Raw genomic sequence first — 55,554 nt, 5'->3', positions numbered from 1 at the left:
CAGTAAGTCATGTAATCGTTTATTCAACACTAGCTAAACCTAGTGCATCACGAGTAGTAAAGGCTACTTTTCTGGCAGCCTCGGCAAAATCAGGGCCTGCACTCGCGTATAAAATTGCCCTTGATGAGTTAATCATCATGCCTGTGCCGGGCTGATGAGTAATACAGCCCGCTTTGACGGTAGCGTTAATATCGCCACCTTGAGCACCAATCCCTGGAATAAGTAGGGGCATCTCTCCAACAATGGCTCGTACTTGTGCGATTTCTTCTGGGAAAGTGGCTCCAACGACTAAGCTAATTTGTCCGGAGGCATTCCACTGCTGTGCGGCTAGGGTTGCTACGTGCAGATACAGGGGTTGACCATCCGGGGTCACTTTCAGAAATTGTAGGTCTGAACCTCCGGGGTTTGAGGTGCGACATAAAACAATGACCCCTTTTCCTGGGTGGGCAAGGTAAGGCTCAATGGAGTCAAAGCCCATATAAGGGTTCACAGTGACCGCATCGGCGCCATAGCGCTCAAAGGCCTCAAGGGCATACTGCTGGGCAGTGCTTCCGATGTCCCCCCGCTTGGAGTCCAGGATCACGGGGATATGGGGGTATTTATCTTTCAGGTAGCCAATGAGCTTTTCAAGCTGGGCTTCAGCCCTTTGAGAGGCGAAGTAGGCAAATTGTGGCTTGAAGGAACAAACCGCATCCGCAGTAGCATCTGCGATTTCACGACAAAACTCAAAGAGACCCTCAGGCCTTCCCTGAAAGATCGCGGGTAGGCGCTTAGGATCTGGGTCAAAACCTACGCACAACATGCTACCTTGGGAGGCCCACACAGACTGGAGTTGTTGGGTAAAGGTATTTGAGCTTGAGTTCATTGGATTTAAATTTATTTTAGTGAAACTGTCATGTTCTATAGGATAAACTAGCGCACATTCCTTAGGAGTTCACCATGATCAACCTGTTCGTCCTGCAAAACGGCCGGCTCTCTCAAGAGCAAGTGGAAGATCGCAATGAATTGTTGCAGTATTCAAACCCGATCTGGATCGACGTTGTTGATCCTGAAGAGGAAGAGCTCATTTGGATTAAAGAAGCTTTTGGCGTTCTTCTACCTGAATTAGATGATTTAGGCGACTTAGAAGCTTCTGCGCGATATTTTGAGGCCGATGATGGTCATCTCCATATTCGTACCGATTTCTTACTGGACGAACAAGAAACCTCTCGTAACGTGCGGGTAGCTTTTGTACTCACTAAGCAAGTTCTCTTCTCGATTCATGATGAGGATTTACCGGTTTTCCGTTTAGTTCGTCTGCGGGCGCGTTTACGTCCTGGTTCAGTCAGCAATGCCAAAGATGTCTTGCTCGACTTGTACTCGACCGATGCTGAGTATTCTGCCGATGCCCTAGAAGAGGTTTATGAAAATCTCGAGCAAGCAGGTAAGCGGGTTTTACAAGATGACATTACCGATAACGATGCAGAAGAAGTGCTCGAAACTATCGCCAAAGAAGAGGACACGAATGGACGTATCCGTCGCAATGTAATGGATACACGCCGTGCGTTGTCTTTTTTAATGCGCAGTAAATTATTGTCTGATGAGCAGCAGGAAGAGGCGCGTCAGATTTTGCGTGACATCGACTCACTAGAAAACCACACTGCATTTTTATTCGACAAGATTAACTTCTTGATGGATGCAACTGTTGGTTTTATTAACTTGAACCAAAGTAAGATCATCAAGATCTTCTCGGTGGTATCGGTCGCCTTAATGCCGCCAACCTTACTAGCCAGCGTCTGGGGTATGAATTTCCGTTACATGCCTGAGCTCGAGCAAACCTGGGGTTATCCAGTGGCCATCATCTCAATGATGATTTCAGCGATGATCCCATTGTGGTACTTCCGTCATAAGGGCTGGCTAAGCTCCCGTTAATCTTTGGTTTAATTAAGTACTGAGTCCGGCACTTGGCCACAAATTAAGCTATATATTTCTTTAGGCAGCTAGCAGCGCCAATAATCTAGCTAGTGCGTAATCACGCGCTTGCTCACGAACTGCTTGACGATCGCCGGTGAAATGCATTGTTGCAGCCGTGATGTTGTCAGTAATGTTGCCAGTATTTTTTTGCAAACTTTCTCTCACAGCCCATGCAAAGCAAACCGTACCAACGGGCTTTTCTACTGAGCCACCTGTAGGGCCGGCAATACCGGTGATCGCAATCGCGATATTGACATTGGCCTGCTGTTGGGCGCCCGCAGCCATTTCTTGAGCAACTTGCTCGCTGACAGCCCCAAAAGAATCAATCGTTTGGGCCAATACGCCTAAGCATTCTGTCTTAGCCTGATTGCTGTAAGTGATATAGCCACGTTCAAACCAATCGCTTGAGCCAGCAAGGTCAGTTAAGGCCGCGCAAACTAAGCCTCCAGTACAGGACTCTGCAAGTGCGATGGTCCAGCCGCGCGCTATGAGTGTTGTAGCCATTGCTAAGGCCAGCTTATGTTGGTTTGCAGTGGTCATATTTACGAGAGTACCATCAGGCCAGCGTGCACTAGTGCTAGTGTGAGGAATGTGAATAGTGCAGCTGCAAGGTCATCAGCAACGATTCCAAAACCACGCCAAAGAATTTGCCGATCACTCGAAGCAGCACCAGCAGAGTCAATGGCTTCTATTTTTTTAAAGTGTGCATCAATCCAGCCAATGGGCCCAGGCTTGACTGCATCAAAGAATCGAAATAGTGCAAAAGCCAATAGCTGCACCCAAAAATTAGTCGGCATGATAAAAATAAGCAGCAACCAAAAAGCCACCATTTCATCCCATACGATTCCGCCAAAATCTTTTTTACCCAATTCTTCACTCACTCTTCCGCAGATCCAGCATCCGAGCAGTAATCCAACTCCAACAATCCACAGCAACTGTTCTGTACTTAAAAAAGACTGACCCAGTAAAAATATCGCCCAGGCCCACAGTGTTCCGGCAGTGCCAGGGGCAAACGGGGCTAGCCCGCTGCCAAACCCAAATGCCAAGACACGTATAGGGCTAGCAAAGACCCATTGAAGGTTGGGTTTGGTGATGGCGGATTGACTGGTTTTTGTGTTCATGTCTTAGTGCTCATGCAAAGTGATCAAAGGATTGAAGAAAGGCATCTGTTGCTGATGCGGGCAGTTTTTTTCCATCGTGATCAATAAGGGCCATCTCCGGTTCAGAGCCTTTCATGGGTTTGATGGCGCCAATGTGGGTGAGTGGTAACTGTAAAGCTGTACTCAAATTTTCAATAGCAGTTCTTTGATGGGCGGGCGCTGTAAAGCAGAGCTCATAATCATCCCCGCCGCAGGACGCATATAAGCGTTGAAGATCTAGTGGCTGCTTTAACAGCGTTGGCGACTTTGGTAGTTGATCTAATAAGATTTCTGCATCCTTTTGAGATTGATGTAAGACATGCCTCAAGTCCCCCAGTAGGCCATCCGAGACATCGATAGCGGAATGGGCGACACCTCGTAAAGCAAGTCCTAATTCAACTCGGGGAACAGGTTGGTGCATCTGAGATTTGATGGCATCCAAATCTATTTGCGGGAGTTGTATTTCATGACGCAATGCAGCAAGAGTGAGTCTGGCATCGCCAACATATCCAGATACCCAGATGTCATCGCCATCCAATGCAGTGGATCTTCGAATGGCACTTTTTTTGAGGGTACTTCCAAAAGCCGTAATGCAAATATTTAGCGGGCCCGCAGTAGTATCACCACCAATTAATGGGCAGGAAAACCGATTGGCAATGGCAAATAGTCCTTTGCTAAAACGCTCAAGCCAGTGGGGATCAGCGCTTGGTAAAGCAATAGCCAGCGTGAAACCTAAAGGCTGAGCCCCCATGGCTGCTAGGTCTGAGAGGTTGACTGCAAGGGCTTTCCAGCCTAGCCACTCGGGATTTGCTCCAGCAAAAAAATGCCTACCCTCTACCAACATATCGCTAGTAATGGCCATGTCTTCATTGGCTTGGTTTGCTAATAGCGCGCAATCATCCCCGATTCCCAGAGTGACTGATCCTGGATTGGCGGCAAGCATTTGCTCTGAATGCATTTTGAAGAAACGCTGAATCAGGTCAAATTCGCCTAGTCGAGTAGATTGAGGGTGTTGAGGATGTTGGAAATGCATGCCCCATTTTATGGCTGTTGGGAGTTGGACATCTGAGAGGATTAGAATTAAGCCTCTGTATAAGTCTAATGGGTGTGTGAACTAATGAGCAAGCCAATCAGTAAGCCAAGCAACAGCACCAAAGAACAGCAAATAGCTGATTTAAGGGCAGCCGCTCTTCATTACCATGAGTTTCCTGTACCCGGCAAGATTGAAATTGCCCCTACCAAGCAGCTGACCAATCAGCGAGATCTTGCTTTAGCTTATACCCCTGGAGTTGCTGCAGCATGTGAAGAGATCGTCAAAGATCCTGCGAATGCATTTCGTTACACAGCCCGCGGAAACTTAGTAGGCGTGATCACTAACGGTACTGCCGTTTTAGGTTTAGGAAATATTGGACCGCTGGCTAGTAAGCCGGTGATGGAAGGCAAAGCAGTTCTCTTTAAGAAATTTGCTGGTATTGATGTTTTCGATATCGAAGTTAATGAAAACGACCCCGATAAGCTAGTCGAAATTATTGCGGCACTTGAACCTACCTTTGGCGGCATCAACTTAGAGGATATTAAGGCTCCGGATTGTTTTGTAGTTGAACGTAAGTTACAAGCCCGCATGAAGATCCCCGTTTTTCATGATGATCAGCATGGAACAGCGATTGTGGTTGCCGCTGCGATTTTAAATGGTTTAAAAGTTGTGGGCAAAGATGTAGGTAGCGTCAAGTTGGTGACTTCTGGTGCTGGTGCAGCCGCTTTGGCTTGCTTAGATTTGCTGGTAGATTTAGGCGTTCCCCGTAAAAATATTTGGGTTACTGACTTAGCCGGTATTGCTTATAAGGGCCGTCAAGAATTAATGGATCCTGAGAAGGAGCCCTTCTGCCAAGAGACAGAGCTGCGCACTTTAGATCAAGCGATTGAAGGGGCAGATATTTTCTTAGGTTTGTCTGCAGGCGGCGTTCTAAAGCAAGATATGGTGAAGAAAATGGCACCCAGACCATTGGTGTATGCCTTAGCAAATCCAACACCAGAAATTCTGCCTGAGGAAGTCAAGGAGGTTCGTCCAGATGCCATCATGGCTACCGGTCGTACGGATTATCCCAACCAAGTGAACAATGTTTTATGTTTTCCGTTCATCTTCCGTGGCGCGTTAGATGTGGGTGCGACAACGATTACGCGCGGTATGGAAGTCGCTGCGGTTAAGGCTGTAGCCGAATTGGCACAAGCGGAGCAGAGTGAAGTAGTGACCTCTGTTTACGGCATTGAGAATCTCTCCTTTGGCCCTGACTATTTAATTCCAAAGCCATTCGATCCACGTTTAATTACGGTCATTGCGCCTGCGGTTGCTAAGGCAGCAATGGATGATGGCGTTGCATTACGTCCGATTAAAGACTTTGATGCTTACCGCAATCAGTTGCAACAATTTGTTTATCACTCTGGCACTTTGATGAAGCCGCTATTTAGTATTGCTAAAGTTGTTCTAGCAAACCAAAAGCGGATTGTGTTTGCTGAGGGTGAAGATGAGCGCGTATTACGTGCCGTGCAAATTATTGTGGACGAGCATCTTGCGACACCGATTTTAATTGGACGACCTGCTGTTATCGAGCATCGAATTGAAAAATTCGGATTGCGCATCAAGGCTGGCGAAGATTTTGAGATCGTCAACCCTGAAAATGATTCACGTTTTCGGGATTTCTGGCAAACCTATTTAGCGTTGACTGAGCGTAAAGGCGTTACAGAGTCGTTCGCAAAACTAGAAATGCGTCGTCGTAATACTTTGATTGGTTCGATTCTGATCAGCAAGGGTATGGCCGATGGCATGATTTGTGGAACAGTAGGTAACTTTGCAACTCACCTTCAGTATGTGAACGAGGTAGTTGGCCACGAATCTGGTGCTAACGTTTATGGTGCTATGTCGGGCTTGATACTGCCGGGTCGCCAAGTATTCTTGGTCGATACCCATGTCAATATCGATCCTACTGCTGAGCAGTTGGCTGAATTAACTATCATGGCTGCAAATGAAATGCGCAAGTTAGGTATTGAGCCCAAGGTAGCACTTTTATCTCACTCCAATTTTGGCTCCAGTAACGCGCCATCTGCGGTCAAAATGCGAGAAACCTTAGCGTTGATCAAAAAAGCCGATCCAAAGTTAGAGGTGGATGGAGAGATGCACGGAGATTGTGCTTTAAATGCGACTGTTCGGGCTGGCGCGGTTACGTCTTCTCCTTTAGAGGGCGACGCCAATTTGTTAGTACTACCCAATATTGACGCTGCCAACATTTCTTATAACTTACTCAAAACAGCGGCTGGTAATGGTATTGCAATTGGCCCATTGCTGTTGGGCGTTGCCAAGCCGATTCATATTCTGACGCCTGCAGCAACGGTGCGCCGAATCGTCAATGTGACGACTTTGGCGGTGGTTGAGGCTGCTAGTAACGCCAGGGCAGCTGTTTAGGGCGGTAATTTGTGAATAATTTAAGTTTGCTAGCACTTGCTAACTTAAATTATTCTGATATAAATCAACGGTTTATATAAAAAGTGCTGTAATTGGGCTTGATTTGATGGCGTGTTAAGGGTAACCTAGCACCCATTATGAATAATCGCTCTGAAAACGGCAACACAGCAGGCTTTGTAGAACACAGCAGAGCTGAAAGTTGGGATAGCAACGATCGACTCGAAACTGAGGCATCTGCTGCAAATATCTATGCAGAGGGCGGCTTATCTCGTTTACAAACCTATGCAGCAAATCAAGTCTCGGGAAAAAAAGTGACAGCATCTTGGCGTGCCGCCTTGGCAGTTCGCGATGCCGGACCACCGGCAATGTTGCGCAGTGTGCGCCCCAACATCGTTCAATCGATTCGGGCATTTCGTACGCCTGATCTACAGGAAGCGGCAACAGAACTTGGCCAGCATTTTATTTACGCAAACTGCGCAAATGCAATGACTAAAAGTGAAGTGCTGGAGGCGATTGCAATTGCCTACACCTTTACCAAGCAACAGGCTAAAAACTATGATCCCCTGTTAGATTCTTTAACAACTACCCTTGACAAGAGCGGTCCACAAACCGGTTTTGTAGTGGTATTGGAAGGTTTGCCTTGTACTCAGAAATTTGACAAAGAAGCCCGTGAAACCCTGTTGGATGTATTTCGTGATGCAGTAGATTTTTGGTCTGAGCGCCGCACGCCTTACCGAGTCTTTTACTCTTTCGTTTGATTTAGCGAATTGAACGCTGTCGATGTGACGGCGGCTCCGAAAATCAGTGTAAATCGCCTCTATTTGAGGCGATTTTGCATTTCAGGGTCCCAAATGCTGTGTATGGTAGCAATGGCAACAATGCCTGCGGTTTCTGTTCTGAGAACACGGGCACCTAAAGAAACCAACTGATAGCCCGCTAACTGCGCTTTTCCTTCTTCTGCAGGAGAATGACCGCCTTCAGGTCCAATCATTAAAACAATATCTTGCGGGTCTGAGGCGATCAACACAGAATGCAGGCTTCGCATCGCATCAGGGCTTAAAAGTAGCTTAAGTGAAGCTTTTTGAGGCTTTTTAAGGTATTCCTCAAAGATCTGGATGGGTTCAACTTGGGCTAAAACAGTGCGATCACATTGTTCGCAGGCGGCCTGCACAATACTTTGCCAATGCAAAACCCGCTTTTGGGCACGATCGGCATCGCTCGTGCGGGTTAGTTTGATGACTGAGCGCTCACATTGCAATGGAGCGATGACTTGAGCACCAGTTTCGATCGCCTTTTCGACGATCCAGTCCATCTTGTCCCCACCAGCAAGGGCCTGGGCTAGAGTAATGGCGTAGGGGCTCTCACGATGCGTATCTAGGCGAATAGCACTGATTTCGGCATCTCCAGACTTATTGCCCAGACATAGCAGCTTAGCCTGTGCAATCTGGCCCATGCCATCAAAAATAGGGAACGATTCACCGGGTTGGATGCGCCTGACGCGCAGGTGGTGGACAAGCTCTGGAGTGAGAGAAGTTGGCTTTTGGATTTCCCAGGGCCCGGGAAGATAAAATTGAGGCATTACTGCAATATAGCTAATTTATTTTCTCGAGACCAAATTTACGATGTCTAATCTTCAAATTCGTATGGCCAATGCCATTCGTGCTTTATCTATGGATGCAGTTCAACAAGCCAACTCTGGACATCCAGGGATGCCGATGGGAATGGCTGACATTGCTGTGGGTCTTTGGAATGAACATCTCCAACATAACCCTACCGATCCACATTGGATAAACCGTGATCGCTTTATTTTATCCAATGGTCATGGTTCGATGTTGTTGTATTCCTTATTGCACCTCACGGGTTACGATTTACCTATTGATGAATTAAAAAATTTCCGCCAACTCCACAGCAAAACACCGGGACATCCAGAATATGGAATCACTCCAGGTGTTGAGACAACTACTGGTCCCTTAGGCCAAGGTATTTCTAATGCGGTAGGTATGGCGCTTGCGGAAAAGTTATTGGCTGAAGAATTTAATCGCCCTGGTCACAATGTCGTTGATCACTTCACCTACGCCTTTTTAGGTGATGGTTGTTTGATGGAGGGCATCAGTCATGAAGTCTGCTCATTGGCGGGCACCCTGCAGTTAAAAAAGTTAATTGCTCTGTGGGATGACAACGGTATCTCGATTGATGGCAAGGTTGTTGCTTGGTTTAATGAAGATACCCCTAAACGTTTTGAAGCTTACAACTGGAATGTGATTCGCAATGTAGATGGTCATGATGCGCAGGCAGTTGCAAGTGCTATTGCAAAAGCAAAGCAGAGTGATAAACCAACATTAATTTGTTGCAAGACTGCCATTGGTCAAGGCTCGCCAAATATGGCGGGTAGCGATAAAGTTCATGGCTCTCCTTTGGGCGCCGCTGAAATTGCCGAGACACGCATTGCACTGAATTGGCCCTATGCTCCCTTTGAAATCCCCAATGATATTTATGCAGCATGGGACTTTAAAAAGCGTGGGCAAAACGCAGAGCATGAATGGAATAAAACATTTCAAGCCTATAAAAATCAATACCCAGAACTGGCTTCTGAATTACAGCGTCGAATGAAAGGTGACTTATCAAAAGATTTTTCATCAACCCTCAATGCTTATCTGAAGACTTGCCAATCAAAAGCGGAGACCATCGCTACGCGTAAGGCTAGTCAAAATGCAATCGAAGCACTAGCCCCAGCATTACCAGAATTTATGGGGGGGTCAGCAGACTTAACAGGCTCTAACCTCACTAATTGGAGCGCTTGTAAGCCTGTGCGTGCTAATCAGTGGGGCAATCATATTAATTATGGTGTGCGTGAATTTGGGATGAGCGCCATCATGAACGGCATTGCTTTACACGGCGGATACATTCCTTTTGGGGGCACCTTTTTAACTTTCTCCGATTACAGTCGTAATGCCATACGAATGGCCGCTTTGATGAAGTTGCGGAGTATTTTTGTCTTTACGCATGACTCCATTGGTTTGGGTGAAGATGGTCCAACGCACCAGGCTGTTGAGCAAGTGGCAAGCCTACGTCTTATTCCAAATGTGATGGTCTGGCGTCCCTGTGACACGACAGAAAGTGCTGTGGCTTGGGGTGCTGCAGTGGAACGTAAAAATGGGCCAAGTGCCTTGATTTTCAGTCGTCAAAATTGCCCATTTGTATCTCGTACCGCGCAGCAGATAAAAGATATTGCTCGGGGCGGATATGTTTTACGCCATTCGACAAAAGTGAAAACGGATGCAGTCATCATTGCTACCGGATCTGAAATCGCACTCGCATTACAAACAGCGGAGCGCTTAGAAAAAGAGAGCGCAGGTAAGTTGGGTATTCGTGTGGTTTCCATGCCATCGACTTCAGTTTTTGATCAGCAAGATGCCGCTTACAAATTGTCGGTACTACCGAATGGCTTACCGCGCATTGCAGTGGAAGCAGGTGTCAGTGATTTTTGGTGGAAATATGCTTGTGCAGCAGTTCATGGCATTGATACTTTTGGTGAGTCAGCACCGGCACCTCAACTGTATGAGTACTTTGGTTTAACGGTTGATCAGATTGCCAAAACCGTGCGGCAGTGTATTGCAAGAAAATAACGATTACTTCTGTAGTGATTAAAGAACTTAATATTAGCTAGGAAAATGAAATGACAATTCGTGTCGCAATTAATGGTTACGGCCGTATTGGTCGCATGGTTTTACGTGCCTTATATGAAGACCAGGCCAATGGAAAACCCAGGCGAGATATTCAGATTGTGGCAATCAATGCGATGGGTGCCATCGATATCAATGCCCATCTCACGCAATACGATTCTGCGCACGGTCGTTTTCCTGCTGATGTAAAAGTAGACGGTGATTGCATGGTGGTGAATGGCGATCGCATCAAAATGTTCTCAACACGGAATCCATTAGAAACACCTTGGGGTGAGTTGGGTGTGGATTTGGTACTAGAGTGCTCTGGTAAGTTCACTTCTAAAGAAAAAGCCATGGTGCATATTACTCAAGGTGCAAAAAAGGTATTAATTTCTGCACCAGGAGATCAGGATGTCGATGCCACCATCGTGTATGGCGTGAACCAAGAAGTCCTCAAGCCTAGCGATATTGTGGTTTCTAATGCCAGCTGCACTACTAACTGTCTAGCCCCGTTAGTTAAACCGTTACTCGAAAAAATTGGCATCGAGTCTGGCTTAATGACCACCATTCATGCTTTTACCAATGACCAAGTACTGACGGACGTGTATCACAGCGATATGCGTCGGGCCCGTTCTGCCGTCAGCAGTATGATTCCAACAAAGACTGGCGCAGCAAAAGCCGTTGGTCTGGTGTTGCCAGCCTTAGCAGGACGATTTGATGGTTTTGCCATGCGCGTCCCGGTCATTAATGTTTCTGTTGTAGATTTAACGTTTGCCGCCAGTCGTGTCACTAGCGTAGATGAAGTCAATGCCATTCTTAAGGCAGCGAGTGAGGGCGAGTTAAAAGGTATCTTAGGTTTTAATACCCTGCCGTTAGTCTCCATAGACTTCAATCATGACCCTCGTCCTAGTATTTATGACGCCTCCCAGACCCGAGTCTCGGCAGATGGCAAGCTAGTGAAGGTATTGGCTTGGTATGACAATGAGTGGGGCTATTCTGTACAAATGCTCAATGCAGCTGAGGCACTAATGGCTGTGAAGTAATTTGTACCCTGTAACAATGCTCAATTGTTGTTAAAACAAGCTTTATTTGTTAAAAAAGACCTCAAATGAGGTCTTTTTTCATGATCCTCGCTTAACTTCTCAAGGAAACTCTTTTTTTGACCTTTTAGGCTTTCTGCTTATTACGACAATTTCGCTTCTGGCAGTGGCCATACATGGCTAAAGAGTGCTCTTGAAGCTTAAAACCGAGGTTTTTGGCGATGTCACGTTGCCTTTTTTCAATAGCTTCATCAACGAACTCCTCTACATGTCCACAATCTAAGCAAACCAGGTGGTCGTGATGTATGCCCTCATTCAGCTCATAGATCGCCCGGCTGTCACCTTTGCTGGATTCAAAATGACTGCGCAACAAGAGGCCAGCTTGCTCAAATTGGGTTAAAACACGATAAACGGTAGCCAGGCCGATTTCTTTATCCTCTTTAGCAAGGGCCATAAAGACATCTTCAGCGCTAAAGTGCGTCCCACCATTTTGATGAAAAAAGTCCAATATTTTGATGCGCGGGCCTGTCGCTTTCAGGCCAATATCGCGTAAATCAGTGGGTGTAGGGTTTTGGTTCATATTCATGGGTTTGGGAGCTAAAATCAATGTCTTAATGATACGGCCTGCCATGCAAAATTGTCCCCAACTTTTTACTCGCTTCCTGAACACCACTTGTGGGGCTTTGAGCCTTGCACGCTTGGGCTTGATGATGGCCACCCTTAGTGGGTTAGTCCTGATTACTGGCTGCGGTAGTGCTGTCGATAATACGCAACGCGCTTGGATGAATAAAGTATTTCAGCCTTATGTTCCCGATGTAGTTCAAGGGAACTTTATCTCTAGTGAGCAATACGCAAAGTTAACTGTGGGCCAAAGTCGTGAGCAGGTTCGTCAGATTTTAGGTACACCACTATTAGCCAGCTACTTTCATGCGAATCGCTGGGATTATGTTTTTGAATTCAAGCGCGCCAATCAGATGATGGGTAAAGAGCGCCGTGTGACGGTGTTTTTTGAGGGAGACAAGCTAGTAAAGTTTCAAGGCGATTCCTTACCAACCGAAGTTGAGTTAGTGGCGGAGATTGATAACTATGCCAAGACCAAGAGATCTTTTTGGGATGTGATGACTGGGTCGAATAAGCCTCCAGTGACACCTCCCCTGCAACAGCCAGAACTCCTGGTGCCTAGCCCAAGTAATAACTTGCCAGCAGTTACGAAATAAATAACTTCTATCGCGCTGAAAAATAGTAACGGTGCTGAGTAAGAGTCAAGCAAGAACTAAGTAAGAACTAAGCGAGATTGAATTTCTAGATTGTTTATATAAGAAGCGGTGAATCAAATGATGAAGATTGCAATTGCTGGCGCAACTGGCCGCATGGGAAAAATGCTGATTGAGGCCGTCTTAAATAGTTCGGATACTGAGCTAGTGGGCGCGCTTGAGCATGATGCTTGCCCTCAATTAGGTGAAGATGCTGGTGCATTCTTAGGTAAAAAAACAGGCGTTGTGATTACTGCTGATATTGCGAAAGCGCTGCGTGATGCACAGTTTCTAATTGATTTCACACGTCCAGAAGCTACCATGGCGTACCTAGAGGTAGCTCAAGGGACTGGCAGCAAAATGATTATTGGTACTACGGGCTTAAGTCCAGAGCAAATCGATGTTCTGAAGACAGCCTCTCAAAATCTGGCCATTGTTTTTTCTCCCAATATGAGTGTGGGCGTCAATGCCACATTCAAGCTGCTAGAGATAGCCACCAAGATGCTCAATGAAGGCTATGACATAGAAATTGTTGAGACACATCATCGCCATAAAGTAGATGCGCCATCAGGTACCGCATTAAAGATGGGTGAAGTGATTGCTCAGGCCCTAGGTGAGAAGCTCGATGATGTCGCTGTTTATGCACGAGAAGGTCACACCGGCGAGCGTAAGGCGGGATCCATTGGTTTTGCAACGATTCGCGGAGGCGACATTGTGGGTGACCATACGGTTTTATTTGCAGGAGAGGGTGAACGGATTGAGATCAGCCATAAATCCTCTAGCCGCCAGTCTTATGCCCAAGGCTCTTTGAGGGCCACTCGGTTCTTACAAAGCCAAAATTCGGGCTTATATGATATGCAAGATGTGCTTGGCTTGCGTCACTAAAAAGCATAGAAAAAAGAAAAGAGTTGTATTGAATGACTAAGAATTATGATCACCGTAATATTGAGGCAGCAGCGCGCGCTGATTGGGATAGTGCGCAAGTCTATAAGGTTTCCGAAGATGCGGTAGATGCTTCTGGAAAACCAAAGCCAAAATATTACGCTTGTTCGATGCTTCCATACCCATCGGGTAAGTTGCATATGGGGCATGTTCGTAACTACACCATTAACGATGTCATGGCACGGCAATTACGTATGCAGGGTTATAACGTATTGATGCCTATGGGTTGGGATGCGTTTGGTATGCCAGCAGAAAATGCGGCTATTCAGAATAAAGTGCCTCCAGCACAGTGGACTTACGACAACATTGCTTATATGAAAAAGCAAATGTCGACGATGGGTTTAGCCATTGACTGGTCACGAGAAATTGCAACATGCAATCCGGATTACTATCGTTGGAATCAATGGCTCTTTTTAAAGATGCTTGAAAAAGGGATTGCCTACCGTAAGACCCAATTAGTGAACTGGGATCCGATTGATCAAACGGTCTTGGCCAATGAGCAGGTAATTGATGGGCGCGGTTGGCGCTCTGGTGCTTTAGTAGAAAAGCGTGAGATCCCTGGCTACTACTTCAACATCACTGCATATGCAGAGCAACTACTTTCTGGGCTGGATAATTTAGGTTGGCCTGAGCGCGTCAAAACGATGCAGCAAAATTGGATCGGTAAGAGCAAGGGTGTGCGTTTTGCCTTTCAGCATGAGATCGCTGATGCGCAAGGCAAGTTAATTCACGACGGTCGGTTATATGTCTTTACGACACGCGCAGATACCATCATGGGTGTTACCTTTTGTGCAGTTGCTGCAGAGCATCCTTTGGCAGCGCATGCCGGTAAAAATAATCCTGAGCTTGCTGCTTTTATTGAGAAATGCAAAACGGGTAGCGTTATTGAGGCAGATTTAGCCACTCAAGAAAAAGAAGGTATGTTGACAGGTCTGTATGTCACGCACCCTTTAACGAATGAACCGATTCCAGTGTGGGTCGGAAATTATGTTTTGATGTCGTATGGCGATGGTGCTGTGATGGGTGTGCCTGCACATGATGAACGCGACTTTGCTTTTGCTCAGAAATATCAGTTACCGATGAAGCAGGTTGTGGCGTTGAGTAGCCCATCCACCCTCTTTAATACTAGTCACTGGCAAGATTGGTATGCCCAGAAAGAGGGTACCGAGTGCCTTAATAGTGGCAAGTACGACGGCATGTCATTCGAGGCGGCAGTAGACGCCGTTGCTGCAGATCTAGAAAAATTAGGTATGGGCGAGACGAAGACTACGTATCGCTTGCGGGATTGGGGCATCTCTCGTCAGCGTTATTGGGGTACACCGATTCCGATTATTCATTGTGGTGATGAGCACACACCAGGGTGCGGTGCGGTTCCTGTACCAGAGGCAGACTTGCCCGTTGTATTGCCAGAAGATTGCGTTCCCGACGGAAGCGGTAATCCACTAAATAAACGTGCCGATTTCTTGAACGTCGCATGTCCTCAATGTGGCAAGCCTGCGCGTCGCGAGACAGACACGATGGATACTTTTGTTGATTCTTCCTGGTATTTCATGCGCTACACCGGACCAAACGCAAAAACAATGGTTGATGAGCGTAATGAATACTGGATGCCGATGGATCAGTACATTGGTGGCATAGAACATGCAATCCTCCATTTGTTGTATGCGCGCTTCTGGACTAAGGTCATGCGGGATCTCCAGCTGATTACTTTTGATGAACCATTTCAAAACTTGCTGACGCAAGGTATGGTACTGAACGAAACGTACTACTCTGAAGAAGCCTCTGGTAAGAAAGTGTGGCTCAATCCTCTAGACATTGAACTAGATCTAGATGAAAAAGGCCGCCCACAGAGCGCTAAATTACGTGGAGATCTTGCTAATACGCCTGTCATCATTGGCGGCGTTGAAAAAATGTCTAAGAGTAAGAATAATGGGGTTGATCCCCAAGCCTTGATTGATGAGTATGGCGCTGATACTGCGCGCTTATTTGTGATGTTTGCTGCTCCTCCAGAGCAGCAGCTCGAGTGGTCTGGTGCTGGGGTCGATGGCGCTTCTCGCTTCTTGCGCCGAGTATGGATGTACTCGAGTAGTCAGGCAGATGTGATTCGAGCAGCGCAAGCAGAGTTGCCAAATACATTAAGCGATACCGAGCTAGCCTTGCGCCGCGAAGTGCATTCGATCTTAAAGCAGGCTAACTTTGACTATCAGCGACGTCAGTACAACACGGTCGTCTCCGCTGCCATGAAAATGCTCAACGTACTAGAGCCGATCAAACTAGATGCTACTGTTGCCTCAAAGCCTGCAGTAAGCCCAGAGGTATTACGTGAATGCCTCAGTATTTTGCTGCGGGTCTTGTACCCCGTAGTGCCGCACCTGACCCATGCATTATGGGCAGAGATGGGTTTTAAGCAGTCTTTCGGATCCCTCATGGATGCAACATGGCCGGTGGTGGATGAGCAGGCCCTAGTTCAAACTGAACTCACCATCATGCTTCAGATTAATGGCAAGCTGCGGGGTGATATTCGGGTGGCAGTCGATGCGACTAAAGAGCAGATTGAGGCTTTGGCTTTACAAAGTGAGCCAGCGCTCAAGGCATTGAATGGCGCCGCCCCTAAAAAGGTGATCGTGGTTCCTGGTCGCCTAGTTAATATTGTTGCGTAGTTGATCTATAAACGTACAAAAGAAATACCCAAGAAACTACAAAGAAACTACAAAGAAACTAAAGAGAAATTAAAGAAAAATCAAAGACATGAGCGTAAATTATTCTCGGCGGAGTCTGCTTGGTTTGCTAGTGATCGCCCCATTGAGCGGTTTAGTAGCTTGCGGTTTTCGCTTGCGTGGCATGGTAGATTTACCTTATCGAGTGCTCGCAATTACCGGTAGCCCATCACCACCTTTGCGTGCAGACTTGCAGACGGCAATTTTGACGGGTACAGATGCAAAAGTGGCCATCAACCCTAAAGATGCTGATCTGATCTTGGATATCACCAGCGATCTAAATGGACGAGAAATTCTGGCTTACAACTCTAATGGTCAAGTATCCGCTTATCGTCTCAGTATTCGGGTTGGATTTAGGGCTTTTGATAATGCCGGCACTGACGTAGTGCCCGAATCAGAAATTTACCTCACTCGAGATATGGATTTCACAGTATCTACAGTCCTTGCTTCTGATGCCCAGGTTCAGCAATTTTTGACATCGATGCGACGTGATTTATCGGTACAAATTCTGCGTCGGGTTTCTGCTTCGGCCAGAGCACCGAAAACAAGAGATTTTTAAGGGGTGATAGCTCACCATGGTTAAGAGTGATGCGCTTCAGGTACATTTGAGATCGCTCAATGCGACGGCATCGACATCCACATCTATTAAGCCGCTCTATGTTTTTAGTGGTGATGAGCCGCTGCTCATGATGGAAGCGATGGATCAACTCCGCGCTGCTGCAAAAAAATTGGGCTATACCGAGCGCGAGGTTCTGTTGCAAGAACGGGGTTTTGACTGGAGTGCGCTTTTAAATGCGGGTCAGACAATGTCCTTGTTCGGTGATAAGCGCTGGGTAGAATTACGGATACCCACTGGCAAACCGGGGCGTGATGGTGCTGAAGCGTTAAAGCAATTTGCAGCTCAAATTGAGTCGCAAAGTATTAGTTCTGAGGGTCCAGATACCGTGGTTTGCATTGTGTTGCCTAAATTAGATGGTAAAACGAAGACATCTGCCTGGTTTAGCGCCCTAGATGAGGCAGGCATGGCGATTCAATTGGATTCTTTGGATCGAGCTCAACTGCCACAATGGATTGCAGGGCGCCTGAAAAGCCAGGGTCAAGAGGTAGAGCCTGGCTCCAATGGTCAGCGTGCCCTCAGTTTTATGGTTGATCAGGTGGAAGGCAATCTTATTGCTGCCCATCAAGAAATCCAAAAACTGGGTTTATTGCATCCAACGGGCGTGCTCACGGAAGAGCAAATTCGTTCAGCTATTCTGAAAGTGGCCCGATATAACGTGTTTGAGTTGACTGAGGCGATGCTGGCTGGTGATCTAGCCCGCTTAAACCGAATGTTAGATGGTCTTAAGGGTGAGGGTGAGCCCTTAGTGCTTATTTTGTGGAGCGTAACTGAAGAGCTTCGGATACTATCGAAACTAAAGGCGGCAAGCGATGCGGGTGAGTCGGTTCAGCAACTGATGCGGGCCAATCGTATTTGGGGAAATAAAGAGCGACTGTATCCTTTGGCCTTAAAAAGAGTGCAACCTTTGAGATTGCGTAGGGCAATGCAGTTAGCGGCAGGCTTAGATCGTCAAGCCAAAGGGTTATATGCGGCAGAATTGCCAGCAGACCCCTGGGATGGCTTGCGTTTGGTGGGTAGTTTATTGCGCTAGTAATGTGAGGTAGATGTAACTGAACGTTAAGAGTAAATAACAAAGAATGAGTCACAAAGAATGAGCAATAAAAAATGAATCAGGCAATAAAACACATGATGCAAGATATTGGTATGCGAGCCCGTGAGGCTTCGCGTGCGATGGCGCGTGCTTCTAGCGAGCAGAAAAACCAGGCTCTATTGCATATTGCCCAGCTCATTCGTGAACGTACAAATGACATCCAAAAAATCAATCAACTCGATGTTGCGCGGGCACAGGCCAATGGCCAAGATGCGGCTTTCATTGATCGGCTCACAATGACCCCAAAGACGATTGAGTCGATGGCTTTGGGCTTAGAGCAGATTGTCTCGTTGACCGACCCTATTGGGCAAATGACTCCAATGCAAGTGCAGGCCTCAGGGATTGAGTTGGGCCAGATGCGAGTACCTCTGGGCGTGATTGGCATCATCTATGAGTCTCGTCCTAATGTCACGATTGATGCTGCTGCCTTGTGCTTAAAGTCTGGCAATGCAGTCATTTTACGAGGGGGTTCAGAAGCGATTGATTCCAACACCCTGTTGGCTCAATTGATTCAGGAGGGCTTAGATGCTGCCCACTTACCAATGGACGCAGTGCAAGTGGTTACCACTACTGATCGTGCTGCTGTTGGTGAGATGATCACTATGACGCAATATATTGATGTGATCGTGCCACGTGGAGGTAAAAGTTTAATTGCCCGCTTAATGGCTGAGGCACGAGTGCCGATGATTAAACATTTGGATGGGATTTGCCATACCTATATCGATGTCGATGCCGATATCGCCATGGCGATTAAGGTGTGTGATAACGCAAAGACGCAGCGCTATGCACCGTGTAATGCCATGGAAACTCTTTTAGTTAATGCCGCTATTGCGCCACAAGTCCTCCCTCAATTATGCAGAATCTACCAAGCTAAAGGTGTCGAGCTTCGGGTTGACGCACTCACTCGCGAAACGCTAGAGACTGCTGGTTTGAGTAATTTGGTAAACGCTACAGAAGAAGATTGGCAAACAGAATATTTGGCACCGATTTTGTCGATTAAAACGGTTGCTGATATGGATGAAGCTATGGCTCACATCGAGCAATACGGCAGTAAGCATACCGATGCCATCATTACGAATAATGCAATACAGGCCAATCGTTTTTTGCGTGAAGTCGATAGTGCAAGCGTGATGGTCAATGCCAGCACCCGTTTTGCTGACGGCTTTGAGTATGGTTTAGGTGCAGAGATTGGGATCTCGAATGACAAGCTTCATGCCCGCGGGCCTGTAGGCCTTGACGGCTTAACCTCCTTAAAATACATCGTTAAGGGCCATGGCGAGATTCGCGGTTAAATCAAGTGTTCATTGCAACTAATCAAATATTTAGAAATACATGCACTCATACATAGACATAAACATAAAGAAAAAGGACTAAAGATGGGAAATGCTTACCTGTGGACTAAGACACTCCACATTGTTTTAATCACCTCTTGGTTTGCGGGCTTGTTTTATTTGCCTCGTATTTTTGTTAATTTAGCGGATGAGAAAAATCCGGAGGTCTATGCCCGCCTTTTAGGGATGGCTGATCGACTCTTTCGGTTTATGACTATCTTGGCCGTGCCAGCGGTGATACTGGGTATTACGCTCTGGATGCATTTCAAAATCGGTCGTGGTGAGATTTGGATGCACGCTAAATTGTTATTTGTGATTTTAGTGATTGGTTATCACCATGCTTGCTGGATGTTACTGAAAAAGTTCCGTAAGGGTGTTAATACCCGTTCAGGTGTTTGGTATCGTTGGTTTAATGAAGTACCGGTAGTGCTACTGATAGTGATCACTGCTTTGGTCATCATTAAGCCTTAATTTTTTTACTGCTTTTCTTAAGATTGTTAGTCCCATGAGATTTTTTGTTGTTTGTCCAGGCGGACTAGAAGTACCTCTCGCGCAAGAGCTTGCTAATATTGCTCAGCGCCCTGATTCCAAGGCTTTGGGGACTTGGGTCATCGACCCTACACCCACCAGCCCTACTGGTGGTGTTGGTTTGGCTGCACCGATTTCTGCGGCAATGGCATTAAACCTGCATTCCCGAATTGCCAGTCGTGTTTTATTGCAAATGGCAGAGGGAGCATATCGTCAAGAAGAGGATTTGTATAAATTGGCTAGTGGCTTAGCTTGGGAAGAATGGTTTTCTTCTAAGCAGACCTTGCGGGTAGATGTCACGGCGCATCGCTCTCCCCTCAAAAGTTTAAATTTTGCGACGCTCAAAATTAAAGATGCGATTGTGGATCGCCTGCGTGATGTGACGGGTGATCGCCCTAATATTGATACAGCCTTTCCGGATGTACGAGTCCAAGCACACCTGACTGCAACCCATGTGACTATTTATTTAGATACCTCTGGTGAGGCATTATTTAAGAGGGGCTGGCGTGATGAAAAAGGTGATGCCCCCTTAAAAGAAAATCTCGCGGCGGGTATTTTATCGATCACGGGTTGGCAACCTTCTCAGGCTTTATTTGATCCGATGTGCGGTAGTGGCACTTTTTTGATTGAGGCTGCGCAGATTGCTTTAGCCATTCCGCCAGGTGCTATTAGGGCGGGGATGTATGGCGATGATGCTAAACCTAGTCGCTTGGCTTATCGCCCCTTAGTGACATCTGATGATGGCTTTGGTTTTCAGAGGCTCAAGCCTTTTAATGAGGCTACTGAGCAAAAGCGTTGGGTGAACTTAAAAGACGCTGCTCAGGCTGAAATGATAGAAAAGCGTAAGCGATTTCCGGATGCAGATGCCTTGGGGATCAGCGGTGGGGATATTAATGAGCGCTTGGTAGCGATGTTCAAAGGAAACTGGCAGCGTGCTCAGTTACCGGGCTTGCCGATTACTCGCCAGGTAGATGCTTTAGTTAGTAAGCCACCAGCAAATATGGCAGCAGGCATCAAAGGTGGCGTGATGTTACTGAACCCGCCTTATGGCGAACGTTTGGTGATTAAAGGTGGGCGTGGTCAAGAGCGTCAATCTGAGGATTACCCGTACGATGATTCAGATGTTTCACAGGCATCAAGAGGGTCGGAAGAGCCAGAAGATCGCTTTGCCTATAACCTGGAAACTGGACGTCAGAGTGCGAAGCGTACGAGTCGGGAATCTTTGAAAAAGCTCCAAGCTCAAGAGGAGCAGGATCCCCATTTTGTCGAGTTTTTAAGGCAATTTGGGCAACATCTGAAAGATGCTTTTGGCGGATGGAATGTATTCGTTCTAACGGCAGATATGGCCCTACCAGGTCAGCTGCGTATCAAAGAATCTAAACGTACGCCGCTCTTTAATGGTCCACTAGAGTGCCGTCTCTTTAAGTTTGAGATGCATCCTAAAAGAGATAGCGCAGCAGATTTAAAATAGAAGATTAATGTACTAAAAAATAGTAAAAAATATACAGAGGAATCGCGATGGAATTTAAGACATATATGTGCCTGATTTGTGGCTGGGTATACGACGAGGCTGCTGGCCTTCCGGAAGAAGGTATTGCGCCTGGAACGCTTTGGAGTGATGTGCCTATCAATTGGACTTGTCCAGAGTGTGGCGCACGCAAAGAAGATTTTGAAATGATGGCAATCTAAATAAAACACAACAGCTAAGGTAGGGAAAGCATTTTGGGACAAAACGACATTTTATTTGAGCGTGCACAAATCACTATTCCGGGGGGCGTGAACTCACCGGTGCGTGCTTTTCGTCAAGTGGGTGGCACGCCTCGTTTTGTTGCTAAAGCCAAGGGACCTTATTTTTGGGACGCTGATGGTAAACGCTATATTGACCTCATCATGTCTTGGGGGCCAATGATTGCAGGGCATGCTCATCCTGAGGTGATTGAGGCAGTTCAGAGGGCCGCTGAAACCGGCTTTAGTTACGGCGCTCCTACCGAGGGTGAAGTTGAATTAGCAGAACGGATCTGCCAACTGGTGCCTAGCATCGAGCAGGTCAGAATGGTGTCAAGTGGCACTGAGGCAACGATGAGTGCCTTGCGTCTTGCGCGGGGATACACCGGCCGTGATTTGATTATTAAGTTTGAGGGTTGTTACCACGGGCATGCCGACAGTCTTTTAGTCAAAGCAGGTTCTGGCCTTCTCACTTTTGCCGACTCTACCCAAAATGCACCTTCTTCTGGGGGCGTTCCCCATGATTTGGTTAAACATACCCTAGTGTTGCCCTATAACGATGTCGCTGCACTTCAGGAAGTGTTTGATCGGCAGGGTGATCAAATCGGTGCAGTCATTATTGAGCCGATCGCTGGCAATATGAATCTGATTAAACCCTCCCAGTTATTTTTGTCTACTTTGCGTCAGTTAACCAGTCAATATGGCAGCGTTCTGATTTACGATGAAGTGATGACAGGATTTCGGGTGGCATTGGGTGGTGCGCAATCTTTACAGGGCATTACACCTGATTTAACTTGCCTAGGTAAGGTCATGGGTGGCGGTATGCCGATGGCAGCCTTTGGCGGTAAAAAAGAAATCATGTCTAAGCTCGCTCCCTTAGGTAACGTTTACCAAGCTGGAACCTTATCTGGTAACCCGGTTGCAGTAGCGGCAGGCCTCAAGAATTTAGAGATCATCTGTCGAGAAGGTTTTTTTGAGTGCCTCACTGGCCAAACAGAAAAGCTGATGACAGGCCTCAAGCAAGCCGCTGATGCATCAGGCATCCCATTTGCAGTCGATAGTATTGGGGGCATGTTTGGTTTTTATTTTGCTAGTCAAGTGCCCACTTCTTTTGAAGAGGTGACTAAAACCGATATTGAAGCTTTTAAGAAATTCTTTCATCTCATGCTAGATCAAGGGGTATATCTAGCACCTTCGGCCTATGAGGCTGGATTTACTTCGATTGCCCATGACAATGCCGTACTAGATGAGATTATTGGGGCAGCGCAGAGTTCTTTTAAACGCTTGTAAAAGAATCACGGATACCACCTACATTTTGAGTGGGTGATCGTATCCAGGAACCTGGATTATTTCCAGGTCTTTACTCGGCTTTCCGGAATCCGGAATTTCCATAGCCGTGAGTTTTCCACCCCAAACACAGCCAGTATCTAAACCCATTACCATTTGATGGCGTAATAGGCCTAAGGTAGACCAGTGCCCAAAATAAATTAAGGTGTCCTGAGTTTTTCTTTTAGGGGCTTTGAACCAGGGGACATAACCCTTGGGACCATTTGCAAAACCTTCCTTGCTTGCAAACTCCATTGAGCCCGCAGGCGTACAAAACCGAATGCGGGTTAAGGCATTAGTAATCACGCGTAGGCGCTCATAACCCTTGAGAGAATTGTTCCACTTATTCGGCATGTTGCCATACATATTGGCTAAAAACTGTTTGTAGTTTTTTTTGCGCAGCGCTTTTTCTACTTCCTGTGCATATTCAATAGTTTGCTGTAGCTCCCACTGAGGCAGTACGCCTGCATGAACAGTCAATATCTTCCCATTGCTTAATGCCATCGGACGATGACGTAACCAATCAATCAATTCAGCTCGATCCGGGGCGCTCAAAATAGGCTGAACAGTATCAAGGCCTTTAGTCTTTCTGAGGCCTGCATCGATAGCTAGTAAATGGAGATCATGATTACCGAGGAGGCACTCAATACGCCCCTTTTCTTGCAATTGTTTGAGGTACCGTAAAGTGCCTAATGAGTCTGGGCCACGATTAACTAAGTCCCCTAAGAAAATTAATTTAGATTTAGCAGGTATTTTTTTAACGAGATTCTTTAAGGAGGGGGCACACCCCTGAATATCTCCGACCGCATAGACCTTGCTCATCCTCTATCTTAAATCGGAAAGTGATGAAGTGACCAACTTAGCGAGAGCGTCTTGACTTGTAGTGCGTAACTCAAGCATCCGAGTCTTCTAGAGTCACTTTTTTCACCACGCTATAGCGCATTAAGGTTTTCTTACGGGCTTCGTCATGGCTCACAATCGGGAGGGGGTAATCTCGACCCAGTAGGATGCCTGCTGCCTCTAATTCAAGATGACCAGCTTCCCAGGGGGCATGAATTGATTTTTTAGAGAGCTTATCTAGCTGGGGTAAGTAACGGCGAATAAATTTACCTTCCGCATCAAATTTTTGCGATTGGGTAATAGGGTTGAAGATCCGGAAATAGGGTTGGGCATCACATCCTGAGGATGATGCCCATTGCCAGCCCCCATTATTGGAGGAGAGTTCAAAATCATTGAGGTGTTTAGCAAAGTAGGCTTCGCCCCAACGCCAGTCGATTCCTAAATCTTTCGTTAAGAAGCTGGCCACCACCATCCGCAAGCGATTGTGCATATAACCACTTTGATTGAGTTGGCACATGGCAGCATCAATGAGTGGATAGCCTGTTTTGCCATTACACCAAGCCTGGAACAGTGTTTTAGCATGAGCACTGCTTTCCCACTCAATATTGTCGTAGTCTGGTTTAAAAGCAACACCGTCAGCTAGGCGTGGATGGTTAGCCAAAATCATGAAGTAAAAATCACGCCAGATAAGTTCACTTAACCAAATGGTGGCACCCATGCTACCCGCCAGCATGCGCCGATGCGCTTCGCGAACAAGACCTCGAATCGATAGCATGCCAAATCGCAGATGGGTTGAAAGATAGCTGACCCCTTTAATCGCTGGAAAATCACGGCCAATTTGATATTGATCAATGCGATGTAAAAAATCTTCTAAAAATTGCTCTCCTCCCTCTGAGCCCGGGGGGAGATAGGTTTCAATACCGGTGGGGCAAAAGCCCATAGACTCCAGAGATGGAAAGGGCGTTATTAGTACTTTAGGTATCTCGGCAAATTGCCCTGTTTTAGGGGTGCACTCGTAGGCTGCAATATCTTTTTCTCGTAAGGTTCGCAGCCAATTATTTTTATAGGGCGTGAACACTGAAAATACAGTACTGGAGTTTGTCAGAATTTCTTTTTTCTCAAAGATGACTTGATCTTTATAGGTTTCAAGGCTGATGCCCAGCGCTTCTAGGGAAGTCTGAATTTGCTGATCACGAGCGATTGCAGAAGGTTCATAGTCATGGTTGCTATAGACCGTATTGACTCCTAAGGCTTGAGCAATTTTGGGAATACATTCTGTGGATTCGCCAAATTGCACAATAAGACCACCGCCTTGCTTGCGCAGTGCTTCATCTATTTGCTGCAACCCTTGCCAAATAAAATCTATCCGTCTGTCGTGCGCTAATCCACCATTGACGACATCGTTGGCCTGTAAGGGTTTTAGGATGCGGACGTCAAAAATAAAGGTGACCCAAACTTGGGCATTGTTTTTGAGGGCGTGATGAAGTGCCGCATTGTCATAAAGGCGCAGATCACGACGGAGCCAAACGAGAGCTTTTTGCATAGGCTCTATATTAGGGCCAAAAGCGTGACCTTGCTCAGTACGCAAGGTAATATCTTGCTCATCAATGGATACTTTATTCTTCGTTTTATCAAAGATTGTGCAATTGGCTATTGAACCTTTAAATTGGGTCATTGTCATTGTGGTTCTTAGCTTATTGTTTCTTGCTTTAAGAAAGCAGCACCTGAGTAAGCGTTTTTTGCTGCTGGCCTTAGCGGATTTGCTGCTGATAGGATGGCTTCCCACATCCGAGGTATTTTTAAGGGCACTTGAGGACGCAAGCCCTAAAGCTAGTTTTACTCAGGCCTCTGATCAGCCGCTGAGTGGCATCATTATTTTGGGTGGCGCTATTGAGGGTAGTGATATCTTCACCGATCGAGGGGAGGTATCTATTTATGCCTCGGCAGAGCGGATTACGAAGGCTTTTGAGCTGATTAGAAAATATCCCCAGTTACCATTTATTTTTAGTGGATTTTCAGGGCGCCTCTCTCCAAAAGGCCCCTCAGAAGCGGATGCATTTAAACAATTGATTACAGAGCAAGGTTTGGCAGACCGATCTGGCTATTATGAAAATCAATCTCGCAATACCTATGAGAATGTGTTGTACCTAAAGCCCATGATGGCCCAGGTAGGCCAGCAGAATATAGACGGCACCCCACAACCATGGCTATTAATTACATCTGCCTCTCATATGTATCGAGCCCTCAAGATTTTCGAAAAACAGGACCTCTCTGTCATTCCTATTCCGGTCGACTATCAGACTGCGAAAAACCTCAGGTGGGGTACATTTGACCTGGAAGAGGGAGTTCAAAACTGGAATAAGCTCACTCATGAGGTGCTTGGTCTTTTGGCTTACTGGATTACCGGAAAAATCTGACATGTTGGGTAAAATGGATCGATATGAACATGGCTAAAAAAGCCCCTATAGGCTCAGCCCCAACGCCCACCCAGATTTCCAATGCGAAATCGTTTGTTTCGTGTTCTGCAGATCACTTAGCCAATCAATTTTTAATTGCGATGCCGGGCCTGGCCGATCCTCATTTTGCGGGTTCGGTGATTTATTTATTTGAGCATACCGAGCGCGGCGCTATGGGCTTGGTGGTCAATCAACCCACAGAGCTTAAGTTAGCGGAACTGTTTGAAAAAGTAGAGCTGCAGTTAGCAATTGCGCCGTTGCTGAACCAGCCAGTCTATTGCGGCGGTCCAGTACAGATTGAGCGTGGATTTGTATTGCATGCACCCATAACCGAAGGAATATATAGCTCCTCTCTCGTTATCCCCAATGGCTTGACGATGACGACCTCTAAAGATGTCTTAGAGGATTTAGCGCAAGGAAATGGACCCCAGCAGTTTTTAATGACTCTAGGTTATGCGGGTTGGGATGCCGGTCAACTAGAGGAAGAAATCACCTTAAATGATTGGATCAATGTGCCGTTATCTCAAGCGCAAATGATCGAGATCCTATTTAATACGGCTCCATCTGAGCGCTATGAGCGTACGATGGCTCACCTTGGCTTTGACCTATCTGCGCTTTCGGGTGAGGCAGGCCATGCCTAAAGAACTCACCATCATGGCTTTTGATTTTGGTACCCGGCGTATTGGCATAGCCATAGGTAACACCTTGACTCAGGCTGGGCAGCCCATTAATACGGTTGAGGAATCCTCTGACGAGGCCCGCTTTAAGGTGATCGAGGGACTGCTGAAGGAATGGCAGCCTGATAGATTAGTTGTAGGTATGCCATGCCATCCCGATGGTACCGAGCATGCGATGAGTGCAAAGGCCCGTCGGTTTGGCAATCAACTCTTGGGACGCTTTCATTTGCCAGTCGCATGGGTTGATGAGCGCTATACCTCTGCAGTATTGGAGGGTGATTCCCATAGGCATGACAATTTGGATGCGCAGTCCGCAGCCTTGATTTTGGAACAATATTTTCTTGAAAAACATTGGGTCAGTTGAGATGCATATAGAGCCCTTTGCAAGTACTCAAGCACCAAAAATTTTGCTGGTAAAAATCTCTTCATTAGGCGATGTTCTCCATAACTTACCGATTTTCTGGGACTTACGAGCCCGCCTTCCTCATGCGCAAATTGATTGGGTAGTAGAGGAGGGCTATGCTCATCTTTTGCAGCCCTTACTCTCAAGAGAGGGATTTCGGGGGATTGATCGGTTAATTCCTTTTGGGCTGCGACGCTGGAAGAAAAATCTTTTTAACCTCAATACTTGGAAGCAATTTTTTGCATTTAGAGGGATGCTTCAGTCGACAAGCTATGACATCTTGATTGAAACACAAGGCCTTCTGAAATCTGCCCTCGTTTGTGCATTAGCCAAAAAAAGTCCGCATGCGGTAGTCGCTGGCCTAGCCAATGCAACTGAATTCTCAGGCTATGAACCGCTTGCAAGATTTTTTTATAACCATTTAGTTCAGGTGCCACTGCAATGTCATGCAGTAGATCGTTCGCGTTGGGTAATGTGCTCTGCTTTGGGTTGGCCGCGCTTAGAGCGTTCAAATATGCCGCAGTTCTACCCTCAAGCATTTGTTGACAACATAGCTAGGGTTACTATTGAGGGCCTGAAAACACCCTATGTATTGTGTTTTCATTCAACCGCGAGAGAGGCTAAGCGTTGGGATAGTGCACATTGGGTTACTTTAGCGCAAGCATTGGCTGCGCGTGGTTATCAGATAGTCTTTCCTTGGGGCAATACACATGAAAAAGCAGTCAGCTCTTTTTTGAGCGAGCAAGTATCAGGATCACTTGTACCTTCTGCATTTTCTATTGAGGAAGCTTTCTCAGTGATTGCCGGTGCTGCCCTCACTATTGGAGTAGATACCGGTTTAACGCATTTAGCGGCAGTACTTGATAAGCCGACGATAGAGATTTATTGCGATTCGCCGCTTTGGAAAACAGAGGGCTACTGGTCTAGTCGAATTTGCAACCTTGGCGATATCAATCAGCCACCGTCAGTGCAAGAGGTGCTTACTGCAGCTCTTCGTTTACTAGAACAGTCAAATTAAACTAGCGCAATAGAGTGTTGATAGAGATGAGGTCTTCATCTGTGAGCGATGCTACATGGGCTTTCAATCGAATCGCATTCAGAATGGTGTTGTACCGCGCTAGTTGTAATTGGGAGCGCGTAGTAATGACAGTATCTAGAGCAATCAATACATCAATATTGATCAAAGTACCCACCTGAAAACCAAGCTTACTTGACTCTAGGGCAGAGGTTGATGAGCGCTCTGCTGCTTCATAGGCTTTTACGCTAGCTAGCCCCCCATAGAAGCCAGTAAACGCTGCGCGAGTATTTTGCGCTGCTGTGCGACGGGCATTGTCATAGTTGGCTTTGGCTACGTCTATCAAGGCAGCGTTTTGACGAATCAATGAGCTAGCATATCCACCAGAGACTAAAGGAATTGTCATCTGTAAGGCGATCGTGTTGTTATAAATATTAGTCTGCGATGGACTAAGGCTGTTACTGACGCCATTCGAGGTGTTGTAGCCCGCAGTGCCGACTAAGTTTAATGAGGGGTAGTTCAATGCTTGCGATGCTTTGAAGGTGCTCTGCGCTAAGTTAATGGATAGTTGACCTGCCAATACATTGAAGTTCGCTGTTTCGGCTTGCAAAATCCAGTCGTCTAGAGTTTGCCCTTTTGGAAGTAGTGGATTAACGCTATCAGTGGGCGGTGGGGTATAGCCATCTTTAGTCTGAGAGCGTGGATCCTTCAGAACGCCATCGATCTTGGCAGTTTTAGTAAGTGGTCTCAAGGCGCCAACGGGACGGCCGGCTAACTGCTCGAGCACACCGCGCTTAACGATGAGATCTGCTTGGGCTGCGATTTCTTGAGAGTTGGCAAGATCTAGTGCAGCCTGTGCAGTATTGACATCAACAATAGTTGCCAGGCCAGCATCGAACTTAGCTTGAGCGATATCTAGTTGTTGTTTGATCAGACTCTTTTTATTGCGAAAGAGCTCAACATTATCTTGGCTAGTCAGGGCATCAAAGTAAGCCTGTGAGACGCGCAGAATTAAATCTTGCTGCGCCAAGAAAAAACGCATGTCCGCAATCTTGGTATTGAGGTCGCCTTGATTAAAGGCTTCGAGAGCCGCCATATTGAATACTGGCTGCGTCAGTGTGACCGTGTAGTTCTTTTGATCATAGACACGGGAGCCGGTGACTGCATTGGTCGCTGAACTGCCTGCTGTATGTTGGTAATACCGCGTGGCACCTGGCGCTACATTCGCTTGAGGCAAGAGCAAAGAGAGGCCTTGCCAGAATAGTTCTTTACTGGCTTGGTAGTTAAAGCGGGCAGCAGTCAGAACGGGGTCACTAAATGCAGCTTCTTGGTATAGGCGAATTAAATCTGTGGCTTGATCGGCGTTAGCAAGACCATTGCCGTTGACATTCGAAAGCGCTCCCCCAGCAGCAATGGCCTCTTGCATAGCTGGAACGATTTGTGGTGGCCGCTCTAGACCGACTAAATTTTGGGTGGTAAGGGGTATCGGGAGTGATGGCTTTGACCCATTGGCACTCTGTGCCATGCTGCTAGTGGAAAGCGCAAGCCCCCCCGTGACCTGACTGAGGACAAGGCTAAGACTGATGAGCTGAGGGATTCGAAAACGCGCTGGGGTCATCTAATTCGGATACGGTTCAATATGCACTGAAGTTTAAGGCCTATTTATCCAGAACGCCTGATTTAGAGCGTATTTTACTAAATCCGATAAATTCTGGAGTTTTGAAGATCTATCTATAAAATTGCGCCTATGGATCTCATTTTATTAGGAAAAGCAGTAATACTGGGTGTAGTCGAGGGATTAACCGAATTTCTGCCGATCTCCAGTACAGGTCATCTCATTTTGGTTGGGGATTTGCTAAACTTTAATGATGATCGAGGCAAGGCATTTGAGGTCATTATTCAGTTTGGGGCGATCTTAGCGGTCTGTTGGGAGTATCGAGAAAAGTTGTGGAAAGTGGTCTCTTCTGTGAGCACCAGTTCGGTTTCTCGTCGTTTTGTCTTCAATCTGATGATTGCTTCGATTCCAGCAATGAGCCTTGCATTGATCTTTGGAAAGTATATTAAGGCGGTCTTGTTTTCCCCGATTCCGGTGGCTAGCGCCTTTATTGCGGGCGCCTTTGTGATCTTTTGGGCAGAGCATCGGCAAAAAAAAATCATGACAAGCAAAGATCATATTCAATCGATAGATGATCTCAGTCCGCTAGATGCTCTAAAGGTGGGTATCGCGCAGTGTGCCGCTTTAATTCCTGGGACATCCCGGTCCGGTGCAACGATTATTGGGGGTATGTTGTTTGGTTTGCCGCGGGCTGTGGCAACCGAGTTTTCTTTCTTTCTGGCTATCCCCGTTATTGGCGGTGCTACTGCTTATGAATTATTAAAACTCTGGAAGTCGCCTATCTCCCTTTCCGGTGAATTTAGTATGGCTATCGTTGTGGGATTTATTGCCGCATTCATCTCGGCATTTATTTGCGTGCGGTGGTTGATACATTATGTCGCTAGCCACACCTTTATCGCGTTTGCTTGGTATCGAATTGCGTTTGGAGTGATTGTGCTTATTAGTGCCTATAGCGGTTTAGTTGCTTGGTCACATTAAGAAAATTCCAACCAGCATTCCAACCAAAATTCGAGCCAGAATTTAAATAGTAATTAATAAGAGAGCTTAAAAAAGAGTATGGATGTATCAATAGATGCAGTAACGAACAATATACAGTTAGCCCTTGCGCCCGTATTTTTGCTGACGGCAGTTGCCACTCTGCTCAATGCCATATCAGGTCGCCTAGCTCGATCGGTTGATCGGATGCGCAGCATACAACAGAAGATTCAGGATGGTCACGTTGCTGATCCAGCTATTCTTCAGCACTTAATCCAGGAGGCCAACGAGGCAAAAATTCGGGGGCGTCTTTGTACGCTAGCCATTTTTTTCGATGTCTTGAGTGGCATCTTTATTTCTTTGACGGTACTGGAACTGTTTTTCTTACAGACTGGCGCAGTCCGCTCTTTAGAGGGGACCTATGTTGTTTGGACCTTTGTGCTGGGCTTAGTTTCTTTTATGACATCGCTTGCCATTGTTCTGGCTGAGGTGGTTTTCGCTTATCGTTCTGCTGGGTGGGCAATGCCTTTTCCAAAGCAGCGCTGAATGTCGATCAAATCATGAGCCTTATTAGAACGGATCGCATCCGCTCCTTTGTTCTCAGAGCGGGCAGAACAACAGCTGGCCAACAGCGTGCAATGGATGAGCTGGGCCCACAATTCTTAGTGCCTTTTCAGTCACAAGTCTTAGACCTGGTACAAGCTTTTAATGGCTCTACTAAGCCTAAGATTCTGGAGATTGGTTTTGGGATGGGGGAGACCACTGCCAAAATTGCAGCGCTTCGGCCAGAAGATGATTTTTTAGCCATTGAAGTTCACCACCCTGGTGTGGGCGCTTTATTAAAGCTCCTTGGTGAAAACCAGCTTACCAATTTACGGTTAATTCAGCACGATGCTGTTGAGGTTTTAGAGCAGATGATCGCCCCGCATTCCTTGGATGGTATTCACATTTATTTTGCTGACCCATGGCATAAAAAGCGCCATCATAAGCGCAGGCTCATCCAGGCTGAATTCGTCAAATTATTGGTCTCACGATCAAAGCCAGGGGCCTATCTCCATTTGGCAACAGATTGGCATAATTATGCTGAGCAGATGCTACTAGTTCTCAATGCTGAACCGACGATTCAAAATACGTCTGTAGAGCAGATCAGCATAGAGACCTTTGCAGAAGGAGATGTGGCTACTGAGATTGAGTTACTGAAAGAGAGTGCCAAACAATTCAGGCCAAGCCTAAATCAGCTCAATACTCAACATCCTGGGTACGTAGATAGACCCCGCTATCGACCTATTACAAAGTTCGAGAATCGCGGCCTAAAATTAGGCCATGGTGTGTGGGATCTAGTCTATCTAAAGCGAGCTGCTGAAGGTATCGATAGCTCAGAGGCCTAAACAAACATATTTCAATTCTAGGTACTCATCCATGCCGTAAATACTGCCCTCTCTACCCAAGCCCGATTGTTTGACTCCGCCAAACGGGGCAACTTCGTTAGAGATGATGCCGGTATTGACACCCACAATGCCGTATTCCAAAGCCTCTGCTGCTCTCCAAATTCGGCCAATATCACGGCTATAAAAATAAGAAGCTAGACCAAATTGACTGTGGTTTGCTAAGCGGATGACTTCTTCATCGCTTTCAAAGGTCATGATTGGGGCAACCGGACCAAATGTTTCTTCGTAAGTAATCAGCATGTCATTGCTCACGTTTGTCAAAATGGTGGGCTCATAGAAGGTTCCGCCCAGAGCGGATCGTTTGCCACCACTCACGAGCGTTGCACCCTTGCTAAGCGCATCTGCAACATGGCGTTCTACCTTTTCTAGGGCTGCTGGCTCAATTAAGGGCCCCTGCGTGATGCCCGCTTCCATCCCATTACCCACGATAATTTTCTGGACTGCTTTGGCAAACTTTTCTACGAAAGCATCATGCACTGTCTTGTGAACATAAAAACGATTTGCACAGACACAGGTTTGACCAGAATTACGATATTTAGACATCACTGCCCCAGCAACTGCGGCGTCAATATCGGCATCTTCAAACACAATGAAAGGCGCATGTCCTCCTAATTCGAGGGCTAATTTTTTGACCGTAGGTGCACATTGCGCCATCAGAATGCGCCCTACTTCAGTAGAGCCCGTGAACGACAAGTGTCGGACTGTTGGCGAGGCGCAGAGTGTTTTGCCAATCGCAATGGACTGCTCGGCATCTGCCGTCAAAATATTGATAACTCCTGAGGGAATACCTGCTCGTAGCGCTAATTCTGCAAGTGCTAGTGCAGATAGGGGTGTGAGCTCTGCTGGCTTGATCACAATTGTGCAGCCTGCAGCCATGGCGGGGGCAATCTTGCGGGTAATCATCGCCATCGGAAAGTTCCATGGCGTAATAGCCACACACACTCCGATAGCTTGTTTCATCACGATGGTTCGCTTATCACTCCAGGTTGTAGTTGGAATAGATCCAGCAACCCGTTTGGCTTCTTCAGCAAACCATTCGATAAATGAGGCTCCATAAGCTACCTCTCCCGTTGCTTCAACGAGCGGCTTACCTTGCTCTAAGGTCATTAAGATAGCTAGATCTTGCGCATTTTGGGTAATGAGGTCAAACCACCGCCGCATCATGACAGCACGCTCTTTACCGGTTTTATTTTTCCAGCCTTGAAATGCGTTTTCCGCAGCTGTAACAGCAAGCTCTGCTTCATGAGGCCCTAAATTGCTTACCTGTGCAATGAGTTCGCCGGTTGCGGGGTTATGTACTGCAAAGGTGTCACCTGTCTTGGCTTTAAACCAAGATCCATCGATAAAGGCATCCTCTTTAAAGAGGCTGGGATCTTTTAGTAAATGGCGAATATCAATTTTCTGCATGGCAAGACCTTTGAAATGAAGCTACATGGAGGTTAGTGATTTCATTTTATCCTCAAGCGGATATTGACTGTCGCTCTCATACCGAACCAATAAAAAACCCCTGAACTCAATAAGAGGGCAGGGGCTGCGGTTTTGAGCTAACTCACGAGCTAACTCAAGAACTAAGTCAAGAACTAACTCAGGAGGAACACACTAGCTGGCGTTGATTTCAGCACTTCTTAATTTTTGGGCTAGCAGGTCTAGGACACCATTGACATATTTGTGGCCATCGGTGCCACCAAACGTCTTGGCCAACTCTACGGCTTCGTTAATCGCCACTTTATATGGCACTGCAAGATCCAGGGCTAATTCATAGGCGCCGATTAGCAAAGCTGCATGTTCTACAGGTGACAGTTCATTAATGGGCCGATCTAAGGCAGGGGTAATAATTCCCTCGAGCTCATCGATGTGCTCAATGGCGCCTGTAAAAATACCTTGGAATAGATCAAGTTGGCAACGGCGAAAGCCCGGATCTTCAGCTAATTGTTTGGCAATAGCCGCTGCGTTGGGCAAGCTTCCAGCACGACGCATGACTAGGCTCTGATAAACCCCCTGCAGGGCATATTCACGGGCGCGGCGACGGGGAGTTAGTGAACGTTTAGGAGGTCCAGCTACCGCAATTGGTGGAGTGATAGTAGGTTTTGTCATGTCTATCATGCTGCTTCTGGTGAGTGGATCTCAAAATCAATATCTGGAGTGAGGGCTAATGCAAGGTTAGCCATTTCTACTACGGCTTTGGCGCAATCGGCACCTTTGACGTGAACGCGGGCTTCTGCCTGCTCATCGGTGTCACATGTCAGTACCCCATTAGCAATTGGTAAACCAGACTCCAGAGAAACACGCGTAATGCCGGAGGCGGATTCATTAGCAACTAATTCAAAATGATAGGTCTCCCCTCGAACCACGGTACCTAGTGCAACTAGTCCGTCAAATTCACCAGTTTCAGCTAGTTTTTGGAGTGCAAAAGGAATCTCTAGTGCCCCTGGTACGGTCACGAGTTTGATGTCGGACTGAGACACGCCTAGCGTAATGAGCTCTTCAATACAGGCGGTAGTTAAGGCCACACAATGCGCTTCATTAAAACGGGCTTGCACAATACCGACACGTAGGTCTTGGCCATTTAAATCGGCTTCGAGAACACCGACAGAATCTTCTGTATTAGGTGCACTGATAGAGGTATTCATCATATTTAGCTAGCTTAGGAGTGAGATTTGAAGGGGGTATAGCCAGTTACTTCGAGTTTGTATCCGGAAAGGCTGGGTACAGGCACGGGATTGGCCAGTAGGCGCATTTTTCCAACACCGACATCTTTCAGAATTTGAGCGCCGATACCATAGCTACGGAAATCCGTTTTTCGGGCTAAAGGAGCGGTACTTGGCTCTGCTTGTGAGCCGTTGAGCTTATGAAACTGCGCTAGCCAATCCACATCATTGGGTGCGGCAATACCTGAGGCATTGAGAAGAACGGCAACGCCTGCAGAAGCTGTAGACAAGGTTTGCAGGGCCTGCGCGAGAGGCCATGAATGGGTACTCACGTTCGCATCGAGAAAATCCAATACAGTGACTGGCTCATGCACGCGCACTAAGGTTTCTTCACTTTCAGAAGGATTGCCATGAATCAGTGCAAGATGAATGCAGGCACTGGGGGTATCGCGATAAATAATGCCCTTGAATTTTCCCCAAGGCGTCACAAATTCACGCTCTCCTTCTCGCACCACAATACTTTCATGTTGACTACGATACTGAATGAGATCAGCAATACTGCCAATTTTTAATTGATGCTCTTGAGCAAACACCAATAGGTCTGGTAGCCGCGCCATGCTGCCATCATCCTTCATGATTTCACAAATCACTGAAGTGGGAGAGCATCCAGCCATGCCGGCTAAATCACATCCCGCCTCTGTATGGCCAGAGCGAATGAGTACGCCACCTGGCTGAGCCATTAATGGAAAAATATGTCCCGGCTGAACAAGGTCATTGGGCTTGGCGTTGGGGGCTACCGCAGTTTTAATCGTGAGCGCCCGGTCTGCCGCAGAGATACCTGTTGTGACACCATTAGCCGCTTCAATCGATACCGTGAAATTGGTCCCCATCGAGGCGCCGTTATCTCGCACCATCAAGGGAAGATTTAATTGTTGGCAGCGTTCACGGGTTAATGTGAGGCAAATAAGCCCACGACCATGTTTGGCCATGAAATTAACCGCTTCGGCTGTGACATGATCAGCGGCTAAAACGAGATCACCTTCGTTCTCACGGTCTTCTTCATCGACCAGAATGACCATCTTGCCCGCTTTAAGCTCAGCAACGATTTCTTCTGTGGAGGCGAGGGTATTTTGCATAGCCCTCTATTTTAAGCTGAGCAGCAGTTTTTCGGGCTACATCGTGAGATCTTTCAGAAATAGAGAAGATATTCATTCAATATGCGGTCTTTCTGACGACTGAGCTTGCCTATACCGATTTTCTTAGCCATTACGGATCGAGACAATGGTTTATGTTCCCCAAATCCAACTCATTACAACTGACCTCTGAAAAGCCTATTCATGCCAATGGATTCATTTTGCTTGAGGTCTTAGTGGCAATGAGTCTAGTGGCTAGCAGTTGGGTAGCATTAGGGGCGACTTATCAGCAGTTAGCATTGCGACTAGCAATAGTCCAAGAGCAGCGTGCGCAGATGAAAAAAGCATTAGATGAGCATGAAATCAATACCTTGGGACATCAGCAAGCTCCCCCAAGGACCCCGCCAGCGGGAACCACACAAAAAAAGTCCAAATGAGTCTGCTCGAGTGCCTCGTCGGCCTCGCGATCTCCCTCATCCTAGTCACACCCCTGATTAAAACCAGTGGCGAACTCATCGCGAAACAAATTGAATATGAAAAAATCCAATCACTTACTGCAGAAGCAGATCGTGCTTTGGAACTCATGGGGCGAGCCATTCGTATGGCGGGTTACCAGCCTACTGTTTCTTTTGCTCGAGGGGGTTATGCATCTAAGTCAGCGCAAGCGTTTATCCAGATTCAAAAAAGGAGTGGGTATCAAGGCTCGGATGCTTTGATGGTCAAACATGCTTTATCTGGCGCAGGCGATTTAGATTGCATCGGAAATACACTCTCACCAGGCCGCACTAAAAATGGCCTAGCGCAGCAGGGCTTTGTAGTAGAGCGGCAAGCATCTGCTCCAAAAGGTGGGCGTGCTAATGGAGGCGGAAGTGGGGGTAGAGTTGGAGGTTCGTTCATTTGCCAATCACTGGATAAGGAAGGGCGACTCCAAAACACAACCCTCATAAATGGGGTCCATTACTTTGCTATTGAAGAGTTGTCGGGGTTATCCGGTAAGGCTTACAGAGTCAGACTAGAAATGACCGATGGGCACTTGATACACCGAGCATTTGAGCGCACATTTGCTACCCGCAATCTCTGATGATTATTGCTTGGGTTCTATCTCTACTGCTATTGCTGTCTTCCCTGATTGCCCATATTGAACGCTTAACTGCCTTAGAGATCATTAGTGCCACCACTTTTGTTACCGCTAGCAAACAATTTATAGCGGCAGAAAAAGCACTATTAGCATGTGAGCAAAACATTTCTAGTATTGCCTTACAAGAGCAATCTGCTTGTCATATTCAATCGGTAGGAAAAGGACTTTGGCTGATTTCTACTATAGGTTCCCCGGTGCTTGAGGTATTAATTTTGGTAGATGAAAAAACAAATTTAGCCACCCGTCTGCATTGGCGTCAACATTTTGAATAAACTAAACCACAAAAGTGACAGTGAACAGGGTGCCAGCTTATTAGAATTAATGGCCGTCGTTCTGATTATTGCCATCATGACGGTCATGACCATGCCGATGTTGCATGAGCAATTAGCCGCTCGAGAAATCGAGACGCTTGCAAGGCGTTTTATTGCGCATGCGCAGTTTGCTCGTGGGCAAGCGTTGCAACTGGGTATGGCAGTGCACATTACCCCTTCGGGTAGTGCTTATTGGGAGGACGGTTGGGTTGTGAAGAACGCCTGCCCGCCCATCAGGTCCAAGGCGGATTGTGCCGAGCGGACATGGTTCGCTCAAGGCGCCATCGCGCCGATCTACTTTAAAGGGGGAGGTAAACAGTTTATGGACCCACATTCCAATAAAAGGGGGATTACTTTTAATGCTGCTGGGGCAGCAAAGACCGCCCAAGGCGGTTTTGTAGCTAATCGACTGATACTGGGTCACGAGCGTGATTCTGGGCTGGAGCGCCAGCTCATATTGAGTAGTGGCGGTCGTTGGAGGGTGTGTGATCCCCAGCGGGATAGCAAAGCCTGTCGGTAAATTTGGTGTAACTGGCGACAATCGGTTTTAATAGACCCCTATGTATACCGTCGTTGACCATCAATTCATGAGCCAGGCCTTGGCCCAGGCTCAAAAAGCCCTGTATCTATCCACACCCAACCCGCGAGTAGGTTGCGTCATTACTAAGGACGGGCAAGTGATTGGGAGTGGATATACCCAAAAAGCTGGCGGAAATCATGCTGAGGTCCAAGCTTTAGCCGATGCTAAAGCCAATGGCTTTGACGTTTCTGGATCAACGATCTACGTTACCTTAGAGCCTTGTAGTCATGAAGGCAGAACACCGCCTTGTTCTGATGCGCTGATCGCGGCTAAGCCAGCGGTAGTGATCGCTGCCATGCTTGATCCCAATCCCCTAGTGAATGGCCGAGGCCTTGAGCGCTTAAAAGCAGCCGGTATTGATGTGCGCTGCGGTTTGATGGAGTCAGAAGCAAGGGCTTTGAACCCAGGATTTATTTCTAGGATGACGCGCGGTCTGCCTTGGGTGCGAATGAAGATCGCCGCAAGCTTAGATGGCAAGACTGCCCTAGCCAATGGCACCAGTCAGTGGATTACAGGACCTGAGGCGCGCTCAGATGGCCATCACTGGCGTGCACAGGCTTGCGCTATCTTGACGGGTGCTGGGACGGTGAAAGAAGACGATCCCACCCTAAACGTTCGTGATGTAGTGACTGAACGTCAGCCCTGGAAAATTGTGATTGATTCTCGGCTAGAGACACCTCTGGATGCCAAGCTTTTTAAAAATCTTCATCAATCTGGCGTCATCGTTGTTTGTGCTGATATGGATTCTGAAGTAAGCCAAACAAAAGCAAAGGCACTTCAGGGCTTAGGAGTAGAAGTGATTGCGATGGCTAATGCCTATGGCAAGGTAGATCTCGCTAAACTACTACGCTACTTAGCAAAAGAGCGCTCTATGAATGAAATACACATTGAGTCAGGTTACAAGCTGAACGGCTCATTACTCCGAGAAAATGGTGTCGATGAGCTCTTGCTCTACTATGCTCCTTTCTTATTAGGGGATGGTATCGGCATGGCGAATATCGGCACACTAACTGAGCTCAATCAACGGCAAGATTGGCAAATCATCGATCACACTGTATTAGGTCAGGACTTACGGGTTCGTTTAGCGAAGCCAAGCCCAAAGCTCTAGCCCTAGCTTTAACTTTAATCCCAACCCTAACCCCAACAATTACATCAAACCAAATAAAAATTCAACCATGTTTACTGGAATCATTACCGCCGTTGGCACCATCAAAAGCGCTCAATCTAAGGGCGATGGAATGCAGTTATTGATTGAGACCCCTGCAGGTTATCTGGATGATGTGGCCTTGGGCGACAGCATTGCTATTCAGGGGGCCTGTATGACGGCTACGAACTTTACTAGCACTACTTTTGAGCTCGATATTTCTCGTGAGTCACTGAACAAGACAGTAGGCCTTGATGCAGTCGGACCAGTGAATCTAGAAAAAGCATTGCGCCTAAATGATCGCTTAGGCGGTCATTTAGTTAGCGGTCACGTCGATGGGGTTGGTAAGGTAGTTCAATTTATTGCTGTTGCCCAAGACGCCTATGGTTCTTGGTTGCTCCAGATTGAGGCACCGAAAGCATTGGCCCCTTTTCTGGCGTACAAGGGTTCTATTGTGGTGAATGGCGTTTCCTTAACGGTCAATCAAACGGAGGACACTGCACTGGCTTGTTTAGTCAGCATTAACATTATTCCGCACACACTACAAAATACGACCTTAGGTAATCTTCAGATAAACGATAAGGTTAATTTAGAGGTAGACCTGATTGCGCGGTATATTGCCAGAATGCTAGAAACCCAAAATAAATAAATAAGTAAATAAGCCGTTATTTTTGGTAGCGAGTAGGGTCACTCAGTTTTGCTTGTGTAAACCCAGCCTGGCGTAAACGGCAAGACTCACATTCTCCGCAAGCTTCACCCAAGTCATTGGCTTGGTAGCAAGAAACTGTTTGAGAATAATCCACCCCTAAAGTAGTGCCTAAGTGAATGATCTCGGACTTACTCATGCTAATAATGGGTGCATGAACACGAAAGCGATTGTCATTATTGATTGCTTCAACACCTGCCTTAGTGGCTAAGTTAGCCATGGTTTCAAAAGAAGCCACATAGTCGGGGCGGCAGTCTGGATAGCCAGAGTAATCCACCGCGTTGGCGCCATAAAAAATATCTAAGCCACCCAGTGATTCAGCCCAACCCAGTGCAAGTGACAGCAAGATGGTGTTACGTGCGGGAACATACGTCACCGGAATTTCTTGATCGTTGCTTGGAGTGATCGGAATATCAATAGAGGAATCTGTGAGGGCAGAGCCACCAAAGCGGGTGAGATCCAAGTTCACTACCTCATGACGAATGACACCCATCTGTTTAGCAATGTGCTTCGCAGCAGCCAGTTCAGAGGAGTGGCGTTGGCCATAGCCTACTGACAGGGCATAGGGTGCATAACCCAAATCTTTTGCCAGTGCGAGGATCGTACTGGAGTCAAGTCCCCCAGAGAACAAGATCACTGCAGGCGCATGGGGTTTGCGTGGGGCGATATTCTGAAAGGCGGCAGACAGCTGAGACATCAGAAATTATTTAGTAGCGGCAATAAACTGCTGTGCATTTTTTGCAGCGTCAGTATCGGGATATTTACTGATGATGTCATTTGCGGTTTTTTTAGCAGCCGTTTTGTTGCCACTCTCTAACTGAGCATTAGCGAGCGTAATCATGGCTGCTGGAATACGAGGATGATTTGGGAAGCGCTTAATGAGACTCTGTAGTTGTGCAATAGCGCCTGTGTAATCTTTATTAGCGTACTTGCTGTTGCCAGTCCAAAAGAGGGCAAGCGGCAAGTATGGGCTTTTAGGGTAGCGGTTCACAAAGGCAGAAAAACTGTCGTCGGCCTTTTTTAAACTACCGGCTTGAAAATAATTGAGTGCTTCGTCATACGCTTTTTTCTCACCAGGTTGAACAGTGCCAGTAACACCTTCAATCGTTTCTGTACGAGGCTCAAAATTACCTAGCCGATTATCTAAATCTTGGTAGTAAGTCTTTTGGCTTGAAGTAATATCTTCGCCTTGTTTTTCAAGATTTTCTACCTTACCGCGTAATTCTGCGTTATCTGCTTTTAGTTTTTCAATTTGATTTTGCAAATCCAGTTGAGTCGTTGCAAGCGTTTTACGCAAATCCAGAATAGCCTTGCGAGCGTCATCATCTGCAAACAAAGCCCAGGCATTGCTTGATAGACTTAAACAAACGGCAGCAGCGCTTAAACAAAACGCTCGTGAGAGCGTCTTGTTCACTGAGTCAGAAAACAGGAACATTAGTTTGTGATGTACACAATGTCAGCGCGGCGGTTTTCTGCCCAAGCGGCCTCATTGTCGCCCTCTGCTTTAGGCTTTTCTTTACCAAAACTGACGGCTTCCATTTGGTCATCAGCAACACCCATCAAGCTTAATGACTTACGAACAGCATCAGAGCGACGCTGACCAAGTGCTAAGTTGTACTCCGCAGTGCCACGCTCATCGGTGTTACCTTGAATGATGATCTTTTGTTTTGCATTGGCTTTTAAGAAGCTAGCATGTGCTGATAATTGTTTTTGATATTTAGTTTGAACGGTGTATTCATTTAAATCAAAATAAACACTACGCTGGAACAGTGGGCTACTGGGGTCATTCCATGGCTGTGAGCCAAAGTTACCGCTGCCACTCCCACTACCATTGGCACTATCCACATCATCTAATTTAACGCTGGAGCAAGCTGCCATTAACAAAGCTGCGGCACCTACAAGCGTGAGGGTAGCAATACGGCGGGCGATTGAAGTTTGCATGATCTTTCCTTTTCCTACAAATGAAGCAAATAAATACTGCTATTGCCAATATTATGCCCCTAAGAGCAGCAAAATGGCTATTGAATTAGCTACAGCATGAACTGTTATGTGCGGCCTAAGGCAGCAGCCTAGTCCATAAATGGGCCCCAAGATGGCTGACGGACATCCGATCCAGGAATGGTGAGTACCTGTTTGGAATTACCGTCTACGGATACTGCTGCCAAGACGCGCTTACCCCCCACTTTGGTGGAATAGAGGATATAGCGTCCATTGGCAGCAAATGATGGGGACTCATCCGTACTGCTTTCGGTAAGGGCTTGTGAATCGCCGGTAGCCAGATTGAGAATATGAAGACGAAACGCTCCACCAATATTGGCGATATAGGCTAAGTATTTACCATCTGGTGAAATACGTGGAGAGGTCACAAAGCCTTGTTTGTAGGTAACGCGTTTTGCACCTTCGGCTTGCTCACCTTGCGCACTCATCCGATAGATTTGTGGGTTACCACCGCGATCGCTCGTGAAATAAATATAACGACCATCTGCTGAATACTGTGGCTCTGTATCAATCGTGCGACCAGTAGTCAAGCGCTGTAGGCCACTACCATCCGCATTAATGCTGTAAACCTGGGTATTGCCATCCTTAGATAAAGAAATGGCGAGCTTTTTGCCATCGGGTGACCAAGCTGGTGCACTGTTATTCCCCTTCTGATTGGATAGGGCAATACGGCGACCAGTGGCTAGCTCATGAACGTAAATCACGGACTTGCGATCTTCAAAAGAAACATACGCCACTTTTTTGCCATCGGGTGACCATGATGGCGAGATGATAGGCTCACCACTAGTCATGGCGTTTCGAATGTTTTGACCATCTGCATCCGAAATCACCAGGCGATAGCGCTTACCTTCTTTAATGACGTAAGACAGGCGCGTGGAGAAGATGCCACGTTCGCCTAGTAATTTGAAAATAATGTCATCGGCAATCTTATGCCCCACCGCGCGTAAATTATCAGCGCTAGCGTTGAGGTCTAGTCCACCTAAGCTCAGTGATTTACGGACATCAAATAATTTGTAACGAATTTCAAACTGGGTTGTGCCGGTTTGGACAACAGAGCCAACTACCAGAGCATCGGCTCCACGTGTCGCCCAAGATTTAAAGTTGGGAGTGCCTTCATCACTTTCGCTAGCATTGCCATTCTCTGTATTTTTAAAGTAGCCACTACGTGCTAAATCTTGCCGAATAATGTCAGTAACGCTGATGGGTAATTTGTTTTCATCTTTAAAACGCATGACGGCTACCGGATAGAATGACTGTCCTACGCCAGTAATTTCAATGCTCATTTGTGCAAGGCTTGGAAGGCTAACAGCACTTAAACCTAAGCTCACTAAAAGTAATACATTTTTTACAACTGAACGTATGGTAGATGGGGTCATGTCTAGTAATTTACTTTGGTTTGAGTTTAAGTTCAGGCGTCAGTGTCGGAAATAAGCCATTGTCGTCTTTAGGTAGGCTTTGGGTGGCATCAATGGCGCTTAGTACAGCTTGGTCCCAAGCATTGTCACCACTGCTGGAGGTCGTCACTCTAGTCAGAATAGCCCCATCAGGAGCCAGTTTCACCTGAATGATGGTTTGCTTATTGCCTTTAAATGCATCGGCATTAAACGTAATGTTTGCTCGTACCTTCTTAATTACCTTATCACTCCAGCCAGGAGGGGCGTTACCGCCACCACCAACACCGCTACCAACCGATCCGCCAGTGCCGCCATCGTTCGCAGCCAAGCCTCGTAGGCTGGCGATGTTGGCTTCACGTCGTTTATCAGCCTGAGCATTCGCTTTTATTTGTGCGGGAGTTAGTTCTGCTGGTTTGGAGGGCTCTGTTTTTTTGGCCGCCTCTACTTTTTTAGCTGGCTCTACCCTCTTAGCCTCTTCTTTTTTAATTTCTTTTGGTGGCAGTGGCTTGACTGGCTTTGGCGCCTCTTTGGCGATTTCTTTTGCTACCAGCTTTTTAGGAGGCTCTTTTTCAAGCAGTTTTTTCTTGATTGCAATATCAGCAGCTTCTTCTTTTATTTCTGTTTTCACTTCCGGCGCAATCGTAGCTTCCATTTGCGGCGTAGCATCCCACAGCTCAACTTCAACCCCAGACGGTGTGGAGTTATTCCAGCTAATGCCAATGACTAAAAACGCAACCAAGCCTAGGTGCGCAGCTAAAGAGAAGCTAAAAGCACGTTTAGTACCTTCCGCTTTAGTGAGGCCGCTCCTGTTTCTGCTTTTGTTTCTGTCTTTTCCTCCATCGTTACCTCGATTGATTGAGAACGGTGAGTGCCCGATATGTGCGCTAGTCATGTTTAAGAAAAACCTACTGACTCTTTACGGCAAGGCCAACACGCTTGACACCATTTTCTTTTAGCTTAGACATCACTTCCATTACCACCTCATATTTGATGGATTTTTCAGCAGCTAAGACCACAGGTTGTTCAGCAGACTTTTCTGCTTGTGAACGCGCAAAAGCACCGAGCTCAAATTTATTTAAGGTTTGGACAGGCTCACCATCTTTGCGCACGATGACGTTTTCATTGGCGTCTATCGATAAAAATACGGGTGGAAGAGATTGCACCTTAGCACCACCAACCGTAGGTAAATTGACAACGCCAGGATTGACCATTGGCGCGGTGACCATAAAGATCACCAGTAGCACCAACATCACATCGATGTAAGGTACTACGTTGATGTCGGACATTGCCCGACGTTTAGAGGATTTTCTGAGTGAGCCAGCCATGTTTATTTACCGGAAGCTTGACGTTGCAAGATATTGGTAAATTCTTCAATAAAGGTTTCAAAACGAATAGCGAGTCGATCTACATCGGTTGCGGCGCGGTTATAGGCAACGACTGCAGGGATTGCGGCAAACAGACCAATGGCAGTGGCAATCAATGCCTCGGCAATACCGGGGGCAACAGCCGATAGGGTGGCATTTTGGACGTTGGCTAGGCCACGGAAGGCGTGCATGATGCCCCAGACAGTACCAAACAGGCCAATATAAGGCGATACAGAGCCTACTGAGGCCAGAAACGGTAGATTGGCCTCAAGTAAGTCCATTTCACGCTGGTAGGTGGCTTTCATCGCTCGGCGGGCTGCATCGATCTCATGGACTTTCATGAACTCCTGCATACCGGCTTCGAAAATATGCTCTAACACTGCATCTGTGCGGTTATTACGTAAGGCAGCATCTAGTAAGGTGTTTAGGTCGCCGCCAGACCAAAAGTCTCGTTCAAAGCGTTCAGTATCGCGCCTGACACCGCGCAAAATAGCCGTTTTCTTAAAAATAATGGTCCATGACGCAATGGACATCCCGATTAATAACAACATTACCAACTGTACTAATAGGCTGGCATTCAGGACTAGGGAGAGAAACGAGAGGTCTTGTGTAGATGTCATGATGAATTTTGTATGATGTAGGTTGATTTTACTTACTTAATTACAGAAGCCATCCAACTTCATTGGGATTATTACTATGTTCGACCGCCAAAACACCCTAGCCAAAACGGATCCCGAATTATGGGCCTCGATTCAAAATGAAAATCAGCGTCAAGAAGACCATATCGAGCTGATTGCCTCCGAAAACTACACCTCCCCTGCGGTAATGCAGGCGCAGGGCTCTCAGTTGACGAATAAGTACGCTGAAGGCTATCCAGGCAAGCGTTATTACGGCGGTTGTGAATTTGTGGACGTTGCTGAGCAATTGGCGATTGACCGTGTCAAGCGGTTATATGGCGCTGAGGCGGCAAACGTACAGCCCCATTGCGGCGCTTCTGCCAATCAGGCGGTATTTTTAGCCTTTTTGAAACCCGGCGATACCTTTATGGGCATGAGTCTGGCCGAAGGAGGTCACTTGACCCACGGGATGGCACTCAATATGAGTGGCAAGTGGTTCAACCCGATTGCTTATGGCTTAGATCAAAATGAAGAAATCGATTACGAGCAGATGGAGCGTTTGGCTCGAGAGCACAAACCTAAGCTCATCATTTCAGGGGCTTCTGCTTATTCTAGAAAAATTGATTTTGAGCGTATCGGTAAATTGGCAAAAGAAGTAGGCGCCATTCACATGGTGGATATGGCGCACTATTCAGGCCTGATTGCTGCGGGCGTTTACCCCAATCCAGTGCCACACGCTGATGTCGTTACTTCGACTACCCACAAGAGTTTGCGCGGCCCTCGTGGCGGCATTATTTTGATGAAAGCTGAACACGAAAAAGCCATCAACTCTGCCATCTTTCCTGGCCTACAAGGCGGTCCATTAATGCATGTGATCGCAGGAAAGGCGGCAGCATTTAAAGAGGCTTTAGAGCCTAGTTTTATCGACTACCAAAAGCAGGTGATTGTGAATGCCAAAGCATTAGCGGAAACGTTAATGGAGCGAGGCTTACGGATTGTGTCTGGCGGTACAGACTCCCACGTGATGTTGGTAGATCTGCGCGCTAAAAAAATGACCGGTAAGGAAGCCGAGCGTGTACTAGGCGAAGCGCACATTACTTGCAATAAGAACGGCATTCCAAACGATCCAGAAAAGCCAATGGTGACGAGTGGGATCCGCTTGGGATCACCAGCAATGACTACGCGTGGCTTTAAAGAAGCCGAGGCAAGACAGGTGGGGCATTTTATTGCTGATGTATTAGACAACCCAACGGATCCAGACAATATTGCGAGAGTGCGTGCGCAAGTATCTGCCCTGACCAAACGCTTTCCAGTTTACGGTTAAGCGACACTAGTGCGCTGCGCCTTTTGTCATAACGACGATACCCAGGTACTCGATACCCGGGTATCGGATGAGGGCGACACGATTCGTCGCCGGCGCCGCTGTGCCAAATGTGACAAGCGTTTTACGACATTTGAACGAGTCGAGTTAGTGTTTCCGGCGATCGTGAAGAAAAACGGTAGCCGTGTTGAATACAGCCATGAAAAGCTTGCTAGCTCATTAAAACTGGCGTTACGCAAACGTCCGGTATCTGCTGACTCAGTCGATGAAGCCATCTCGCGGATAGAAGAAAAACTCATGAGTCTGGGTGAAAAAGAAATTCCGAGTGAGCGTGTTGGTGAATTGGTGATGCGGGAACTCAAACGGCTAGACAAGGTTGCCTACATTCGGTTTGCCTCGGTATACAGAAGCTTTGCGGATATCGAGTCTTTCGAGAGCGCCCTCAAAGAGCTGAAATAGCCCCTCATTTTGTTGGTGCATGCATGCAGGCAGGCTTAGCGCGTGCTGCCAAAAGAGCGCTGTCAATCAGAACTACTGCGGTCTATTAGGGTAGGCCTTGCCGGTCAGATTGCTGTAGATTGCCCCCGCGATGACTAAGAGCGCAGAGTCGATGAATACCGGAAAGAAGGCAAAGCGGTAGTGCAGTACGTGGCCAGATACGACAAGCAGTGCGACCGCTGCTGCCGGTGGATGCAGGCAGCGCAAACAAAACATTCCCAGAATAGAGAAGGTAGCCGCCATGGGCATTGCGATGAGCGGTTCGCTAATCCAATGATTTAAGGTAATGCCCACAAGGGCAGATACCGTATTGCCAGCGATGACAGCCCAGGGTTGCGCCATAGGGCTTTGTGGCAAGGCGAAGACGAGTAGTGCGCTAGCGCCAAGAGAGGTAATCAACCATTCATTAATGCCGTTTAAATCACCCAGGTATTTCGCAAGAGCGAGAACTAAAGCTAGACCAATAAAGGCACCTAAGGCCGAGCGCAGTCGTTCTAGCCAAGATACTTTAGGCTGATCACCGCCAAAATAAAAGCCCCCTATTTTGAAAGCACGTTTCATATTAGATGCATTCAACGGAGAAGCCCAGAGGACTTATTTCAGGCAGGCAAAGATTGAGGTGGTAATCACATCTACGTTACCGGTGCCACTCACCTTGCGATAAGCAGGCGCCTTCACTGCATCGCTGGTATTGGTTTGTGCTGCCCAGCTGGAGTAATACTCTACCAAGGGACGGGTTTGATCGTTATAGACCTGCAAGCGTTTACGAACCGTTTCTTCTTTATCGTCATCACGCTGAATGAGGGCTTCACCAGTGACATCATCAATGCCTGCAACCTTTGGGGGATTAAACGTGAGGTGATAAGTACGCCCAGAAGCAGGGTGTACACGACGCCCGCTCATACGATCAATGATGGCATCAAACGGAACATCGATTTCGAGAACGTAGTCAATGGGAACGCCGGCATCTTTCATGGCTTGGGCTTGTGGAATGGTCCTCGGAAAGCCATCAAACAGATAGCCCTTATTGCAATCTGCTTGCGTAAGGCGATCTTTTACTAAGCCGATGATGATGTCATCAGAAACGAGACCGCCAGCATCCATAATTTTCTTGGCAGCAACGCCCAGCTCAGTTCCTGCTTTTACCGCGGCGCGCAACATATCTCCGGTGGAGATTTGTGGAATGGCAAATTTTTCGCAAATGAATTGGGCCTGAGTACCTTTACCAGCACCTGGTGCACCGAGCAGAATTAAGCGCATTATTTCCCCTTAGAAGACTTTTTTATTGTCCCGTACTTATACGGGCTGTTTTGAATATGGATCTAAGGATTATCCCCGAGAAGGAGTCTAGATTTGGATTTGTGCTTATTTGGCCAATAGGCGCCGAATTCGCTCGAGATCCTCTGCGGTATCAACCCCTGCTGGTGGGGCTTCGCTGGCGGTATGAACGGCTATGCGGTAACCATTCCACAGGGCTCGCAATTGCTCCAAAGCCTCTGCTTGCTCAGGAGGAGCAGCTTCAAGACGGGTGTAGGCCTGTAAAAAGTCAGCACGGTAGGCGTAAATGCCCAGGTGGCGTAGGTGGGTGACTGGTGGACAGGAAACGCGATCTCGAACAAAGGGAATAGTTGCTCTAGAGAAATACAGCGCTTCTCCAGACCGATTCAGTACCACCTTGACGACATTGGGGTTGTCAATCTCAGAAGCATCCGTAATCGGTACTGCTACAGTAGAAATTGCACAGGCAGGATGATTTGCTAAGGTTTGCGCTACTTGATTAATGAGCGTAGGCGGAATTAAAGGCTCATCACCTTGAACATTGACCACTAAGGTATCGGGGGGAAGTTTGAGTAATTGCGCCACTTCAGCAATGCGGTCAGTGCCCGTCAGGTGATCTGAGCTTGTCAGCAGACACTCAATACGATACGCATTGCAAGCAGCTTGAATTTCAACAGAGTCAGTTGCAACCACAACGCTTTGGGCAAGGGATTGTTGGGCGCGTTCTGCTACCCAAATCACCATTGGCTTGCCACCAATATCGGCAAGTGGCTTACGGGGTAGGCGAGTCGATCCTAGCCTAGCTGGAATAACTACCAAAAACTCAGGCGATTGGATGCTCATGCCGACTACCTTAGTTTGAGAAGACTTCATCGGCAGAGAGGCTACGCGCCTCATCTACTAACATCACAGGAATGTCATCCCGAATAGGATAAGCAAGCCGATCGGCCTTGCAAATGAGCTCGTGATTTTTTGCCTCGTAATGCAAGGCACTTTTGCATAAAGGGCAGACCAGAATATCAAGAAGACGTTTGTCCATGGAGATGGGCTTTTTAATAAGGTTAGTAATAAAAAATACAGGCTTGATTACAGCGTGTATCGATTCGGATCCGGTCTTAAAAGAATAGATTGCAACCATTCAGCCATACTTTCGGTAATGCTTAGGTGCATCGGCACCACCCAAATACGCTCATCCGGAATCTGCTGGCATTTTACGGCATCCTTTTCCGTGATCAGAATCCGCTGGGCTTGAATGGCGGAAAAGAACTCTGCTGTCAGCGGGGCATGATCTCCCAAGGCAATTCCTTTAGCGGCGACGCCTTGTTTTAGGAGGTCGTCAAAGAATCGCTGTGGATTACCAATTGCTGCTACTGCAGTAATGGCATTGGGCAAGAAAGTATCGGCGATTGCCTGTAGAGATTGGGTGTTATTGCGATTCTGAAGTTGGTAGGGTATTCCGAGTTCACTTTGCAGGGTAAAGGCTCGTCGGCCTAAAAAATACTCATCCATGATCGCTGGATAGGTAGTTCTATCGCTAGAACTACCGGTAATAAGCGTGGCATCACGCTCTCGCGAAGCCGGCTCTCGCAAGGGGCCGGCCGGTAATAAGAAACCATTTCCTTCGCCACGTTGATCCCGCACTACAAATTCAATATCGCGCCCCCCTTCGCGAGCGGGCCACCGGGCGAGATCACGGTGCTGTAATCCATCATCACTAATAATCACGTTAATCGATGGATCCTGTTTGAGCATTGCCGCAATACTGTGATTTCGTTTTGGAAACACCCAAATCGGAAACTGATTGGCAGTGCGTTGAGCGATTAAGACAGGCTCATCACCCACCAGCGCTGGATCAGAATCACTGGTGACTTGCATCGGTATCGTTTGATTGGTGGCACCATAGCCTCTGTTAATGATTCCAGGCTTCCAACCAAGTTGAGCTAGCCGTTCAGCTAACGCGATGACGATAGGTGTTTTACCAGTACCCCCAACGCGTATATTGCCCACAATGATGATGGGAACGGGCTGCGGTTTTGTTTTAATGAGATCTAAGTCAGCAAACAGTTGGCGGGCGCGAATAACTAAACCATACAGATACGATAAAGGCCAAAGCAATAGACTGCTTGGCCCGCGGCGCTCCCAAAACTGGGGGGCTTTACGGATGATGTGCATGCTGACCTACCCTCTTATTTTTTCGTCTGACTGCTAAAGACGATATTCGATAGACCAGCATCACGCGCTGCCTCTAAGGCAATCATGACTGCTTGATGCGGCGCTCTTGCGTCGGCATCAATATTAATTTGCAAATTATTATTGCTTTGTTTCGGGTTCAATGCCATCAATGTTGCCGGCATTTGAAGTCGATCGACTACTTTGCCATTAATTGCAAAGCGCCCATCTCGACTAACCGCAACATGCACTTGATTAATTTCCGCCTGGCTTTGAGCGCCATTCGCCGTGGGCAGGGTAATCGCCAGCTCTTGATAGCGAGTAAAGGTTGTGGAGATCATCAAGAAGATCAGCACTACCAACAGCACATCAATAAAAGGAATCAGATTAATCTCTGGCTCTACTGGAGTAGAGGTCTTTCCCAGTGAAAATCTTCTATTGGTATGAAGGCTTTGTTCTAACCAGCGCATTATTTTTCCGCAGTGTGTGGGTAGAGTTTTTTGAAGAGTTGACGGGTAAATTCTTCACACTCATGCTGACGCTGGTTGGCCATGGCTCTTAAGCCACGCCAGGCAGCCAATGCTGGAATGGCAATCATGAGGCCAAAAGCAGTGTTGTACAGCGCTATTGAAATGCCATGAGCTAACTGCTGAGGATTGCCCACACCGCCGCTAATGGCGCCTTGACTGCCTTGGCTACCAAAGATTTCAATCATGCCTACGACAGTGCCAAACAAGCCTAATAAGGGAGCAATAGTGGCAATCGTGGCTAGGGCGCTGAGATAGCGCTCTAACTTGAGCCAGACGTTCTGCGCACTAGCCTGAATTTCTTCTAAGGCGACTTGGGCATCACTACCCAGCAGCTTTTCATGTAAAACACAGCTGAATAGGGGGCCGGCAGGGGAGAGTTGGCTGAGTGCCCCGATTTCTGCTTCTGATACGGATTTTGCTGCCAAAACCTGACCTGCCAATCCAAAAGCAGTTTCTAGACTGTTTTTGGGAAAAATATGCACTTGGCGCAAATACCAAGCCCGCTCTAAAATGATCGCAAGCCCAATAATAGAGATGATGAGTAAGGGCCAAATGGGCCATCCAGCAGATAGTAAGATTGTGTACATAAGTTAAGTACTTTAGCTGAATTCAAAACCCACTTTCTGAAAGCAAGCCTGTGGATAAGTCTGTGCAAAACTTTTTAGGTGTGGGTGCGTAAGTGCTTGATTCATGGTGGTACTCTGGCTTGCTAAGTCGTTTAGGTGGTGCTGAAGTGAAAAAATAGCGCATATTAATCAATGACTTAAGAGTTATCTGTAGTATTTATAAGACGTTTTGGGTAAGTAACTGCTTACTTGTTAATACTCTAGCCCCAGTGAGTAAGCCTCTGTGGATATGTTTTGGCTTTTAAGCCATATAGTTAAAGAGAATAATAAAAAATATGTCGGAAATATCAAGGGAAATACTCAGTGTTGGGGATCTAAACCGCGCCATTGCGAGCTCCTTAGAGGAGCGCTTTGACGCAGTATGGGTTAGCGGGGAGATTTCGAATTTCAAGGCCTATGACAGCGGGCACTGGTATTTTTCCCTTAAGGATGAGGAAGGCCAGATTCGTTGTGTAATGTTCCGCGGGCGTAACGGGCAAGTGGGTTTTGTGCCCCAATCAGGGGATTTAGTTGAAGTTGGTGCTAGCTTGGGCCTGTATGTTCCGCGAGGGGATATTCAGCTCACGATTCAAACGCTTCGACGTGCTGGTATGGGTGGACTTTATGAAGCCTTTTTAAAACTGAAGGCGAGATTAGCTAAAGAAGGCCTCTTTGATCTGGAGCGTAAGCGTGAGATCCCAGCCCATCCAAGGTCGATTGGCATCATTACCTCGCTTCAGGCTGCGGCCTTAAAGGATGTATTGAGTACGCTAGCCAGAAGAGCGCCACACATCCCAATCGTCATTTACCCCACCTTAGTGCAGGGTCCAGAGGCGCCCTCAGGCATTGTTGCTGCCCTTAAATCGGCCGCAAAAGAAAACGCCGTCGACGTTATCTTATTGGTGCGAGGTGGTGGCAGTATTGAGGATCTGTGGGCATTTAACGATGAGCAGTTAGCTTATGCCATTGCCCAGTCCCCGATTCCGATTGTGAGCGGCGTTGGGCATGAGACAGATACAACGATTGCTGACTTTGTTGCCGACCTCAGAGCGCCAACACCAACGGGCGCTGCAGAACTAGCCGCACCCCGTCGAGATCAAATGCTGCAAGAGCTCGCTGCCATCGAGCAGGCACTCTCACAAAGAATCCATCAGCGTGTTGAAAGAGAAGCCCAAACCTTAGATCAATTCGCTTTGCGCTTAAGTCATGCATTGCCCAACCCCGAGCGGATGCGAGAACAAATCCAACATTGGCAACAGCGCCTCAAGCAAGCTTGGTTGGTCAGAGTCGACTCTTGGAGCAGAAATCAGTCTCACTACGCACAGCAATTAGAAATGCTCAACCCTCAACGAACCTTGGAGCGGGGTTACGCTGTGGTACTCAATGCCAAAACTGGGTTGCAGGCCGTACGCAATCCGGATGAGCTAAATACCCATTCCGCGTTCGAGATTCGGTTGGCTGATGGAGTGGCCAACGTCAAATTTGCAGAGCTGGAGTCGCGCAAATCATAGCCCTAGACAAAAGAAGGTGATCAACCAACGGTTAGATGATGAAGCTCAGATTTTCTGTGTGAATTACACATCGAAAAAATATCAAAATCACTAGAGCATCAAAAGCGACTGAAGTCAGAGATTTGGTTGCGGGCACGATGTAAGGTAACGCTGTAAGGTACTGCATTGAGGTCATACCTTACTGTCAGTGAGCCTTAAAAAATATTAGGCTCTATTGCCAGCTGTACCCCATATTGCTGGCGCACTTTTTCTTGAATCGCTTTTGCAAGATTCAGAATATCGACGGCACTCGCACCACCATAGTTCACTAGCACAAGGGCCTGTTTTTCATAGACGCCAACGGCACCGATGCGCAGACCTTTAAAGCCGCATTGATCAATCAACCATCCGGCTGCAAGCTTACGTGCCCCAAGCTTATCTGGATACGACACTAGGTTTGGATATTGACTCAAGAGAGAGGCATATTGAGCTTGTGTAACGATCGGGTTTTGGAAAAAACTGCCGGCATTGCCAATGATCTGAGGATCGGGTAGTTTTTTAGTCCGGATACTACAAACAGCATCACATATTTGTTGGGCTGTCGGTTGTGAATGGGAATCTGAAAACTGCGTTGCTAATTCTGCATAGTGTGTACGGGCCTGCCATTGCTGGGGGATTTTAAAAATTACCTGCGTCACAATAAATCGATGGGGATGTTGTTTGAAGAGGCTATCGCGATAGCCAAATTGGCAAGCTGTTTGCGAAAGCGTTACAAAGGCATGATGCACAGTATCAAAGGCTTTGATGCTATCGATGTATTGCCCAACCTCGACTCCATAAGCGCCAATATTCTGAATGGGCGCAGCGCCCACTGTCCCCGGAATTAATGCAAGATTTTCAAGACCTGGCAAATCGTGTTCCAGGGTCCATGCTACTAGTGCATGCCAGTTGACGCCTGCTCCGACTGCAAGCAATGTATTTTCTTTATTTTTATCTTCACCATCGCCATCAGCATCACTATCACCAGAAGGAATAATCTCCTGACCCAAAATATTCATTAACAGAGTGGCCCCAGAAAGTTGGGCTGGTAGGAGGACATTACTGCCACCGCCTAAAACACGCCAAGGAACTTTTTTCTCTGCAAGGCTCTTTAGAAGCGTTGGTAATTGTTCAGCTGCGGTGATGTCATAGGCAAATTCGGCGACGGCCTCTAACCCAAAGGTATTGCGGTGCTTGAGCCTCATATCGGAGGTCAATTTTGCTGGAATGGGCGCACTTTTTGCGAAGTTCATGCCACAATCTTATTCGTGTTCGGGTTTAGGGTGACAATTTACCTAAAAACGAAAAAGCAATTACTTGTCCTGTAATTCATGATCTAGATTAATTAAGGAGTTTGAGATGCCCTCATTTGATGTCGTATGCGAGCCAGAAATGGTGGAATTGAAAAATGCGCTTGAGCAGTCTAATAAAGAGATTTCAACCCGCTTTGACTTTAAAGGCTCAGACTCTCGAGTAGAGCTTAAAGAGGAGACCTTATTGGTCTACGCCGATGATGAATTTAAGTTAGGCCAAGTGCGCGACGTTCTGTTTAGCAAAATGGCTAAACGGAACGTGGACATACGCTATCTGAAAGATGACAAAACGGAGACTATTGGTAGTGATAAGCGCAAGCAAACGATGAAGATCCAAAAGGGGATTAATCAAGAGTTGGCTAAAAAAGTAGTGCGCATCTTAAAAGATAGCAAGATTAAAGTGCAAGCCAGTATTCAGGGTGATGCAGTCCGAGTTACAGGCGGCAAGCGTGATGATCTTCAAGAAGCCATGGCGATGTTGCGTAAAGAGCTTACTGAGGCACCTTTGGGCTTTAACAACTTTAGAGATTAAGGTATTACTAAGGCGGATTTTGCTCAGTTAATGAATCTGATTAATGAATCTGATTAATGGGCCTGATTAGTGATGCATACGCTCTTGATTCTTCTCTATCTTGTGAAGTATCAGCGTAACGGTATCTTGTCGAATGGCGTGATTGAGGGCTAGCTCCCGAAAACGGGAGGCGCCCTCATTGATCTTGTCGATTAGATGGTTTGCTGTTGCTATGGTGAGGCCATTAGATTGCGCTAATTTCAATAGATCAAGCCTCGAAGGGTGCCTACCTTCACCATGAATATCCATTTGATGTTCGCCCATCGGGCCCTCATTGAAGGTGAGGTCATATGCTGGTGCAAGCTGCCACTGAAAATTGGCGCTCATGCGAAATGAGAAATTTTTTGCATGATCATCTCGATTGTTCATCACTACATTAAATACGCAGCGTTCAAATGCCTTTTCAAGCTCACGCTGACTACCAGTGATCAGGCGGGTTGCTTTTAGTAGGCTGTCATAACCTAGGGTTGGAATGCGAAAGTCAACATGCATTAAT

Annotated in this window: 61 protein-coding genes (1 of these 61 running past the window's edge); 32 read left to right on the top strand and 29 right to left on the bottom strand. The window is 47.0% G+C overall.

Going from position 1 to position 55,554, the window contains the following annotated elements; translation table 11 throughout:
* Nucleotides 1-19: 19 nt before the first annotated feature.
* Complete coding sequence (pyrF, locus tag B0G85_RS04905; RefSeq protein ID WP_100379343.1) at nucleotides 20-865, bottom strand: orotidine-5'-phosphate decarboxylase; 846 nt, start codon at nucleotides 863-865, stop codon at nucleotides 20-22.
* Between the two features lie 74 nt (nucleotides 866-939).
* On the opposite strand from pyrF, the gene corA reads away from it, so the two are divergent.
* Nucleotides 940-1,911, top strand: a complete 972-nt coding sequence (gene corA / locus B0G85_RS04900; RefSeq protein ID WP_100379342.1) for a magnesium/cobalt transporter CorA — start codon at nucleotides 940-942, stop codon at nucleotides 1,909-1,911.
* Nucleotides 1,912-1,971: 60 nt separating this feature from the next.
* Here the strand turns inward: corA and B0G85_RS04895 are convergent, their stop codons facing one another.
* The 3 genes from B0G85_RS04895 to thiL are packed head-to-tail and all read right to left on the bottom strand — an operon-like array spanning nucleotide 1,972 to nucleotide 4,125.
* Entirely contained in the window at nucleotides 1,972-2,493 is a 522-nt protein-coding gene (locus B0G85_RS04895; protein WP_100379341.1) for a CinA family protein, read from the bottom strand.
* A 2-nt stretch (nucleotides 2,494-2,495) separates the two neighbouring features.
* Complete coding sequence (locus B0G85_RS04890; protein ID WP_100379340.1) at nucleotides 2,496-3,074, bottom strand: phosphatidylglycerophosphatase A family protein; 579 nt, start codon at nucleotides 3,072-3,074, stop codon at nucleotides 2,496-2,498.
* 10 nt (nucleotides 3,075-3,084) lie between these two features.
* Nucleotides 3,085-4,125, bottom strand: coding sequence for a thiamine-phosphate kinase (thiL, locus tag B0G85_RS04885; protein ID WP_100379339.1), 1,041 nt, complete (start codon nucleotides 4,123-4,125; stop codon nucleotides 3,085-3,087).
* Nucleotides 4,126-4,209: 84 nt separating this feature from the next.
* Between thiL and B0G85_RS04880 the strand changes: the two genes are divergently transcribed.
* Together B0G85_RS04880 and B0G85_RS04875 are read left to right on the top strand one after the other, a co-directional pair.
* Nucleotides 4,210-6,549, top strand: coding sequence for an NADP-dependent malic enzyme (locus B0G85_RS04880; RefSeq protein WP_198508729.1), 2,340 nt, complete (start codon nucleotides 4,210-4,212; stop codon nucleotides 6,547-6,549).
* A 137-nt stretch (nucleotides 6,550-6,686) separates the two neighbouring features.
* Nucleotides 6,687-7,307 (top strand): barstar family protein, encoded by a 621-nt coding sequence (locus tag B0G85_RS04875; RefSeq protein WP_100379337.1) that lies wholly within the window; start codon nucleotides 6,687-6,689, stop codon nucleotides 7,305-7,307.
* Nucleotides 7,308-7,366: 59 nt separating this feature from the next.
* Here the strand turns inward: B0G85_RS04875 and B0G85_RS04870 are convergent, their stop codons facing one another.
* On the bottom strand, nucleotides 7,367-8,128 hold the full coding sequence (locus B0G85_RS04870) for a 16S rRNA (uracil(1498)-N(3))-methyltransferase (RefSeq protein WP_100379336.1): 762 nt from the start codon (nucleotides 8,126-8,128) through the stop codon (nucleotides 7,367-7,369).
* Between the two features lie 43 nt (nucleotides 8,129-8,171).
* On the opposite strand from B0G85_RS04870, the gene tkt reads away from it, so the two are divergent.
* Together tkt and gap are read left to right on the top strand one after the other, a co-directional pair.
* A complete protein-coding gene (tkt, locus tag B0G85_RS04865; RefSeq protein WP_232725947.1) occupies nucleotides 8,172-10,175 on the top strand; it encodes a transketolase in 2,004 nt (667 codons plus the stop codon).
* A 50-nt stretch (nucleotides 10,176-10,225) separates the two neighbouring features.
* Complete coding sequence (gap, locus tag B0G85_RS04860) at nucleotides 10,226-11,254, top strand: type I glyceraldehyde-3-phosphate dehydrogenase (RefSeq protein WP_100379335.1); 1,029 nt, start codon at nucleotides 10,226-10,228, stop codon at nucleotides 11,252-11,254.
* A gap of 124 nt (nucleotides 11,255-11,378) precedes the next feature.
* Here the strand turns inward: gap and fur are convergent, their stop codons facing one another.
* Nucleotides 11,379-11,837 (bottom strand): ferric iron uptake transcriptional regulator, encoded by a 459-nt coding sequence (gene fur / locus B0G85_RS04855; RefSeq protein WP_100379564.1) that lies wholly within the window; start codon nucleotides 11,835-11,837, stop codon nucleotides 11,379-11,381.
* A 43-nt stretch (nucleotides 11,838-11,880) separates the two neighbouring features.
* Between fur and B0G85_RS04850 the strand changes: the two genes are divergently transcribed.
* From B0G85_RS04850 to hemL, 10 genes are all read left to right on the top strand, one after another.
* Complete coding sequence (locus B0G85_RS04850) at nucleotides 11,881-12,468, top strand: outer membrane protein assembly factor BamE (RefSeq protein ID WP_100379334.1); 588 nt, start codon at nucleotides 11,881-11,883, stop codon at nucleotides 12,466-12,468.
* 120 nt (nucleotides 12,469-12,588) lie between these two features.
* Entirely contained in the window at nucleotides 12,589-13,389 is an 801-nt protein-coding gene (gene dapB / locus B0G85_RS04845) for a 4-hydroxy-tetrahydrodipicolinate reductase (RefSeq protein WP_100379563.1), read from the top strand.
* 32 nt (nucleotides 13,390-13,421) lie between these two features.
* Nucleotides 13,422-16,106: a leucine--tRNA ligase gene (leuS, locus tag B0G85_RS04840; protein ID WP_100379333.1), complete on the top strand. Its 2,685-nt coding sequence runs from the start codon at nucleotides 13,422-13,424 to the stop codon at nucleotides 16,104-16,106.
* Nucleotides 16,107-16,194: 88 nt separating this feature from the next.
* A complete protein-coding gene (locus tag B0G85_RS04835) occupies nucleotides 16,195-16,722 on the top strand; it encodes an LPS-assembly lipoprotein LptE (RefSeq protein WP_100379332.1) in 528 nt (175 codons plus the stop codon).
* Nucleotides 16,723-16,738: 16 nt separating this feature from the next.
* Nucleotides 16,739-17,812, top strand: a complete 1,074-nt coding sequence (holA, locus tag B0G85_RS04830; protein WP_100379331.1) for a DNA polymerase III subunit delta — start codon at nucleotides 16,739-16,741, stop codon at nucleotides 17,810-17,812.
* Between the two features lie 74 nt (nucleotides 17,813-17,886).
* On the top strand, nucleotides 17,887-19,164 hold the full coding sequence (locus B0G85_RS04825; protein ID WP_100379330.1) for a glutamate-5-semialdehyde dehydrogenase: 1,278 nt from the start codon (nucleotides 17,887-17,889) through the stop codon (nucleotides 19,162-19,164).
* 84 nt (nucleotides 19,165-19,248) lie between these two features.
* Nucleotides 19,249-19,674, top strand: coding sequence for a CopD family protein (locus tag B0G85_RS04820; protein ID WP_100379329.1), 426 nt, complete (start codon nucleotides 19,249-19,251; stop codon nucleotides 19,672-19,674).
* A 34-nt stretch (nucleotides 19,675-19,708) separates the two neighbouring features.
* A complete protein-coding gene (locus B0G85_RS04815; protein ID WP_100379328.1) occupies nucleotides 19,709-21,202 on the top strand; it encodes a THUMP domain-containing class I SAM-dependent RNA methyltransferase in 1,494 nt (497 codons plus the stop codon).
* A 47-nt stretch (nucleotides 21,203-21,249) separates the two neighbouring features.
* Nucleotides 21,250-21,420 carry a rubredoxin gene (locus tag B0G85_RS04810; protein ID WP_100379327.1) on the top strand — a complete coding sequence of 57 codons (171 nt, stop codon included), beginning with the start codon at nucleotides 21,250-21,252 and terminating at the stop codon, nucleotides 21,418-21,420.
* A 33-nt stretch (nucleotides 21,421-21,453) separates the two neighbouring features.
* On the top strand, nucleotides 21,454-22,746 hold the full coding sequence (hemL, locus tag B0G85_RS04805; RefSeq protein WP_100379326.1) for a glutamate-1-semialdehyde 2,1-aminomutase: 1,293 nt from the start codon (nucleotides 21,454-21,456) through the stop codon (nucleotides 22,744-22,746).
* Between the two features lie 18 nt (nucleotides 22,747-22,764).
* Here hemL and B0G85_RS04800 read toward each other — a convergent pair whose 3' ends face one another.
* Both B0G85_RS04800 and B0G85_RS04795 read right to left on the bottom strand, forming a co-directional pair.
* Complete coding sequence (locus tag B0G85_RS04800; RefSeq protein WP_100379325.1) at nucleotides 22,765-23,604, bottom strand: symmetrical bis(5'-nucleosyl)-tetraphosphatase; 840 nt, start codon at nucleotides 23,602-23,604, stop codon at nucleotides 22,765-22,767.
* A 70-nt stretch (nucleotides 23,605-23,674) separates the two neighbouring features.
* Complete coding sequence (locus B0G85_RS04795; protein ID WP_100379562.1) at nucleotides 23,675-25,165, bottom strand: cryptochrome/photolyase family protein; 1,491 nt, start codon at nucleotides 25,163-25,165, stop codon at nucleotides 23,675-23,677.
* Between the two features lie 97 nt (nucleotides 25,166-25,262).
* On the opposite strand from B0G85_RS04795, the gene B0G85_RS04790 reads away from it, so the two are divergent.
* From B0G85_RS04790 to waaC, 4 genes are all read left to right on the top strand, one after another.
* On the top strand, nucleotides 25,263-26,039 hold the full coding sequence (locus B0G85_RS04790; protein WP_232725946.1) for a YdcF family protein: 777 nt from the start codon (nucleotides 25,263-25,265) through the stop codon (nucleotides 26,037-26,039).
* Nucleotides 26,040-26,179: 140 nt separating this feature from the next.
* Complete coding sequence (locus B0G85_RS04785; protein ID WP_232725964.1) at nucleotides 26,180-26,719, top strand: YqgE/AlgH family protein; 540 nt, start codon at nucleotides 26,180-26,182, stop codon at nucleotides 26,717-26,719.
* Entirely contained in the window at nucleotides 26,712-27,119 is a 408-nt protein-coding gene (gene ruvX, locus B0G85_RS04780; protein ID WP_100379322.1) for a Holliday junction resolvase RuvX, read from the top strand. Before B0G85_RS04785 ends, ruvX begins: the two co-directional genes overlap by 8 nt.
* Nucleotide 27,120: 1 nt before the next feature.
* Nucleotides 27,121-28,176 carry a lipopolysaccharide heptosyltransferase I gene (gene waaC, locus B0G85_RS04775; RefSeq protein ID WP_100379321.1) on the top strand — a complete coding sequence of 352 codons (1,056 nt, stop codon included), beginning with the start codon at nucleotides 27,121-27,123 and terminating at the stop codon, nucleotides 28,174-28,176.
* Nucleotide 28,177: 1 nt separating this feature from the next.
* On the opposite strand, the gene B0G85_RS04770 is transcribed toward waaC, so the two are convergent.
* The gene (locus B0G85_RS04770) at nucleotides 28,178-29,791 is read right to left on the bottom strand and encodes a TolC family protein (protein ID WP_100379320.1); all 1,614 of its coding nucleotides are present in this window, start codon (nucleotides 29,789-29,791) and stop codon (nucleotides 28,178-28,180) included.
* A 129-nt stretch (nucleotides 29,792-29,920) separates the two neighbouring features.
* Between B0G85_RS04770 and B0G85_RS04765 the strand changes: the two genes are divergently transcribed.
* From B0G85_RS04765 to trmB, 3 genes are all read left to right on the top strand, one after another.
* Nucleotides 29,921-30,766, top strand: coding sequence for an undecaprenyl-diphosphate phosphatase (locus tag B0G85_RS04765; RefSeq protein WP_100379319.1), 846 nt, complete (start codon nucleotides 29,921-29,923; stop codon nucleotides 30,764-30,766).
* Nucleotides 30,767-30,844: 78 nt separating this feature from the next.
* Nucleotides 30,845-31,309 (top strand): DUF2721 domain-containing protein, encoded by a 465-nt coding sequence (locus B0G85_RS04760; RefSeq protein ID WP_100379318.1) that lies wholly within the window; start codon nucleotides 30,845-30,847, stop codon nucleotides 31,307-31,309.
* A 14-nt stretch (nucleotides 31,310-31,323) separates the two neighbouring features.
* On the top strand, nucleotides 31,324-32,151 hold the full coding sequence (trmB, locus tag B0G85_RS04755; protein ID WP_100379561.1) for a tRNA (guanosine(46)-N7)-methyltransferase TrmB: 828 nt from the start codon (nucleotides 31,324-31,326) through the stop codon (nucleotides 32,149-32,151).
* Here the strand turns inward: trmB and B0G85_RS04750 are convergent.
* From B0G85_RS04750 to ribBA, 4 genes are all read right to left on the bottom strand, one after another.
* Entirely contained in the window at nucleotides 32,140-33,618 is a 1,479-nt protein-coding gene (locus B0G85_RS04750) for an NAD-dependent succinate-semialdehyde dehydrogenase (protein WP_100379317.1), read from the bottom strand. The two genes, trmB and B0G85_RS04750, sit on opposite strands and share 12 nt — an antisense overlap.
* A gap of 192 nt (nucleotides 33,619-33,810) precedes the next feature.
* Nucleotides 33,811-34,305 (bottom strand): transcription antitermination factor NusB, encoded by a 495-nt coding sequence (gene nusB / locus B0G85_RS04745; RefSeq protein WP_100379560.1) that lies wholly within the window; start codon nucleotides 34,303-34,305, stop codon nucleotides 33,811-33,813.
* A 5-nt stretch (nucleotides 34,306-34,310) separates the two neighbouring features.
* Nucleotides 34,311-34,844 (bottom strand): 6,7-dimethyl-8-ribityllumazine synthase, encoded by a 534-nt coding sequence (gene ribH, locus B0G85_RS04740; RefSeq protein ID WP_415836285.1) that lies wholly within the window; start codon nucleotides 34,842-34,844, stop codon nucleotides 34,311-34,313.
* A gap of 11 nt (nucleotides 34,845-34,855) precedes the next feature.
* Nucleotides 34,856-35,995: a bifunctional 3,4-dihydroxy-2-butanone-4-phosphate synthase/GTP cyclohydrolase II gene (gene ribBA / locus B0G85_RS04735; RefSeq protein WP_100379316.1), complete on the bottom strand. Its 1,140-nt coding sequence runs from the start codon at nucleotides 35,993-35,995 to the stop codon at nucleotides 34,856-34,858.
* Nucleotides 35,996-36,147: 152 nt separating this feature from the next.
* Between ribBA and B0G85_RS04730 the strand changes: the two genes are divergently transcribed.
* The 6 genes from B0G85_RS04730 to B0G85_RS04705 all read left to right on the top strand — a co-directional run bounded on the left by B0G85_RS04730 (nucleotide 36,148) and on the right by B0G85_RS04705 (nucleotide 39,814).
* The gene (locus B0G85_RS04730; RefSeq protein ID WP_100379315.1) at nucleotides 36,148-36,429 is read left to right on the top strand and encodes a type IV pilus modification PilV family protein; all 282 of its coding nucleotides are present in this window, start codon (nucleotides 36,148-36,150) and stop codon (nucleotides 36,427-36,429) included.
* Nucleotides 36,426-37,073 carry a PilW family protein gene (locus B0G85_RS04725; RefSeq protein WP_100379314.1) on the top strand — a complete coding sequence of 216 codons (648 nt, stop codon included), beginning with the start codon at nucleotides 36,426-36,428 and terminating at the stop codon, nucleotides 37,071-37,073. Before B0G85_RS04730 ends, B0G85_RS04725 begins: the two co-directional genes overlap by 4 nt.
* Nucleotides 37,073-37,402, top strand: a complete 330-nt coding sequence (locus tag B0G85_RS04720; protein ID WP_100379313.1) for a hypothetical protein — start codon at nucleotides 37,073-37,075, stop codon at nucleotides 37,400-37,402. Before B0G85_RS04725 ends, B0G85_RS04720 begins: the two co-directional genes overlap by 1 nt.
* On the top strand, nucleotides 37,395-37,961 hold the full coding sequence (locus B0G85_RS04715) for a GspH/FimT family pseudopilin (protein WP_232725945.1): 567 nt from the start codon (nucleotides 37,395-37,397) through the stop codon (nucleotides 37,959-37,961). The genes B0G85_RS04720 and B0G85_RS04715 overlap by 8 nt, the downstream gene beginning before the upstream one ends.
* 40 nt (nucleotides 37,962-38,001) lie before the next feature.
* Complete coding sequence (gene ribD, locus B0G85_RS04710; RefSeq protein ID WP_100379312.1) at nucleotides 38,002-39,129, top strand: bifunctional diaminohydroxyphosphoribosylaminopyrimidine deaminase/5-amino-6-(5-phosphoribosylamino)uracil reductase RibD; 1,128 nt, start codon at nucleotides 38,002-38,004, stop codon at nucleotides 39,127-39,129.
* Nucleotides 39,130-39,196: 67 nt separating this feature from the next.
* Nucleotides 39,197-39,814, top strand: coding sequence for a riboflavin synthase (locus tag B0G85_RS04705; RefSeq protein ID WP_100379311.1), 618 nt, complete (start codon nucleotides 39,197-39,199; stop codon nucleotides 39,812-39,814).
* Nucleotides 39,815-39,830: 16 nt separating this feature from the next.
* Here B0G85_RS04705 and queC read toward each other — a convergent pair whose 3' ends face one another.
* The 7 genes from queC to tolQ form a co-directional block, all read right to left on the bottom strand.
* Nucleotides 39,831-40,568 carry a 7-cyano-7-deazaguanine synthase QueC gene (queC, locus tag B0G85_RS04700; RefSeq protein ID WP_100379310.1) on the bottom strand — a complete coding sequence of 246 codons (738 nt, stop codon included), beginning with the start codon at nucleotides 40,566-40,568 and terminating at the stop codon, nucleotides 39,831-39,833.
* Between the two features lie 6 nt (nucleotides 40,569-40,574).
* Nucleotides 40,575-41,306, bottom strand: coding sequence for a tol-pal system protein YbgF (gene ybgF, locus B0G85_RS04695; RefSeq protein WP_100379309.1), 732 nt, complete (start codon nucleotides 41,304-41,306; stop codon nucleotides 40,575-40,577).
* Nucleotides 41,306-41,812 (bottom strand): peptidoglycan-associated lipoprotein Pal, encoded by a 507-nt coding sequence (pal, locus tag B0G85_RS04690; RefSeq protein WP_100379308.1) that lies wholly within the window; start codon nucleotides 41,810-41,812, stop codon nucleotides 41,306-41,308. Before pal ends, ybgF begins: the two co-directional genes overlap by 1 nt.
* Before the next feature lie 128 nt (nucleotides 41,813-41,940).
* A complete protein-coding gene (tolB, locus tag B0G85_RS04685) occupies nucleotides 41,941-43,245 on the bottom strand; it encodes a Tol-Pal system beta propeller repeat protein TolB (RefSeq protein WP_100379307.1) in 1,305 nt (434 codons plus the stop codon).
* A gap of 10 nt (nucleotides 43,246-43,255) precedes the next feature.
* Nucleotides 43,256-44,155 carry a cell envelope integrity protein TolA gene (tolA, locus tag B0G85_RS04680; protein ID WP_100379306.1) on the bottom strand — a complete coding sequence of 300 codons (900 nt, stop codon included), beginning with the start codon at nucleotides 44,153-44,155 and terminating at the stop codon, nucleotides 43,256-43,258.
* A 13-nt stretch (nucleotides 44,156-44,168) separates the two neighbouring features.
* Nucleotides 44,169-44,588 carry an ExbD/TolR family protein gene (locus B0G85_RS04675; RefSeq protein WP_100379305.1) on the bottom strand — a complete coding sequence of 140 codons (420 nt, stop codon included), beginning with the start codon at nucleotides 44,586-44,588 and terminating at the stop codon, nucleotides 44,169-44,171.
* Nucleotides 44,589-44,590: 2 nt separating this feature from the next.
* Nucleotides 44,591-45,247, bottom strand: coding sequence for a protein TolQ (gene tolQ / locus B0G85_RS04670; protein ID WP_100379304.1), 657 nt, complete (start codon nucleotides 45,245-45,247; stop codon nucleotides 44,591-44,593).
* Nucleotides 45,248-45,323: 76 nt separating this feature from the next.
* Between tolQ and glyA the strand changes: the two genes are divergently transcribed.
* On the top strand, nucleotides 45,324-46,568 hold the full coding sequence (gene glyA / locus B0G85_RS04665; RefSeq protein ID WP_100379303.1) for a serine hydroxymethyltransferase: 1,245 nt from the start codon (nucleotides 45,324-45,326) through the stop codon (nucleotides 46,566-46,568).
* A 9-nt stretch (nucleotides 46,569-46,577) separates the two neighbouring features.
* Nucleotides 46,578-47,024: a transcriptional regulator NrdR gene (nrdR, locus tag B0G85_RS04660; protein ID WP_100379302.1), complete on the top strand. Its 447-nt coding sequence runs from the start codon at nucleotides 46,578-46,580 to the stop codon at nucleotides 47,022-47,024.
* A 72-nt stretch (nucleotides 47,025-47,096) separates the two neighbouring features.
* Here the strand turns inward: nrdR and B0G85_RS04655 are convergent, their stop codons facing one another.
* The 7 genes from B0G85_RS04655 to B0G85_RS04625 all read right to left on the bottom strand — a co-directional run bounded on the left by B0G85_RS04655 (nucleotide 47,097) and on the right by B0G85_RS04625 (nucleotide 51,627).
* Entirely contained in the window at nucleotides 47,097-47,624 is a 528-nt protein-coding gene (locus B0G85_RS04655) for an HPP family protein (RefSeq protein WP_100379301.1), read from the bottom strand.
* Nucleotides 47,625-47,657: 33 nt separating this feature from the next.
* Nucleotides 47,658-48,323, bottom strand: coding sequence for an adenylate kinase (adk, locus tag B0G85_RS04650; RefSeq protein WP_100379300.1), 666 nt, complete (start codon nucleotides 48,321-48,323; stop codon nucleotides 47,658-47,660).
* Between the two features lie 105 nt (nucleotides 48,324-48,428).
* Nucleotides 48,429-49,214, bottom strand: a complete 786-nt coding sequence (kdsB, locus tag B0G85_RS04645) for a 3-deoxy-manno-octulosonate cytidylyltransferase (RefSeq protein WP_415836284.1) — start codon at nucleotides 49,212-49,214, stop codon at nucleotides 48,429-48,431.
* Nucleotides 49,195-49,380 carry a Trm112 family protein gene (locus B0G85_RS04640; protein ID WP_100379299.1) on the bottom strand — a complete coding sequence of 62 codons (186 nt, stop codon included), beginning with the start codon at nucleotides 49,378-49,380 and terminating at the stop codon, nucleotides 49,195-49,197. The genes kdsB and B0G85_RS04640 overlap by 20 nt, the downstream gene beginning before the upstream one ends.
* A 47-nt stretch (nucleotides 49,381-49,427) precedes the next feature.
* Nucleotides 49,428-50,513, bottom strand: a complete 1,086-nt coding sequence (lpxK, locus tag B0G85_RS04635) for a tetraacyldisaccharide 4'-kinase (protein WP_100379298.1) — start codon at nucleotides 50,511-50,513, stop codon at nucleotides 49,428-49,430.
* A 14-nt stretch (nucleotides 50,514-50,527) separates the two neighbouring features.
* Nucleotides 50,528-50,980 carry an ExbD/TolR family protein gene (locus tag B0G85_RS04630; RefSeq protein ID WP_100379297.1) on the bottom strand — a complete coding sequence of 151 codons (453 nt, stop codon included), beginning with the start codon at nucleotides 50,978-50,980 and terminating at the stop codon, nucleotides 50,528-50,530.
* Nucleotides 50,980-51,627 carry a MotA/TolQ/ExbB proton channel family protein gene (locus tag B0G85_RS04625; protein ID WP_100379296.1) on the bottom strand — a complete coding sequence of 216 codons (648 nt, stop codon included), beginning with the start codon at nucleotides 51,625-51,627 and terminating at the stop codon, nucleotides 50,980-50,982. The genes B0G85_RS04630 and B0G85_RS04625 overlap by 1 nt, the downstream gene beginning before the upstream one ends.
* Before the next feature lie 314 nt (nucleotides 51,628-51,941).
* On the opposite strand from B0G85_RS04625, the gene xseA reads away from it, so the two are divergent.
* The gene (gene xseA, locus B0G85_RS04620) at nucleotides 51,942-53,156 is read left to right on the top strand and encodes an exodeoxyribonuclease VII large subunit (protein WP_100379295.1); all 1,215 of its coding nucleotides are present in this window, start codon (nucleotides 51,942-51,944) and stop codon (nucleotides 53,154-53,156) included.
* 194 nt (nucleotides 53,157-53,350) lie between these two features.
* Here xseA and murB read toward each other — a convergent pair whose 3' ends face one another.
* Complete coding sequence (murB, locus tag B0G85_RS04615; protein WP_100379294.1) at nucleotides 53,351-54,427, bottom strand: UDP-N-acetylmuramate dehydrogenase; 1,077 nt, start codon at nucleotides 54,425-54,427, stop codon at nucleotides 53,351-53,353.
* A gap of 106 nt (nucleotides 54,428-54,533) precedes the next feature.
* Here murB and B0G85_RS04610 point away from each other — a divergent pair, with 106 nt between their 5' ends.
* Nucleotides 54,534-55,019, top strand: coding sequence for a YajQ family cyclic di-GMP-binding protein (locus B0G85_RS04610; protein ID WP_100379293.1), 486 nt, complete (start codon nucleotides 54,534-54,536; stop codon nucleotides 55,017-55,019).
* Nucleotides 55,020-55,085: 66 nt separating this feature from the next.
* Here the strand turns inward: B0G85_RS04610 and B0G85_RS04605 are convergent, their stop codons facing one another.
* Nucleotides 55,086-55,554: the final stretch of a type II toxin-antitoxin system HipA family toxin gene (locus tag B0G85_RS04605; protein WP_100379292.1), read on the bottom strand. The gene runs 758 nt beyond the window's last position; 469 of the gene's 1,227 nt are visible here — the last part of the coding sequence; its start codon lies off the right edge, out of view; its stop codon occupies nucleotides 55,086-55,088.

The organism is Polynucleobacter brandtiae (genome assembly GCF_002797575.1).
Classification (GTDB): Bacteria; Pseudomonadota; Gammaproteobacteria; order Burkholderiales; family Burkholderiaceae; genus Polynucleobacter; species Polynucleobacter brandtiae.
This window is presented reverse-complemented; position numbering and strand designations above follow the sequence as displayed.

Coding starts and splice junctions, on each gene's coding strand:
- pyrF (WP_100379343.1), bottom strand. CDS start 865: ATGAACTCAAGCTCAAATACCTTTACCCAACAACTCCAGTCTGTGTGG.
- corA (WP_100379342.1), top strand. CDS start 940: ATGATCAACCTGTTCGTCCTGCAAAACGGCCGGCTCTCTCAAGAGCAA.
- B0G85_RS04895 (WP_100379341.1), bottom strand. CDS start 2,493: ATGACCACTGCAAACCAACATAAGCTGGCCTTAGCAATGGCTACAACA.
- B0G85_RS04890 (WP_100379340.1), bottom strand. CDS start 3,074: ATGAACACAAAAACCAGTCAATCCGCCATCACCAAACCCAACCTTCAA.
- thiL (WP_100379339.1), bottom strand. CDS start 4,125: ATGCATTTCCAACATCCTCAACACCCTCAATCTACTCGACTAGGCGAA.
- B0G85_RS04880 (WP_198508729.1), top strand. CDS start 4,210: ATGAGCAAGCCAATCAGTAAGCCAAGCAACAGCACCAAAGAACAGCAA.
- B0G85_RS04875 (WP_100379337.1), top strand. CDS start 6,687: ATGAATAATCGCTCTGAAAACGGCAACACAGCAGGCTTTGTAGAACAC.
- B0G85_RS04870 (WP_100379336.1), bottom strand. CDS start 8,128: ATGCCTCAATTTTATCTTCCCGGGCCCTGGGAAATCCAAAAGCCAACT.
- tkt (WP_232725947.1), top strand. CDS start 8,172: ATGTCTAATCTTCAAATTCGTATGGCCAATGCCATTCGTGCTTTATCT.
- gap (WP_100379335.1), top strand. CDS start 10,226: ATGACAATTCGTGTCGCAATTAATGGTTACGGCCGTATTGGTCGCATG.
- fur (WP_100379564.1), bottom strand. CDS start 11,837: ATGAATATGAACCAAAACCCTACACCCACTGATTTACGCGATATTGGC.
- B0G85_RS04850 (WP_100379334.1), top strand. CDS start 11,881: ATGCAAAATTGTCCCCAACTTTTTACTCGCTTCCTGAACACCACTTGT.
- dapB (WP_100379563.1), top strand. CDS start 12,589: ATGAAGATTGCAATTGCTGGCGCAACTGGCCGCATGGGAAAAATGCTG.
- leuS (WP_100379333.1), top strand. CDS start 13,422: ATGACTAAGAATTATGATCACCGTAATATTGAGGCAGCAGCGCGCGCT.
- B0G85_RS04835 (WP_100379332.1), top strand. CDS start 16,195: ATGAGCGTAAATTATTCTCGGCGGAGTCTGCTTGGTTTGCTAGTGATC.
- holA (WP_100379331.1), top strand. CDS start 16,739: ATGGTTAAGAGTGATGCGCTTCAGGTACATTTGAGATCGCTCAATGCG.
- B0G85_RS04825 (WP_100379330.1), top strand. CDS start 17,887: ATGAATCAGGCAATAAAACACATGATGCAAGATATTGGTATGCGAGCC.
- B0G85_RS04820 (WP_100379329.1), top strand. CDS start 19,249: ATGGGAAATGCTTACCTGTGGACTAAGACACTCCACATTGTTTTAATC.
- B0G85_RS04815 (WP_100379328.1), top strand. CDS start 19,709: ATGAGATTTTTTGTTGTTTGTCCAGGCGGACTAGAAGTACCTCTCGCG.
- B0G85_RS04810 (WP_100379327.1), top strand. CDS start 21,250: ATGGAATTTAAGACATATATGTGCCTGATTTGTGGCTGGGTATACGAC.
- B0G85_RS04800 (WP_100379325.1), bottom strand. CDS start 23,604: ATGAGCAAGGTCTATGCGGTCGGAGATATTCAGGGGTGTGCCCCCTCC.
- B0G85_RS04795 (WP_100379562.1), bottom strand. CDS start 25,165: ATGCAAAAAGCTCTCGTTTGGCTCCGTCGTGATCTGCGCCTTTATGAC.
- B0G85_RS04785 (WP_232725964.1), top strand. CDS start 26,180: ATGCCGGGCCTGGCCGATCCTCATTTTGCGGGTTCGGTGATTTATTTA.
- ruvX (WP_100379322.1), top strand. CDS start 26,712: ATGCCTAAAGAACTCACCATCATGGCTTTTGATTTTGGTACCCGGCGT.
- waaC (WP_100379321.1), top strand. CDS start 27,121: ATGCATATAGAGCCCTTTGCAAGTACTCAAGCACCAAAAATTTTGCTG.
- B0G85_RS04770 (WP_100379320.1), bottom strand. CDS start 29,791: ATGACCCCAGCGCGTTTTCGAATCCCTCAGCTCATCAGTCTTAGCCTT.
- B0G85_RS04765 (WP_100379319.1), top strand. CDS start 29,921: ATGGATCTCATTTTATTAGGAAAAGCAGTAATACTGGGTGTAGTCGAG.
- B0G85_RS04760 (WP_100379318.1), top strand. CDS start 30,845: ATGGATGTATCAATAGATGCAGTAACGAACAATATACAGTTAGCCCTT.
- trmB (WP_100379561.1), top strand. CDS start 31,324: ATGAGCCTTATTAGAACGGATCGCATCCGCTCCTTTGTTCTCAGAGCG.
- B0G85_RS04750 (WP_100379317.1), bottom strand. CDS start 33,618: ATGCAGAAAATTGATATTCGCCATTTACTAAAAGATCCCAGCCTCTTT.
- nusB (WP_100379560.1), bottom strand. CDS start 34,305: ATGACAAAACCTACTATCACTCCACCAATTGCGGTAGCTGGACCTCCT.
- ribH (WP_415836285.1), bottom strand. CDS start 34,844: ATGATGAATACCTCTATCAGTGCACCTAATACAGAAGATTCTGTCGGT.
- ribBA (WP_100379316.1), bottom strand. CDS start 35,995: ATGCAAAATACCCTCGCCTCCACAGAAGAAATCGTTGCTGAGCTTAAA.
- B0G85_RS04730 (WP_100379315.1), top strand. CDS start 36,148: ATGTTCCCCAAATCCAACTCATTACAACTGACCTCTGAAAAGCCTATT.
- B0G85_RS04725 (WP_100379314.1), top strand. CDS start 36,426: ATGAGTCTGCTCGAGTGCCTCGTCGGCCTCGCGATCTCCCTCATCCTA.
- B0G85_RS04720 (WP_100379313.1), top strand. CDS start 37,073: ATGATTATTGCTTGGGTTCTATCTCTACTGCTATTGCTGTCTTCCCTG.
- ribD (WP_100379312.1), top strand. CDS start 38,002: ATGTATACCGTCGTTGACCATCAATTCATGAGCCAGGCCTTGGCCCAG.
- B0G85_RS04705 (WP_100379311.1), top strand. CDS start 39,197: ATGTTTACTGGAATCATTACCGCCGTTGGCACCATCAAAAGCGCTCAA.
- queC (WP_100379310.1), bottom strand. CDS start 40,568: ATGTCTCAGCTGTCTGCCGCCTTTCAGAATATCGCCCCACGCAAACCC.
- ybgF (WP_100379309.1), bottom strand. CDS start 41,306: ATGTTCCTGTTTTCTGACTCAGTGAACAAGACGCTCTCACGAGCGTTT.
- pal (WP_100379308.1), bottom strand. CDS start 41,812: ATGCAAACTTCAATCGCCCGCCGTATTGCTACCCTCACGCTTGTAGGT.
- tolB (WP_100379307.1), bottom strand. CDS start 43,245: ATGACCCCATCTACCATACGTTCAGTTGTAAAAAATGTATTACTTTTA.
- tolA (WP_100379306.1), bottom strand. CDS start 44,155: ATGACTAGCGCACATATCGGGCACTCACCGTTCTCAATCAATCGAGGT.
- B0G85_RS04675 (WP_100379305.1), bottom strand. CDS start 44,588: ATGGCTGGCTCACTCAGAAAATCCTCTAAACGTCGGGCAATGTCCGAC.
- tolQ (WP_100379304.1), bottom strand. CDS start 45,247: ATGACATCTACACAAGACCTCTCGTTTCTCTCCCTAGTCCTGAATGCC.
- glyA (WP_100379303.1), top strand. CDS start 45,324: ATGTTCGACCGCCAAAACACCCTAGCCAAAACGGATCCCGAATTATGG.
- B0G85_RS04655 (WP_100379301.1), bottom strand. CDS start 47,624: ATGAAACGTGCTTTCAAAATAGGGGGCTTTTATTTTGGCGGTGATCAG.
- adk (WP_100379300.1), bottom strand. CDS start 48,323: ATGCGCTTAATTCTGCTCGGTGCACCAGGTGCTGGTAAAGGTACTCAG.
- kdsB (WP_415836284.1), bottom strand. CDS start 49,214: ATGAAGTCTTCTCAAACTAAGGTAGTCGGCATGAGCATCCAATCGCCT.
- B0G85_RS04640 (WP_100379299.1), bottom strand. CDS start 49,380: ATGGACAAACGTCTTCTTGATATTCTGGTCTGCCCTTTATGCAAAAGT.
- lpxK (WP_100379298.1), bottom strand. CDS start 50,513: ATGCACATCATCCGTAAAGCCCCCCAGTTTTGGGAGCGCCGCGGGCCA.
- B0G85_RS04630 (WP_100379297.1), bottom strand. CDS start 50,980: ATGCGCTGGTTAGAACAAAGCCTTCATACCAATAGAAGATTTTCACTG.
- B0G85_RS04625 (WP_100379296.1), bottom strand. CDS start 51,627: ATGTACACAATCTTACTATCTGCTGGATGGCCCATTTGGCCCTTACTC.
- xseA (WP_100379295.1), top strand. CDS start 51,942: ATGTCGGAAATATCAAGGGAAATACTCAGTGTTGGGGATCTAAACCGC.
- murB (WP_100379294.1), bottom strand. CDS start 54,427: ATGAACTTCGCAAAAAGTGCGCCCATTCCAGCAAAATTGACCTCCGAT.
- B0G85_RS04610 (WP_100379293.1), top strand. CDS start 54,534: ATGCCCTCATTTGATGTCGTATGCGAGCCAGAAATGGTGGAATTGAAA.